The sequence below is a fragment of the Photorhabdus noenieputensis genome (genome assembly GCF_018448935.1).
GTDB classification, from domain to species: Bacteria; Pseudomonadota; Gammaproteobacteria; order Enterobacterales; family Enterobacteriaceae; genus Photorhabdus; species Photorhabdus noenieputensis.
The window spans coordinates 1-57,671 of the sequence record NZ_RCWC01000023.1 but is presented as its reverse complement, the minus strand read 5'-3'; the positions used below and the strand labels follow the sequence as shown (position 1 = coordinate 57,671).

Genomic DNA, 57,671 nt, shown 5'->3' with positions numbered 1-57,671 from the left:
AAATCTATTGGATTTCCAGAATAAGCTGGTACAGAAAAGCGACTCATTGACTCAATGGGATGTGAACAGCGATGCCATTTCGTTGCTTGATGTTGTCCGTAATGCTAAACCGACGGTATTGATTGGTGTTTCAGGCCAGTCAGGTTTGTTTACAGAAGAGATCATCCGTGAAATGCATCAACACTGTGAACGTCCAATCGTCATGCCGTTATCGAATCCAACTTCCCGCGTTGAAGCTCGCCCTGAAGATATCATCAACTGGACAGATGGCACCGCCTTGGTTGCGACAGGTAGCCCGTTTAATCCGGTAAAATATAAAGATCAGGAATATCCAATCGCTCAATGTAACAACGCCTATATCTTCCCCGGAATTGGTCTGGGTGTCATTGCATCAGGGGCTAAACTGGTTACTGACAGTATGCTGATGGCAGCAAGCCGAACACTGGCGGATTGTTCACCCTTAGCCCAACAAGGTCAAGGTCCGTTATTGCCACTTATTGATGATATTCAGGAAGTGTCACGTAAAATTGCTAAACAAGTCGCCAAAGAAGCACAAATACAGGGCGTTGCCACTGTTACCTCGGATGGCGCACTGGATGAAGCGATTGAACGCAACTTTTGGAAACCTGAATATCGCGTGTATAAACGTACTTCATTCTGATTCTTATCGCTAAAAATATGCAAAAAGCCTGTTAGTTTACTTTTACTATCAGGCTTTTTTCTTACCATCAGTCTAATACGGACTTGCCGTTTAACGGAGTCAAAGATACTCCTCAATCTGAAAAGCTAATATGCACAAAGCAACAATAAGCACCTCATCAGACCCACTACGGCTAAAAAAGGCCAAAGAGAAAACTTGCTTAGAAATTTCAGGTAAAGTAGCCTTTTACAAATTCAGTAACTAATGTGTACAAAAAGGCAAAAGCATGTGGAAGCGCCTGATAACTGGTCTGTTATTCATCACAGGGATGCTGATATTGACAGCTATTGCACTTGACCGCTGGATTAGCTGGAAAACAGCCCCCTATATCTTTGATGATCTTAAACGACTTCCTGAACGGGAAGTAGGTATAGTGCTTGGTACGTCTAAATATTACCTTTCTGGCGCACCAAATCAGTACTATATGTACCGTATTCAGGGAGCCGTTAACGCTTATAACAGCGACAAAATCAAATATTTATTACTTAGTGGTGACAACGCTCAGCAAAGTTATAACGAACCAGTCACCATGCGCAGAGATTTGGTAAAAGCGGGTATTCCCGCTGCAAATATCGTACTGGATTTTGCTGGTTTCAGAACGCTTGACTCAATAGTCAGAACTCGGAAGGTTTTTAACACCAACGACTTCACGATTATTACTCAACGATTTCATTGTGAACGAGCACTGTTTATCGCTATGCATATGGGAATTACCGCTCAATGTTATGCGGTTTCTACACCCAAAAATATGATTACTGTTCGATTACGTGAAATCATTGCCCGCCTTGGTGCCCTGACTGATCTTTATATTCTGAAACGCGAACCTCGTTTCTTAGGCCCGTTGATCCCTATTCCCGCTCCGCATAAGATACCAAAAGGTATGACTGATTACCCCGCCGTCACTCCGGAAGAATTACGGACAATGGATAAAACCCAACTTAATCCGACCGGGCCAACATCGCCGTCATCTCACGCCACCGCTGTTCTACCGGCCCTTGTGGGTAACGGCGTAACCACCAGCATGAAAACAGAATATTCACCGCCCAAATAGGAAGAATAAATGCAAGTAATTCCAAACGGCTAAATTGACCAAAAAACCCAAGATGATAAAACAACAGAGTACAAATTAGGGTTTGTAGCAAATAATTACTCATCGCCATTCGTCCAACCTGACTGAGCCAGTAATTAATTCGCCAGCATGAAATAACCGGCCAGAAACCATATATCAAAGCCATATAGCCCAGTGCCTGAAATGGCGTTACCAACTCAGCAAGGATATAACCGATAATACCTGACCAAAAGTAATCCCAATTATGGATATACTGGAGCGCGACAGAGAATATCTGAACAGCAACACTGAGAGGTATCAGCAATAGCGCCACATTTCGATAATGGCTCACTGAAAATTCGCCTTTTAGCCAACCATTACGCACTAATCCCGCACCACATAACATAATACCGATAAGCTGCCAGCCATACTGAACAAACAGCATGACCATCATCAACATAACCTGATTAAAACGCTCTTTTACTGCCAGCCACCCACCAGACGTTTTCCAATATGTTTCGTATAACACATGGAATTCCGTCGTCTGCCAAGAAACATCATTAGATTCGCCGCTGGAAAGAAAGCCAAGAATAAACAATAGCGCTAATCCGATCAGATAAAAAATAGCGCCTTTCATAAATAACTTGCTGCTGGCGCTATTTTGGCTAATCAATTGAAAGCTGAAAAAACCGGCCAAACTATAAGAGAGTAAAATATCGCCATCCCAAAATAGGATGCCATGCCCCACTCCAATTAGAGCAAGTATAGTTAATCGTGGGTAATTCCAGATTTTGCCCCTTGGTAATAGCAGTTCCAAGGTCGCACCAAATAAGAAAGCCAAAATACACAAGAACTTTCCCTGAACAAAAACGCTAAGTACAGACCAGACCAGCAAATCAGTTAAAGAAGCAGAACCATTATATGCCGGATTTAAATAAGCGGCGGATGGCAAAGCAAAACCGGAGATATTGAGCAGCAATATCCCCAGTATTGCCAGACCACGAATACTATCCAGTGAGTCAATTCTCTGGCAGGCCATTCTTATATCCCGATGTAAAAATTACACATGACGAGTCGTGCGTAAAAACTCTTGACGGGTATTTTGGCTAGATTTAAACAATCCACCCAGAGAAGTTGTTGTCGTGGTACTGGTTGCATCACGGATACCTCTCGCTTTCACACAGTAATGGACCGCATCAATCGATACAGCAACATTATTGGTGCCAAGCAGTGTCTGTAATGCAATCAGGATCTGTTGGGTCAGACGTTCCTGTACCTGTGGACGCTGCGAAAAAAATTGCACAATACGGTTAATCTTAGATAACCCAATGACTTTATCTTTTGGAATATAGGCAACCGTCGCCTTGCCATCAATGGTTACAAAATGGTGTTCGCAGGTGCTGGTTAGTGTGATATCACGCACCGTCACCATTTCATCCACTCTCATTTTATTTTCTATCAACGTGATTTTTGGGAAATTACTGTAGTCCAACCCGGAAAAAATCTCATCGACGTACATTTTTGCAATACGACTGGGGGTTTCTGCCAAACTGTCATCACGCAAATCGAGATTCAACAGTTTCATAATTTCCGTCATATGCTCCTCAATACGCGCTTTGCGCACTTCCGGCACCAACGCCTGACCACGCAAAGGCGTTTCAAGACCACGAGCTTCCAGCGCCGAATGCACAAGTTCAGCTTCTTTACTTAAGGATGACATTATTTTCTCCAAAGATATTACTTTTCATCATCTGGCGGGTAGTAAAATGGATGGATATTCGAGTCATGAAGACCATAACCGAAACAATTCACTACTAACAGGTAACTATTACCCACACTGTAAATGAGCACGTGGTGATTATCCAGTGATTGCTTTTCATAATTATATGAATTTTTTACCCATGCCCCTCACTGGTCGGTTTATTCCTGTTACAAACCAATAACCCGGCAATGACCAAGCTAATCAATGCGACATATAACGCAGGCTCCAATCTCCCGGTTATTGCGGTAGAAACTGCTGACAGCATCGGCCCAATAAGCTGTCCGACCGCATATCCGGTGGTTAATAACCCGGCCATATAACGACTATGTTCTGGTGCTAATTCACGCCCATACTGAAACGCCATTTGCACCACACACATAAAACCACCACCAACCAACAAAGAGCTTAGTGCCAGACCACCGATTCCCGGAATGATCTCAGCGATAAGAATGCCCACGGCCTGAATCCATAAAGTGATCGCAAGCCGGATTTGCGTTGTCAGCATATGACGGGCCAGAATAGCAAAACCGATGCCGATGACTGCGGCAGCACCAAATACTGGCCAGACAAACTGAGCAAACAAGCTGCCGGGGAAACGATCACTTGCCATTTGCGAAAGAAAAGTCGCAGGTAAAATATAACCAAACCCCGCTAAGCTGTAACTCCATACCAACCGCTTAATTGCAGGCGTCAAAGTCAGTTTCTTTACCTCGGCCTGTGAACTGTGTAGCTCACCACGACGGGGCAAATGCCGACTAATATAGATACTACAAATCAGTGCCAAAATGCCATATAACAGCCACGCTGCGGAGGCGCTCACTTGCCATGCTTGAATACCAATAGCAAGGATACCAGTAACGAATATCCCGACTCCCGGCCCCGCAAATATAGCGGCACTCAACGCAGGACGATTCAATCTAGCCAACTGTTCATTGGCCCATGATGCTACCAATACCAATGTCCAGCCACTTGCCCAACCAATAAAAAAACGGGCAATACTGTGCAATATCGCCCCATACAGTAGCGCAGAGAACAGCGTGATAATCACCGCTCCCCATAATCCGGCCCAAAGCCGATATTCAATCAAACGGCGCGACCGCATCGCATCATAGGAACCAGCCAGATATCCCAGATAGTTAAAAGCTGCAACGATACCTGCCCCAGTCAGACTAAACTGGTATTCTGCAATCATTAAAGGCACTTGAGGAGTGAAGGCAGTACGCCCAATTCCCATCGCGACGACCAGCGCCAAAAATCCACTCATTGCGATATGAAAAGCTAGGTAACGGTGACTTTGTTGAGGAGAAGTTGAATTGTTCATAGCCATAAAATATTATTTTTTTAATTTATTTCTCATAAGCCATAACAGAAATCAAATACAACATATACTTTTAATTAACAAATTCCCCAGAAAAACGTAAATTATTTCTGCCCATAATTAAAAAATCAGTAAGCAATTAATTACAGTATCTGGAATATCAACGTATACCCGTCATCTTTCAAGTTGCCTCTTTGTTGGCTGCACTGACTCACCCCATTCACATAGTTACCTATGTTACCTATGTTACCTATGCTCCCGGGGATTCGCTCCCTTGCCGTCGCGAAGCATCTTGAAATCTATAAGGTATATATGAATTTTCGTACTCTGCTCCACTTATTTACTTTACCTCTAATAAGTTACCTCATTAAGGTTAAATCGAGTTTTACAACACAACATGAGCTGAATTAGTCAGACTTCCACACAATATTGTCCACACAATAATGCCAAAATGGTACTAACAAACCTATCTATAAGAGATATGATTCATCATGTTATGTACAAATATTAATAAGGAGCATTTTTATGTATAAAGCATTTCAAGGTAAGACAGCCATTGTAACCGGTGGTGGAACCGGTATAGGACGGGCTATCAGTATTATGCTGGCAAAACAAGGTGCTGCTGTCGCAGTGATCTATTCACAAAGCGAACTTGAAGCGCGGGAAACAACAGAAACCATTATCAAGGATGGGGGGCAAGCTATCGCGATAAAAGCGGATGTTGCCGACGAATCGGCTGTGCAGGCAATGATAAACACCGTCGTGGAAACATTTAGCGGGATCGACTATCTGGTGAATAACGCGGCGACAACCAGACAACTTCAATTTGACGATCTTGATGCCATATCTAGCGATATTTGGGATACCATTATTGATGTTAATGTGAAAGGCACATTTTATTGTTGCCGGTATGCGGTGCCTTATCTTAAAGCAAGAACGGGGAGTGCTATCGTGAATGTCGGTAGTATCGCTGGCGAAACAGGTTTGGGTTCTTGTATCCCCTACGCCGCTTCAAAATCAGCGGTTCACGGACTGACAAAATCCTTAGCTCGAGCACTAGCTCCATCGGTCAGGGTTAACTGCGTAGCGCCAGGTGCCGTTGAAACAAGATGGTGGAAAGGGAGAGAAGAGAAAATGCATACACTTTGCACTTATTTGCCCTTAGAAAGAATTTCAACGCCAGAAGATGTTGCAGAAATAACCTTGATGCTGTTAAACGCAGAATCGATGACAGGACAAATTATAACAGTTGACAGTGGTCAAACCTTATAAGCGCTTACTCGCTTTCTAACCTGGCTATGACAACAGCAGATTTCCTAATGCCAGGTTAATCATCATGTTCTATACCCGTTATCTTTCAAGTCGCGGCGTTTTGGATAACCAACACCACGCCGCGTGTATGGGACATACGATCAAAGTCAAATATCACTCACACACATGATGATCTCTGCCATAATGCCACTAATGAAAAACCTTATCTGGGAGCATCATTATGGATCACTGTCATACCTCTGGATTGATCTCTTTGCAGCAGGCGTTGGAAAAACTTCTGACCCAAGTTACACCACTGACTGACACAGAAACTGTCAGCCTCCTGCAAACGTCAGGACGCATCACTGCAACAAATATTATTTCTCCTATCAATGTGCCCCCCTTTGCTAACTCAGCAATGGATGGTTATGCCGTACGCCATGCCGATTTAAATGGCAATAAACCACTGCCTCTGGCAGGAAAGGCGTTGGCAGGCGCACCTTTTCAAGGAGAATGGCCGATTGCAACTTGTATCCGTATTATGACTGGCGCACCGATTCCCTCGGGTGCTGATACGGTCATTATGCAGGAACACGCAGAAATTACTGATGACGGTATCGTTTTTACTCAACCAGCCAAACAAGGTCAGAATATCCGGCTGGCTGGCGAAGATATTACTAAAGGTGCGGTGGTACTACCGGCAGGCAGTAAATTATCCACCGCTCAGCTACCCTTGATTGCATCTTTAGGTATCACCGACGTTGAAGTGGCTCGCAAATTGAAAGTCGCCATTTTCTCGACGGGTGATGAGCTACAAGCTATCGGTCATCCACTTAAGGAAGGGCAAATTTATGATACCAACCGTCTTGCCGTTCGACTGATGCTAGAGAAGCTGGATTGCGACATTATTGATTTAGGCGTTATTGCAGACAATCCCCAGGTTTTACGCCATGTTTTCGCACAAGCAGATCAAAAAGCTGATGTAGTCATCGGCAGTGGTGGCGTTTCTGTAGGTGAAGCAGACTACACTAAGCAGATACTGGATGAATTAGGCGAAATCAGTTTCTGGAAACTGGCCATTAAACCGGGTAAACCTTTCGCTTTTGGCAAACTAAAAAACTCTTGGTTCTGTGGTCTGCCCGGTAATCCAGTTTCAGCCGTTCTCACTTTCTATCAATTAGTTCAACCTTTAATCGCGCGTCTATCTGGTTTTACGGCATGGCAACCCCCTATGCGTATGTGCGCCAAAGTCACTACGTCATTGAAAAAGACACCGGGAAGAATGGATTTTCAACGGGGCATTGTTTCGGTGAATGAACAAGGTGAACTAGAAGTTCGTACGACAGGACATCAAGGCTCTCATATATTTAGTTCATTCAGTCAGGGGAACTGCTTCATTGTTCTGGAGCGTGAACGCGGGCGGGTAGAAATTGGTGAAAATGTTGAAATCGAACTGTTTAATCACTTACTGAAAAATGAATAATGGCCATTGAACTAACAGACATAGAAACCCTACGCTATAACCGTCAGATTGTTCTACATGGGTTTGATTTTGACGGTCAGGAAAAATTAAAATCTTCAACAATCCTGATAGTCGGTGCGGGTGGTTTAGGTTGCGCAGCATCCCAATATTTGACCGCAGCAGGTGTGGGAACAATAACATTACTGGATTTTGATACCGTTTCTCTCTCGAACCTGCAACGGCAGATCCTACATCGAGATGAACGTATCGGCATGGCTAAGGTGCATTCAGCCCAGTTGACGCTCCGGGCAATAAACCCGCATGTCACGATTAAAACCGTTAATGGATTACTGGAAGATCAGGCGCTAGATGAACTTATCAGCCAGAATGATGCTGTCTTGGATTGTACTGATAATGTGGCAATCCGCGAACAACTGAACCGCTCGTGTCTGGCAAGGAAAACGCCTCTGATTTCAGGCTCAGCTATTCGCATGGAAGGACAACTCACTACATTTACTTATCAGCCAAACGACCCCTGCTACCGTTGCCTGAGCAGACTGTTTGGCGAAAACAATCTAACATGTGTAGAAACAGGAGTTATGGCACCATTGGTAGGTACCATCGGTACATTGCAAGCAATGGAAACCATCAAACTCCTTACTGGGTATGGCAAAGTCAGCAGCGGAAAGATTTTACTGTTTGATGCAATGACGATGCAATTTCGTGATATTAAATTACTCAAAGATCCTAATTGCGAAGTGTGCAGCAGTTAATCTATCCACCGATGGAAATAACAAGCAATAACACGCCCCGGTTATCTCAACCAGGGCGATTTATCTCATAAGATTATTACTCAGCAATTCCCTGGCTTCTCAAATACTCATCATAAGTACCTTTGAAATCAATGACCTTATCAGATTTAATTTCCATAACTCGGCTTGCCAATGAGCTAACAAATTCCCGATCATGAGAAACAAATATCAAAGTACCTTTATACAATTCAAGCGCAAGGTTCAGGGATTCAATGGATTCCATATCCAAGTGGTTTGTTGGTTCATCCATTATCAGAATATTTGGCTGTTGCATCATCAATTTACCAAATAGCATCCGCCCTTTTTCACCACCCGATAACACTTTGACTTTTTTCTTAATGTCATCCTGGCTGAACAACAAACGTCCTAATACGCTACGAACAGCTTGTTCATCATCCCCTTCTCGCTTCCATTGGCTCATCCAATCAAAAACCGTCAGATCGCAGTCAAAATCACTGGCATGATCCTGAGCATAGTAACCAATGCTACTATTTTCAGACCATTTAACTGTGCCACTATTTGGCTCTGTCTCACCAACCAATGTTTTCAGGAAGGTCGTTTTACCGATACCGTTAGCACCGATAACCGCTATTTTCTCGCCAACTTCCAGCAAAAGATTGAGATTTTTAAACAGAGGACCATTGTCATAACCTTTAGTCAAACCTTCCAATTCCAGAGCATTACGGAACAATTTCTTATCCTGCTCAAAACGGATATAGGGATTCTGACGGCTGGATGCTTTAACTTCTTCCAACTGGATTTTATCAATCTGACGAGCACGGGAAGTCGCCTGTTTTGATTTAGAAGCATTAGCGCTAAAACGGCTGACAAAAGACTGTAATTCCGCAATCTGCGCCTTCTTCTTCGCATTATCCGCTACCAGACGCTCACGGGCTTGAGTAGCGGCAACCATATATTCATCATAATTACCGGGGAACAGACGCAACTCGCCATAATCAAGATCGGCCATATGAGTACAAACTGTATTCAGGAAATGACGATCATGGGAAATAATGATCATGGTGCTATTTCGTTCATTCAGTATTTGCTCTAACCAACGAATCGTATCGATATCCAGGTTGTTCGTTGGTTCATCCAATAACAGAACATCAGGATTAGAAAACAGCGCTTGAGCCAGCAATACACGTAATTTCCAGCCTGGTGCCACTTCGCTCATCAAACCGTAATGCTGTTCTACTGGAATACCAACGCCTAGCAACAACTCTCCGGCACGCGCTTCGGCACTATAGCCATCCATCTCGCCATAAGCGACTTCCAGATCCGCAACGCGATAGCCATCCTCTTCGCTCATTTCTGCCATCGCATAGATGCGGTCACGCTCCTGCTTTACCTGCCACAGTTCCGTGTGCCCCATAATCACGGTATCCAACACCGTGTACTCTTCAAAAGCAAACTGATCCTGACGCAGTTTACCAATACGCTCATTGGGATCGGTGCTGACATTACCGCCAGTGGGTGCCAGATCACCCCCCAGAATTTTCATAAAAGTGGATTTACCAGAACCATTAGCGCCAATCAGACCATAACGGTTACCGTTGCCAAACTTGACAGAAATGTTTTCAAACAGGGGTTTACTGCCAAATTGCATGGTGATGTTGTTTGTACTTAACACTGCATTCGCTCTTACATTTAGAAACAAAAGGGAAATCGGAAAAATCAATAGCGGCGCATTATGCCACAACAAGGTTAAGAGATCGCGGGAAGTTTTGAGCGTTATTCGAGCTAATTAAAGATGCATACATGAGGCTACATTGTCATGTCAGAGACACATAATATATGTAGCACAATGTAATTCGCATCAGCATTCAGTTATAAGAGATGAATGATGATAGAAATAGTCCAAGTCCCATTTCACCAGCCAATTGATCCCTATTTGATTAACTTCCTGAAAAAAACTACCCGTTCTGTTTCTATAAATCCAAGAGACAAATGAAGAGCCAATGATTCTTCATTATTTATATCAGCATCTGATACCATTTCAGTGCATCCATGATCTTTAGCCCAATTTTTAATATGAGTGATAAGACGAGTCGCTAAACCCTTTCTTCTTAATTCCGGGGAAATATAGATCCCTTCAAGGTAAGCGACGGGTGAGGAATTGCATCCATTAACATATTCAAAACGCAGTGAAGCCTCTGCAAAACCGCAAAAATCACCTAAATCCGATTGGATCATAAAAGCAATCTGGTTATCAGAATTCAAAATCGAGTTCATTTCTTCGCGATGTCTTTCTTCTGATGCCGTGGGCCATAATGCACTCCGCAAATACAACCACTCATTAAAATTATGGCTGTTACTCACTACAATCTGATAGAGATTATTTTCCAATTGAATACATGATGATTGCTGATGTTTATTATCCATTTTTGACTCAGACATTTTTTCCTATTTAATTCATATCGTACTGCAAATTCATTCACTAAAACAGACTTAAAATTTTAGGAGCAGCCCCGGCATCCCAAGGCGCTCCTCCAACTCAAAGGCTTGCTTGCAAGATCTGGCGGCTAATATCTAACGTAATGTCTCTATTTTCACCCAATTGAGTCATACCGTGAACTTCCAATTGTCTCACCACCCGCTCAATGTCATCAATACCAAGGTTGTAATCCGACAAACGGGTCTGAATTCCTAAATCCTCGAAGAAACTGCGAGTATATGCAATAGCTTGATCAATCCGCTGTTCTTCCTCTCCACTGGTAATTCCCCAAACACGCTCACCATACTGCAACAGTTTGGCGCGTTTGCTTTCCCGGCAGATTTGCAAAGTAGCCGGCAGGATAATCGCCAACGTTCGTGCATGATCGATATCGTAAAGCGCAGTTAATTCATGGCCGATGAAATGTGTGGACCAATCCTGCGGCACACCCGCACCAATTAAGCCATTGAGAGCCAAAGTCGCGACCCACATCAAATTGGCACGAATCTCGTAATTATCCGGGGCGTTTATCACCTGAGGACCTATTTCAATCAATATCTGCAATAGCCCCTCAGCAAACCGATCCTGCACCATACCGTTGACCGGATAAGTCAAATACTGTTCCATAATGTGTGCGAAAGCATCAACCACCCCATTAGCTACCTGACGTAATGGAAGAGTATAGGTCTTCGTTGGGTCCATAATGGAGAATTGGGGAAAAACAAACGGACTCATAAAATCCCGCTTAGCTTGCTTCGCCTTATTGGTAATCACCGAACTATTGTTCATCTCTGAACCCGTCGCGGGTAGCGTCAAAACGGTGCCAAACGGCAGAGCACTCTGAACAAGAGATCCCCCCTCTTCCAAAATACGCCAAGGCTCTCCTTCAAAATTCACCGCTGCCGCCACAAATTTAGTGCCATCAATCACAGAACCACCACCGACAGCAAGCAAGAAATCCACTTCACTATTGCGTATCAATTCAACCGCTTTCATCAAAGTTTCGTAAGTCGGGTTAGCTTCAATACCACCAAACTCTTGGATAGTTCTATTAGCCAACGCACTCCTGACTTCATCCAACGTTCCGGTTTTTTCAGCACTGCTACCGCCATAGAGAATCAGTACCCGCGCATCCCGTGGCACCAAGTTATCAAGACGGCTAATAGTCTCTTTGCCAAAAACGATTTTAGTTGGGTTGTAATATTTAAAATTTCTCACAACTACCTCGCTGTATAGGTCGAATATGACCCTTTAATATGTCTAGTAGCATTTAATTATCAGGGCCGACACGGACGACTAACTTGCCAAAATTACGGCCTTGTAACAGGCCAATAAACGCCTCTGGAGCATTTTCCAAACCTGACACTACTTCTTCACGATATTTTATCTTGCCATCATCAAACCATGCGGACATATCACGTAAGAATTCATCAAAACGCCGAGTATAGTTATCAGTAACAATGAATCCTTCCATCCGAATTCGCTTCCGCAGTAGTTTATTCATCAACAAAAACAAGCGATCTGGCCCTTCTGGAAGGTTAGTGGAATTGTAGTAAGACACCATTCCACAAACCGGAACACGTGCAAAGTCATTCAGTAACGGCAAAACAGCGTCAAATACCTTGCCGCCCACATTTTCAAAATAAATATCAATCCCCTTCGAACAAACCTTACACAACTGTTCTGCAAAGTCTGGAGCATGGTGGTCAAGGCAAACATCGAATCCTAATACATCAACAGCATGGCGACACTTTTCTGCACTACCCGCTACGCCAACGACATAACAACCTTTAAGCTTGCCGATCTGACCAACCGTTGCACCAACCGGACCCGTTGCCGCAGCAACAACTAATGTTTCACCAGCCTTGGGTTGACCGATATCCAACAGCCCGGTATAAGCAGTAAGGCCAGGCATACCGAACAACCCTAATTGGTAGGATGGGTGAACAGGCGATTGGCCTAAGTTGAGAAGGCCGCTACCATCGGAAACGGCATAATCCTGCCAACCGCTATATGCCAGTACCCAATCACCCACCTGATATCTCCGATGATTTGAAGACACAACCCGACTCACTGTTGCACCAACCATAACGCTATCAAGCTCTACCGGTGGCACATAAGATGGTTCATCACTCATTCGCCCACGCATGTAAGGATCTAGCGAAAGAAAAACACTGCGTAACAGCAATTCTTTCTCCTTTATCTCAGGAATAGATTGCTGTTCCAGACGAAAATTGGTCAGTGTCGGGGAACCATGCGGACGTGAAGCCAAGACGATACGGCGATTTATTTGTTGTGTTTGAAACATTCATCTTCTCCTTCAACATTAAAAGTCAGTATCATTGGGATACCAAAAGTAGACCAGTCGTCTAATCATTAGGTATAAAAAAACACTGATGAATAGTGACTTCCAACAGTGTTTTTATTCGCTATGCATTCAATAATCGCTTCGTGGTAGCCATAGCACTTTGTAACGGTGCGCTACTCTGGGTGATCTTTGCCATCAGGCTAGCCCCTAACCAAGTCTGATATAACGCTTCAGCCAGCGGAAAAGCCTCCTCAACAGAACAGTCCAATCCCCCCTCATGGACAATGCTTTCCACGACAGAGGCAAGTCGCATAACAATACTCTTGGTCCCATTCTCCAACACCAAGCGCATCGCTATAGATAGATCACTCACCTCAGCACCGAGCTTAACTGCCAAACACTTTTGCCCACAAACAGTACCGTCTTCTAACGGCTCCAACCAACCTTGCCAGTACTGCATTAAATTCTCTTTCGCTGTCCATTCCTTACGCGCCATGACGTTATCCATCCTTTCGAGATGGTGCGTAAAGTAATCTTCAAGCATAGCGGCACCAAATGCATCTTTCGACGCGAAATAATGGTAAAACGAGCCTTTCGGCACTTCTGCCGCTTTTAAAATTTCATTAAGTCCGACGGCTGAAAAGCCTTTACATCCAATAATTTGCTGGGCAATGTCCAGGATGTGCTGACGGATATCTTGGGGATTTCTATTCATTTGCATAAACATAACTTATACTGAATTAGACCAGTCGTCTATAATTTAAAACGAAAATTTTCAGTCGGCAAAAAAATTAGGAAATTCCCTGCTAACACCACTTGCGACCCGTTTCTTACTGATTTAAGCGTCACTCTAAAGCGCATGTTACACCGGCAACTTATCAATAGAATAATACGTCATTAAAAATAAACTGCTTTGATTTTTTACTTTTAATAAAACTGCAACAAGCTTCCTGTTGGTACTCTGAATGACAAAACGATATCGTGATATGATTTAATTTGATTCAGAATGTGCTCTCAAATCAGACACGAAGAAGAAAACAAGAAAAATCAATAATGCCACACCGCAAATAAATATATTAATGACCAATGACATTACATTTATAACAATTTCATTTTTTTATAATATTTTCATCAAGGGTGTAATAGTCCCTATAGTTAATATAATATTACTCACTATCCAAATATCTGTTAATCAATAAATCAGCAAACTTATTAGCAATAAGAAAGACTTATAAAATTAGTGCGTTTATCGCTACTCAAAATAAATACAATCTGTTACTCATTTATACTCATTCAATATTACAATGCATTAACATTTCATCAATATAATGATGCATTAATGTTCAAAAAAACAATAAAATTATTATTAATTCATCATAGACTTAGCAACCTATTTTTATTTGCCATTATAGTTGTTTTATATATTAGTTATTAAAAACATAGACATATTTTATCATCTACATCTACGTTTTTAAGTACAAAAATATAATTAACCGGTTGTTATTTTATAATAAAATACAAAGAGTAAAAAAATTGACTTTTATCTGAGAGAAAAGGTATCTTAAAAAACATCGAGGCAAAATAAAGATTTTAATCTACACCATTTAATAAATAGTTTGTTTTTAATTTCGATCTTTTAAAAGGATAAAAATTATTAAGAACAATAATAAAATGGTGGTAGCAATAAGTAAAAAGACTGAGATATAAAAAGATTGAAATTCAGGAAATATAAAGAAATGGAATTCTAATAAGAAGTAAAAATAAGCTATCAAATATAGCTAAGAAGGTTGGTTCCATCCCAAGTTATTTTATATAACCATAACCGGTTGAATTAAAATCTTGGAATTTAATAATTATACTTTTAAAATCAATTACAAGAGGTAATATCATGTCAGAGATCGAAGCAATTTCCTTAAAAGCACCAATCAGCGTTATTGCAAAAGTAACTAACAAATCACCATATAAACTTAAACTTATTCAGGATTCTATCCGTTTGGATCAAGGTGAGTGGACCACTCTTCCTCCTCAAGTAATTAATAGAAGCCATGATAACACACCTGGAAAAGCGATTTGGAGAAGTGATTCAAACAGCCTGTTAGGTGGTGTTGCAGGACGTTGTACCTATGTATTTGTAGATAGCAAAGGCGAAATCTATAGTATCTATATTACATGGAACAATCCTTTGATTGGCAGCAGCAGCTACTCAATCTCAACCGATTATTTAGGTGATGATTTACACTTATCCTATACAGCGGATGGCGGTAACAATCCAATAGTAGAATATATGATTGTAAGCTAATATTTAACCATTAATATTAACAACCATTCCTGTGATAAAATATTTAAATAAATATTTATGCAACAGGAATGGTTTATTTATTTCTAGAAGCAATATCTGTATCTACCTTAATAAAAGGTGAATGCTGATTATTTCTCTCATTTCTATATCATCCTCTCTTTCATTAAAGTGGATCGTATCTCCATTTTGGCTAATATAATTAACTCAACCTGATTCAAATAGTGATTTCTAGCCACTATATTTAATTCTCTTATCAGCTCAAGTTTTATTTTTTGGTTCCTTATTTACACATTACAATGATATTGCTTTTTCACTATGAAATTGATGTTAATATGTTTTTACAGATGGTGCTCGATAAGCATCAAAACGATCGAGTAAGATGGCAGGATCTTGCTCAATTATTGCCATATGACGATACTTTTCATGCAAGAATTGTTCATCAGCCATTTTATTAATCATAGCAATGAGTGGATCATAAAAGTTATTAATATTAAGAATACCGCAAGGTTTCGTATGTAACCCAATCTGACTCCAGGTAAATACCTCGCTAAACTCTTCTAACGTACCAAAACCACCAGGTAAAGCAACAAAACCATCAGCCAACTCAATCATTTTGTTTTTACGCTGATGCATAGTTTCGACAACGTATAATTCAGTCAGATTTTTATGTGATATTTCCCGGGCTTCCAATAATGTTGGAATAACACCAATTACTTTCCCGCCTTCTGATAAAACCGTATTAGCAACAGTTCCCATAATACCTACACTGGCACCACCATAAATGAGCGTAAGATTACGTTTAACCAATTCCTTTGCGAAGATAATGACATTTTCCTTATAGATTTCAGATATACCCAAACTTGAACCACAATAAACAGCAATACTTTTCATTATCTCAGCTCCTGTCACTTTATCTTCACATGAAAATCAAGATTATACGTTAATATCACCATCATACAACTCACTTATAAAACTGATACCAAGCAAAGTAAGAATGGTTTTTTCATATTCAATATATTAGCATTAATCATAACTTATACTTAATTATTATGATATGAAATTAAATATCAATCAGATTGCAATAAATACCTTTGTTACTTGTGATCCCTAAATTACCAACATATTAAAATACAATGAAGATTTATATCAGAATTATATTTCAACAATAAAATTTAATTTCACTATAACCATATAATATAATCTAATAAATTAAAAATATTTCGCTAAAATTATATTCTCTAAACCTATTGAGTTATCTACGTTTCACTGCGAAGATTATCGGTCAGATCACTTGATTTTAATTGAGGTTTTGCCCGGATGTCTTCTTCCAAGCTCCAAAAGAGTGCCTTTCCATTAATACCTGTAATACTGTTATTGCTTGCCATGACATCAATTCAGAGCGGTGCTTCTCTTGCCAAGACACTATTTCCGGTCATCGGTGCACCGGGTGTTACCGCACTGCGCCTAGGTCTTGGTACTATCATTCTGTTTATTATTTTTAAACCCTGGCGTCTGCGTTTTAGCCGAAAATCAATCATGCCACTGCTTACATATGGTATTGCTCTTGGCGCAATGAATTACACATTCTATATGGCACTGGCAACTATTCCTTTAGGCATTGCCGTGGCTCTTGAATTTACCGGCCCATTGGCTGTAGCAATGTTCTCATCACGCCGACCAATAGATTTTCTTTGGGTGGCATTGGTTATCGCTGGCTTAGCTTTCCTGCTGCCCATTGGCAGTAATAATATTGATAGTTTAGATCCCATAGGGATTATTTACGCACTCAGCGCGGGTGTTTGCTGGGCACTGTATATTATTTTCGGCCAACGCGCTGGTGCAGGTCATGGTGCAGCAACTGTATCTATTGGTTCATTTATCGCTGCTATGATATTTTTCCCTGTCGGTTTGATACAAACAGGGCCAGAACTATTATTTGATATGTCCATTCTCCCTCTGGCACTGGCAATTGCGATTCTGTCTACTGCATTCCCGTATACACTGGAAATGATTGCTCTGACTCGTTTACCTGCACAGACATTTGGTACTCTGATGAGCCTTGAACCTGCGCTAGGTGCGTTATCTGGTATTGTGTTTCTGAATGAACATTTGACTATAACTCAATGGCTGGCACTGCTCTGCATTATTTTTGCCTCCATTGGTTCTACGTCAACGATAAAAGGAAAACCCAAAATCACCGAAGTCGATTAATCATTTTATTTAATCAAGATAAAATGGAAACCGGAGTAATAGCGTTATTCTCCGGTTTTTTATAAATAAAAAAACTCATTCATGATTAAATCACCTATACAAATTCACCTAATAAATTATTATATTTTTCAATATTACTCTAAGAATTTCATCGTAAATATTTTCCTATAAAAATTAACTATTGATTTAATAGGAATAAACTATATGATTTAAGACTAATATCGAGTTACATTCATCTCTTCAATGATAAACTCATTATTAACACCAAGGGAAAATTATTATGGAGACTGCCAAATTAATCAAAACAGAGGCATCCACACTACTTTATACTCGTAATGATGTCGATGACGACATTAAGCAGGAAACAATTGAAATTCTGAACCACATGGTGATCCAATTTATTGATCTTTCTCTGCTTACCAAACAAGCACATTGGAACATGCGCGGCAGAAATTTCATTTCCATCCATGAAATGCTGGATACCTTTCGTGCCACGATTACTGAACATACAGATACTTTTGCCGAAAGAGTCGTACAACTTGGTGGAATAGCTTTCGGTACTGTACAAGAAGTTAATAGACACACAGTACTGAAAAGCTACCCAACAAATATCCATGACGTGCAGGATCATCTAAAAGCATTGGCCGACCGTTATGCTGTTGTCGCTAATGATATTCGTAAAGCGATGGATGAAGTTGAGGATGAAAACACCGCAGATATGTTAACCGCCGCCTCCCGTGATCTCGACAAATTCTTATGGTTTATTGAAGCAAGCGTTGAGCAGTAAAATATAAAGAGCCGCCAATTAAGAGCTCTGAAACTTACAGGCCCCTGCTAGCAATAGGGGCTTGTTTACATCTCTCACCCCCCAAGACTCCGACATGGCAAAACATCACAAGATGCCCTCGACACGGACAAATTTCACCATATCCTTTAAAAATCAGCACAAATTGTCTATAATCCACACTTATTTTCAGAAATAACTTGAGGAAATAATAAAATGGATACCGAAGTAAAAGACAGCAATGGCACCCTACTTAATGATGGCGATTCTGTACAGGTCATCAAAGATTTAAAAGTAAAAGGCACATCAGCAACGTTAAAACGCGGTACTTTGATTAAAAATATCCGTCTTACCCATCGTGAAGATGAAATCGAATGTAACGCAGATAAAATCAGAGGGTTGGTATTGAAAACCTGTTTTCTGAAAAAAGTAGGATAAATCGCCTTTTCTATCGATTTTATTTACTGAATTTGCCGATAAAAAAGGGGGGATAGGGCTGCTCAGGGGCAACCTTGTTAAGCAGTAAGCGAAGCGAACTAACAGATACGCCCCCCTTTCTTTATACCTATATACCTATGCTTATAACTATCGTTAAGGCAATCTAATATCTTTTAATTTTTCTCATATAAAAAATTAACATTCACAAATAAAACAGGGACAATTAAAATCATCCCCAAACAAATAAATATTTTTTATAAAATCATTCAATCTCAATATAGCGCACTCTTCTTACAGCGTCTTAGCTCACACCGTAGGCATGCTACTGTTTTCTAATAAATACTAAAAAGTTGACTTTTTATATGCCGTACTGTATAAAAAAACAGTAATATTAATGCAAGGAAATCTGATATGGAACCAATAATCATCATCCCCGGTCATTTATGCACATCTGAGTTATTTACCTACCAAATCCCTAATCTTTGGAAGCATGGTTCTGTCACAATACCATCAATACTGGAAGGCAGTAGTCTTACAGAAATAGCGAAAGATATCATCCAGAAGGCACCTCCCTATTTTTCTCTTGCTGGCATGTCTATGGGAGGTTTCATTTGTCTGGAAATAATGAAGTTAGCTCCGGAACGCGTAAGCCGATTAGCTTTACTGAATAGCTCTGCACGTCCAGAGACAGAAGAACAAAAAGAGATGAGAGAGAATTTACTAAATAAAACCACACTGGAAAATTTCGAAGAAATCTTGAAAGATATGGCCACCGCAGGAGTGCACAAATCTCGTCAGCACGATAAAAATCTTATAAATACTATTATTCGTATGGGGAAAGAAACTGGCTTTGACGCTTATGTTCGTCAATCCAAAGCCTTGGGTAATCGTACAGATAATCGAAATATTTTAACCCATATCAGTGTACCTACATTGGTTCTTGTCGGTGATAGTGACACTATAACTCCACCTGAACATTCAGAAGAAATGGCTGAAAAGATACCAAACGCAAAATTAATTAAATTATATTCGTGTGGACATGCCACAACACTTGAGCAGCCAGAAGAAGTGAACAAAGCGCTCATCGAGTGGTTAAATATGAATTAACCTATCTATGCGCGATGATATTATTTCAACATATCAAACAGTTAAGTTAAACGGAAGTCAGAATATGTTAACATACAATAAAGCGCTAGAGTTCTTTGGTCGGGATTTCAATTTTCCCCACACAATCAAAGGACTTCCAGAGAAATTATCCGATTTGAGAGATCTTGAAATTGGTTTTTTTAAAACAAGTGATGGGGTATCTCTTTCTTTTTGGAAGGCCGGTAAAGGAGAAACGTTAATATTCATCCCCGGTTGGTCCTCACATGGTGCAGAATATATAAATATAATATATCTTCTCAGCAAGAAATATGAAGTTTATGTATTGGATCAGCGTAATCATGGTTTATCTCAAAAAGTAAATTATGGAAATAGAATTTCTCGTTTTTCTGCCGATCTTCATGAGTTTATTGTTGCTGTCAATATAAAGAAAGCATATTTCTGTGGGTGGTCTATGGGATGTTCGGTACTATGGAGCTACATTGATCTTTTCGGACTAGAAGTAATAAAAAAAATAGCATTGATTGATGAACCTCCTTCTATTTATTGCCACACGGATTGGTCAGAGGAAGAAAGAATTAAAGCAGGAGCTTTTACAAGTTCGCCAGAAGCTTTGATAGACGTCTACAGTGGAAAAACTCCCGGGAATAAAATGTTCTTTAATTCTGATATACTTAAATATTATACAACAGAAGGAGCACCCGCATTTTTCAATTCACAAGCCTTTGCCAATGAATTTGTTCCACAAAGTATAGATGATTTGAAATCAGTACTATTTGAACATATTTTAAATGATTGGCGAGATGTTATTTCCCATAAAATAACCGTTCCTACTTTAATTTTTTCAGGTGAAAACAGCGATTGGATAGAAAGCCAGCAATGGATTTCGTCTACTGTACCAAAAGGGGAAATTATAATCTATGGTCGGGAAGAACATGGAGATCACTTCTTAGCGTTTAAAGATCCATTAAGATTTTCAAAGGATCTTTCTGCTTTCTTTTATTGAAAAACAGGAGAAAAGAATGTTTACCGGACTGAGTGCTTTTCCTTTAACACCGGTGTATGACAACAAGGTGGATGAGAAGACATTTATCTCGCTTATTGAAAATCTTGTTGAAGCTGGAGTGGATTCTATCGGCGCACTGGGATCGACGGGTAGCTACGCCTATCTTACATTGTCGGAGCGCGCGCGTGTCGCCCGACTGGCTGTTGAACATGCGAACAGTATACCGGTGATGGTCAGCATTGGAGCGCTGCGTGTAACGGATATACTCAGCCTTGCTGAAAATGCCCAACACGCGGGTGTTAGCGCAGTAATGCTGGCTCCCGTTTCTTACCAGCGTCCCACACCGGATGAAGTGTATTCGCTCTATGAAGAAGTCAGCCGTCATCTATCCGTACCGCTTTGCGTCTATGATAATCCTGCAACGACAGGTTTTGAATTTAGCGATGAGCTACTGATTAACATTGCCAGTTTACCGTCTGTCAGCTCGCTCAAACTTGCTCGCTTGCCGCAGGAACTGTCTCTGGCTACACAACAGGTGAATGCGCTTCGTTCCCGCCTTCCCGACCACGTTTCGCTCGGAATCAGCGGGGACTGGCAAGCAGCGACGGGCCTCTGTGCTGGATGTGATGTCTGGTTCTCCGTCATAGGTGGACTTTTTCCGCGAACTGCACTAGCTATCACTCGCGCAGCAAAGAATAATGATACAAAAACGGTACAGATGTTGTCGGCCGCCCTTGAACCTGTCTGGAGGCTCTTCAAAACCTATGGTAGCCTCAGGGTCACCGCAGCAGCCGCTGAGTTACTGGGCAAAGTAACCGCCCCTTGTCTTCCCTTTCCACTCAAGTCATTATCAGGTCAGCCCCGTGATCAATTAGGTGCCATACTCGAAGATTTAAAAAACCTTATTTAAACCAAATGATGAAAAATATACTCGCCGGAGATTTTCTTTTCCGGCGAAGAGGCGTCTTTCTTTACACGATCGTGTTTGTAGATGATGCTACTACCTTACCTACGTTATTTAGCTCAATCTATATCACTTATAGGAGATATAGTATTCAAAAATGCGGGTAAAGACGAATAATAAAACCTAAGCTAGTTTGAGAAAAAAATAAGAAACTAACTATGTCGTTAAATGAGCACATAAATATCTACAAATTTATATAATTTTAGATAAGTTATTTAAATTAATTCAGATTATATCTTTGTTATATCAGCAAAAGACTTCTGCATTTATTGCTATTTTTTATTGCAATTTATCTCATGATAATAAAACCTTTCTTAATTAAATATTATACCCTATGGATTTCAAGATGCATCGCGACGGCAAGGGAACGAATCCCCTAGAGCATAGATAACTATGTGACCGGGGTGAGTGAGTGCAGACAACAAAGAGGCAACTTGAAAGATAACGGGTATACATGAGGTTTATTATGTCTGTTCCTGAGTTTGGATTAGGTACTTTTCGTCTGAAAGATGATGTTGTGATTACATCAGTAAAAAATGCTGTTGAATTGGGATATCGTGCGATTGATACAGCACAGATTTATGAGAATGAAGCCGCGGTAGGACAAGCCATAGAAGAAAGCGGTGTAGCCCGTGAAGATATCTATATCACGACAAAAATCTGGACAGAAAATTTAAGCAAAGAAAAACTGATGCCAAGTCTTAAACAGAGTATAGCCAAGCTGCGCACTGATTATGTTGATTTGACGCTAATCCATTGGCCATCCCCAAATAACGTTGTCAGTGTTGATGAAACAATGAATGCGTTATTGGCCGCTAAAAATATGGGATTAACACGTGAAATCGGCGTTTCAAACTTTACGATTGATCTCATGCAACAGGCTATTAATGCAGTAGGTGTTGAACACATCGCCACGAACCAGATTGAACTTTCTCCCTATCTACAAAACCGCCATGTGACAGATTGGGCAAAAAATCACGGAATTCATATCACTTCCTATATGACCCTCGCTTATGGTAAAGCTCTTCAAGATGAGGTTATCGGACGTATAGCCACAAAACATCAGGCCACGCCTGCGCAGGTGATTTTGTCTTGGGCGATGGCATTAGGTTATAGCGTGATCCCTTCTTCAACTAAACGCGAAAATTTACAGAGTAATCTGAGAGCCTCCGAGCTTAAACTTGATGCAGACGATATGACGGCTATCGCGACACTTGACCGTAACGAACGCCTTGTCAGTCCGGAAGGGCTTGCTCCGCAATGGGATAATTAATTACTCCTGCTTCTTAATAAACTCGATAATCTCTTAGCGTTGCAGGAGAATATTTGTTTATTTCAGCTCCTTCGGGAGCTGTTTACATATTTACTTAGATATAAAAACTCGAACATTTTTACATTTATAGCAAAAGTCTTTTGTACTAATAAGCCTTTTTAGAAGGAATTCGCGAAGCATAATATCTCCATATACACAAATTAAAATCAATGATTAATGAAGAGTGAGAAATATTATGCTGTTTGAACGCTATTCTCTAAATGGTCTGTCGTTATCTAATCGTATTGTTATGCCGCCGATGACACGTTCGCGGGCGGGAACAAACGGTATAGCGACTGATTTGATGGCTGAATATTATGCACAACGTGCCAGTGCAGGACTAATTATCAGCGAAGGTACACAAATAAGCCAACAGGGACAAGGATATGCATGGACGCCAGGTATTTATAAGTCTGAGCAGATGATAGGATGGAAAAAAGTAACAGATGCAGTACATATGGCAGGAGGCAAAATTTTTGCTCAATTATGGCATGTAGGACGTGTTTCACACACTATTCTACAACCTAATAATTCTGCGCCGGTTTCTCCCTCTGCCCTTCAAGCAAAAGGGGTAAAAGTTTTTCTGGATATGGCAGGGCGTGGACCTGAACATGGTATCGGTGAAATGGTACAACACTCGCAGCCACGAGCACTGACACTTGATGAAATTCCAGATATCGTAAATGATTATGTTCAAGCGGCAAATAATGCTATTGCAGCCGGTTTTGATGGCGTAGAGCTTCATGCAGCGAATGGTTATCTTATTAATCAGTTTATTGATTCTCAAACTAATCTACGAGATGACGAATATGGTGGAACTTTACAAAATCGTTTACGTTTCTTGAGAGAAGTCGCTACATCAGTGGCTACCGCAATAGGGAAAGATAAGCTAGGTGTTCGCCTAGCTCCACTCACAACTCTGATGGGTTCAAAAGATGACACGCCCGAAGCAACTTATCTGACTGCCGCGAGTGTGCTGAATAATATCGGGGTAGCTTATATTCATATTGCCGAAGCTGACTGGGAAGACGCTCCCGTCATGCCAGTAGCTTTCAAAGAAGCTTTTCGCATCCTTTATCACGGCACGCTGATATATTCGGGAAAATACACTTTGGAACGCGCGGAAGAAGCGCTAACTAAAGGCTGGGCGGATTTGATCGGATTTGGTCGTCCCTTTATTGCTAACCCAGATTTGCCCTATCGTCTTGCTAATAAGCTAGAGCTAAACCCGCCGATAAAAGAAAAATTTTTCGGTGGCAATGCGGAAGGTTATACCGATTATTTGGCTATAAACTAGTAGAAATAGATAGATACCTTCCACACGCTTTGAAGTGGGAAGGTTGTAATCAGGTAAATATACCCTATGGATTTCAAGTTGCATCGCGACGGCAAGGGAACGAATCCCCGGGAGCATAGATAACTATGTGACCGGGGTGAGTGAGTGCAGCCAACAAAGAAGCAGCTTGAAAGATGACGGGTATATATCACTACGAGTTCAGGCACAGATATTGCCACAAGTTTAATCTCTACAAAGATTGATTTTTACTGCAATGACAAAAGTATTTACGGGAATCATTTACATATTCACTCAGAAAATCGATAAATGCTCTGATTCGGGGGCTTACAGCCTGATCACTGTAATATACAGCATTAAAAGGCATCCCGACGGGTAAACGTTTTTCAACCAGTAGTTCAACAAGTTCACCACTGGCAATCTCCTTATCAATCATATAATCAGACAGACACGCGATACCATTACCCGTTACACATAGTTGTTTAAGGGTTTCACCACTGTTGGAAGAAAGTCCCACCGTTATTTCATATAGTTGTCCGTCCTGAAAAGCTATCGGCCAGCTATTAAGTGATACCGGCTCGGTAAAACCAAGGCAAATATGGTTTTTCAGCTCCTCAATGCATTGCGGTATGCCATATTTTTTCAGATATTCAGGAGAAGCGACGATTTTTCGGTAGCTGGAAAAAAGTGGCTTGGCTCGTAGACTGGAATCGGTTAAGTTGCCTGCACGAATGGCAATATCCACTTTGCGTTCAATCAGATTGATATAAGTTTCCGAAGAAATCAGTGATAACGTTATTTCTGGGTAGCGCTCACGAAAAGGTTTAATTATTGGTATCAGTAAATGCAATACGACTGGTGTTGCAGCATCAATACGCAATAAACCACTTGGCGTATGTTTAGATTCCATAAGTTCAGTTTCAGCGGCGGCCATTTCTTGTAGAACATGCTGAACTCGGCGGAAATAACGCTTACCTTCTTCGGTTAAGCTAAGCTGACGTGTTGTGCGATTGAGCAGACTCACGCCTAGTTTCTTTTCAAGTTTTTTTATAGAACGGCTCACTGCGGAATTTGCTAATTGCAGATGTTCCGCCGCACGACTGAAACTCCCGCTTTCCACGACTGACACGAAAATTGTTAACTCTTCTGAATTTGCTTTCATCGTTGCTTTTTTTTGGAATAGAGAATTGATATTTTAAACATTTTTGTTATTAAAACACTTTTTCATATTAAATTCCATCAGTGGACATTTGCTATGAAGATAATCTATTCCGCCGGTATTACTTGCACTGATTATCAGTACATTTGCAATAGGTACAACAGGGTTTGTTATTGTAGGTCTGGGACCAACAATTACGGAACAACTTGGGATTTCACTACCATTAGAATGGGATTCGTTTTGAAGATGGTATCAAGGTCATTCGCACGAAAAACAACGCGGAATAAGAGGAAACGTTATGAGTATAGTTAAATACAAACGAAATGAATTGCCACCTTTGACTGAAACACGGAAATCTGAACTTAATGTGCTGTCTGACAAGCCTGATAATGACATTGATTACAATGATATCGCACCACTGGACAACACTGTCTGGAAAAAAGCTGTACGGGGGCGATTCTATTACCCGATAAAAACATAAACTTCGGTCATATTAAGACTAAAGCAATCTCATATTGCTATATTACTGCCAATAACAACAAGAATCGGCCTTGCCTTCACCAGGCGTGAGTTTCAATTTTACACAGCCCTTCATTGATACGCTGACAATGTGTTTCCACTAACCGGCAACCTTGCAATAGTCGATCACTCTCATAACCATTTTTGTACTACCACTCCAGAAGGAAATCCCTTGACACTCACGCTAAATAATACATTTTTTTTACCACACCAAAAGGCTTACACAATCTGAAAACCACACGCAAAGACATTACGTGATTGTATGAGAACTACCGACTGATTTTATACAGACACCTTATCGGGAAATGCTTTATACAATGAATTTCAAGGTAAAAACACGAGATTATCAACAGCAATTGATATTTTAGATGAGCTGAATCGCGATGGCACGTTAAGTTTAAAAATACATGATATGACAAATTATTACCCTGATAGCAATATTTGTTTGATTATCTAATAGCGTATATTTCAAGATGCACATGTCATTATTTTTATCATCTTGTTGATGTTTTTCACTTCTTCTCTACTCTTTTTTATAGGTATAAAAATTCCTAATTCTCATCAAGAATGCAACGATATCTATTGTCAATTTATTCTCTACCAATATGAGGTTCTAATTATGTCTAACGATAAAACAGGAAAACCACTAAAGCAGGGAAACAGCGAAAGAGATCTTGAGATACGTGACCAAAACTATTTTCGAAAACTGGCCCTATTCGATGATACTGTTATAGCCGGTGCTGAAATGATCGGCACTGGTTATGATGTTTTTGGTAAGTATTGCAACGTAGGAAGTTGTATTAATTCGCTTTTTGATGAACAAAAAGTCAACGCAAGTGAAGATAACTTCAAGAAGATCACCATCCTCGGAAAGACTCTAAAAGTCCCCCGTTATGTCGATTGTTATAGTGCCGGAGATTTGAAATATACCAATGCATCAGGAGAATCAATTGAGTCATATCAAAGCAGTATTTCCAGTAAAAGCCGCATTAAAGGTAACTACATATTCTTTAGCGCATCATTGGGTGTCGATTTCGCCACAGACAGCCTGACAGCTTCTGAAAATGCATTTTCCCGCATTCAATATACTTATGGCCTCTATGTACTCAAAGGTTCAGCGGAAGCGTTAAAAGAGTTTCTTAAAGAAAGTGTTAAAACGGCCCTTGATAAGGCAGATACCGAGGAGGATATGGATGACCTCTTTAATACCTGGGGCTCTCACTTTCTTAGCGGCGTGGTTATGGGTGGCTGCGCACAATATTCATCATCTACGGACAAATATACTTCGAATCTAACAAACACTCTTGACGTGGTTGCAGCAGCCTCATTCGCGGGATTTGTCGGTCTCTCTGTTAGTACAGAGAATTCACTTAAGGAAGACATAAAGAAATTTCGTTCAGCATCCAGCACGAAAACCCACTCCATTGGCGGTAATCTGTCTCAATTTGATCCTTTCGGTGGCGCGACAAACGCAGAGCAACCTTCATCAGAAGCAATAGCAGCAGCAAAAAAAGCATTTGATGATTGGAAATTCAGTGTTCCTAGTGCCCCTGAATTAGTTAACTTTACAGACTCCAAACCACTGACGGGGATTTGGGAACTATGTACAACATCAGTACAAAAGAAGAAACTTAAAACATATTTCGAAACTGTTTGGGGGCCAAGAGAGTCCGCTAAGCGGCAACTGCATGCAGATTATATTGATGAAATCATTATTTCAAAAGCACCTATCCCTGAAAATTATATATTAGCAGGAGGGTGTGCTTATCCTGGCTGGCTGGGAGGAACGAATAGTCTAAGCACTCCCTATATTTATCTGTGTTACCACAGGGTGTCATTCAACTCGATTATCGACAATGAACAACGTCATAAATGTGTTAGCGATATGAAGGTAATAGCAGAGGAAGGTATTCACTCAGAAAGCGAAGAAAGCGAAGAAGGCTGGATTAAAATTCCACAGGATATAAACTGGGGAATGGGTACAAAAAAAATCTATCTATGTTATCGACAAGAAGAATACAACCATGAGAAAGCAATAACAGACATTATTACTATTTATGATTCTTATCCTCCAGTTACTCTTCCACCTTACGGATATCAGGTGGTTCGCGGCGAACAGAATTCAAACGGTAATGTTAATGAGGGATGGACCACTGCATGGAGTGTTTATATAGCCACTACTCGTGGTGTAGATAAGTGATTGAATCTTCATGTTAATATATAGGTTGTCTAAATATAGTCCTGTTGCAATCAGCAATACAAGTTAAACTTTCCCTGGTACACCAGAGCTAAACACGAGGATAATGCCGTGACCAAATGATTTTTTAACAATCTTAAAAGGAACGAGTTAGAGAACGTATCTGCCTGCAAGACTTGCAACTTTATCAGTGCTAATATTTTCAATTGCATTGAAATATTTTACAACCGAGCCTGGAGGCCTTGGAATGGGCCTCTCGTTACGTGGGCAGTTCAGCAAGTAAGTTTACGGTTGCGGGATTGGACATGATCGTGATTTAAACGCCGTAACCAATATTCACCTTGAGGGGTTGCGAATACTCTCAGTCGAATAATATGTTTATGGTGATAGGGAATACCAACACGTTAAACGTTACTGCCAATAACCACAAGAATCGCCTTGCTTTCGCTAGATGTGAGTTTCAATTATCCTTTTTCATGTCCCCAATTTCCGCCTCTGAAAGAACTTCCGGCTGCTCAATGGGGAAAACGGGCAGCGCTTGCAATAATCTTGGGCCATACCTTTTGCTCAGTAAGCGCCTGTCATAAATCACCACATCACCATAGCATTCATGGCTACGGATAAGTCTTCCTACTTGCTGAATCAAGCTAAAAGATGCACTTGGTAAACTCTGCACTTCAAAAGGATAACGTTTAAGTGATTTCAACCACTCGCTTTCAGTAATAATGACCGGATTATTCACCGGCGGAAATGAGATTTTTTGAATGTGAACTTGGGACAGATAATCGCCCTTTAAATCCAATCCTTCCGCAAAAGATTGCAATCCAATCAGTACACTACACTGCCCTTCATTGATACGCTGGCAATGTGTTTCCACTAACCGATAACGTGGCTGATCCCCTTGCACAAGCAACATCAGGCGTAAATCCGTTACATAAGAAAGAAAGATATCCATCGCTCTCTGACTGCTGAACAAAATCAACATGCCTTTATGTTGCTGCCTCAGCAATTGCCCCCTGAAATAACACGCCATCTCTTGCAAATGCGCGGTTTCATTATGAAGTGTCGGTTCCAATGACATTTTGGGAATAACCAGTTTGCCCTGCCGTACATGGTCAAAAGGTGATGATAATGTGACAAAACGGTCGCCTGCGTTTTCAGTTAACCCGGTCAACTCCTGAATACGAGAAAAACTATTCAGAGAACGAAGCGTTGCCGATGTCACAACCACATGAGGAATGCTACGCCAAAGCAGTTGATTAAGCTGTTCGCTGACTCTGATACCGGCACAATGAAAATAGAGGTGCGATTGATTTTTCTCATCACGGCGTCTAAGCCATTTTGATATCGGTGCACTGGATGACTCTTCCAACGCTGCCAAACGCCACAGCTTAGCCATATTTTCAAAATATCCAAGCGTACGACTGGTATGTAAAATAGACCGATGTAATCCGACAATATCCTGTTTAGCCGTCCGCTCAGTCAAATCATTCAGTATCGCTTCCGCCAGCCCCCGTAAGCCGTCGGTCAGCTTAAATAGCTGCTGGCAGCAAAGTAACAAGTTATCTGGTAACTTACCCATCTCGAACAGATACTCATCGACTTCATTCTCTTCCGGCAAAAGCGCCTGCGTGATAATAGCGAGTTCTCTAAAGCATTCCCGTAATTTTTCACTGTGTTCATTCAGGCGACTGGCATTAGCTAAGCGTGGTGGCTTTGCCGGATGGAATTGCACCAGATATTGCTCAACATGACGAACAAAAGTATCCAATTGACCATTAAGTTGAAACAGGGTGATTTCCCCCTCAACTTCCAGAGAATCCCTGGCAACATCCGGTATATGGTGTCCTTCATCGAGTACCAATAGCAAATTTTTAGCATCAGGCAGTACCGATTCACTCTCCAATGCCGCCACCACTAACGCATGGTTAGCTACCACCACATCTACATTTTCGATCTCACGGCGAGCAATAAAAAATGGACAACGATGATAATACTGACAATTACGTCCCAGACAATTCGCTTTATCCGTACTCACTTTCCTCCACAAAGCATCGGACAAAGCCAGTTTATGATGATCACGCAATCCATCCCAAGCAAAGGTTGTATAATCACTACGCAACCGGCGACACAATTCCCGCTCTTCACTATTAGCAAGTTCTGTTTTGTCCTCAACCAAAAACATAAGATCAATCTGCTCACTATCGGTTGCACAGATAGCTTCAAGATTGCGAGGGCAAACATAACGACCACGACCAAAAGCGCCGGTAAATTTCAGATCAGGAATAATTTTGCGCAACAGTGGCAAGTCTTTACTGTAAATCTGATCTTGTAAAGCGACATTCGCCGTACTTACAACTAATGGCTTACCTTCTGCTCTGCTGATAGCAATGCCAGGTAGCAGGTAAGAAAGGGTTTTACCGATACCGGTTGGTGCCTCAATAACTAAATGACGACCTTCCTGATCCGCAAGCGTTTTTGCAACTTCGGCAATCATCTGTCGCTGCGGGGTACGAGAAATAAAACCATTAATATGTTGAGGTAATGCTTTATACCACTGACTTATCTGATTTTTTATTGAATTGGAAAGTGCCATTGAATTCTCTGCCATACAACCGGGACGCTATTGTCCCACAGAGCAGAAATGAAATCAGCTTCATGTCGAGGCAACAATCGATCTACTCGTTCATTAAATTGATGTGTACCTTGCCAGCTATTCAGAACGCTATATACTTCCTATTTTCTACAACACCTGAGAACAATAAATGAAAAAACTCCTTATCATTTTCATCGCTATCTTTGCATTTGGTTCAATTGGTGGCGTATTCTTAGCGGGCCTTAATATGTATACCCGCTCAACCACACCAATAGAATCACCAACCAATCAACAGCAAGAGACCACCACAGCGCCGACACAATAACAATAACGGGCTGTGACACTTATTTTATCCATTTATCTTCGTGTCAAGTGAGGGACCCCATGAATAACGCATATTTTGTCACTCCACAATGGTTAAAAGATCACCTTGATGATGAGAATATCGTCATCCTTGATGCAACCGCCCCACCGCCACCTCAACAAATTGATTGCCATAAACTTTGGCTGGATACCCATATTCCCAGCGCCCAATTTTTTGATTTAGACAAAATTGCCGATCATCAAAGTGGATTGCCTCATATGCTGCCCAATCCGCAAACTTTTAGTCAGGCTGTTGGCGCAATGGGCATTAGTGAAAATCATTTAGTCGTGATTTATGACCAAGGTAATATGTTCTCTGCTCCTCGCGCATGGTGGACATTTAAGATATTCGGCAGCCACAACGTCCGTATTCTTGATGGCGGTTTACAAGGCTGGCAACAGGCAGGATTTTCAACAGAATCAGGTGAAGTGAAACGCAATCCGCAAATCTTTAGTGCCGATTTCGATGCCGACAAAGTGAAATCGCTGGAACAAATTCTGGATTCGCTCAATGATCAACAAACCCAAATTGTCGATGCCAGAGCAACGGACCGTTTTCAAGCCAAAGCACCAGAACCGCGTCCCGGCTTAAAAATGGGCCATATTCCCGGTAGTAAAAACGTTCCGTGGACCATGTTAGTAGAAAATGGTCATTTTAAATCAGCAAGTGAAATTACCGATATTTTCCATAAACAAGATGTCGATTTAAGCAAACCCGTTATTGCCAGTTGTGGATCAGGTATGACTGCGGCCGTTTTGGTTCTGGGCTTGGATATCATCGGTAAGAAAGATGTTTATTTATATGACGGCTCATGGGCTGAATGGGGAGCAAACAATAACACCCTGCCACTTGAAAAATAATTAAATACCATAGGGCATATCCATTCTATGCCCTTTAATTATTTAGCATAAACAAATAGATATATTACTCAGTAGTCAAATACCCCCCCAATCAAATAATTTTCGTATCGTTATATTTCAAAACCCCATTTATTAACTTCATTCCTCACCCTTAGTTAATATTATTTTTTATCAATCAGATTTACATAAAATAATGAAATAAATATATTTGTAAATTTAAATATTATTATTATTAACTTAAAATTCGACTCTGTTTTTTATTTAAAAATAAGATTAAGCTACTTTCCAATAGGAACTAATATTGCAAGCCATTCTTGTCAATCAATCGTGGACCTGAGCAACATATGAGGAGATCAACACCAAGATATATTGAAACTCTTTACGGCAAAGCAAGAAAAATAAAACATCCTAATGCACTAAGTACTGAAAGAGTTGAATATTAATGTTTTTACCAAAACACAATATCAACATTTATATCATAAAAATGGAGAGTAAAAATGACTATTTCTCTTAAAGATCAAAGAATAAATCTCGCGCTCAGCTTTATCAGTGGTGCAGGAAGTATAATAACCGAAAAACCCGAACCGGCTATAGTTGCGGAAAATATTCAATCATCATTGGAAAAAAGCAAAGTCACTGCCAATAGATTCTCTATTATTTGGGGGCCTGCTGTTTTTCGTGTTGATAATGGAAAAAATAATAAAGATAGTAAGGACGACCACGTTTTATTCATTGTAAAAAATCGCAAAATTCCCCATGATTATCGCATCGTTATTCGTGGATCATGGTCTGATGTTAACTGGCAGGTTGAAAACTTTGCTGTACACGAAACCGTAAATTGGTCACTTTGGGATCAAAATATTCCGGAAGAGTTTAAAGACGCTAAAATCTCTTATGGAACCCACATAGCATTAGACTATATTGTTAATCAAGTGAAAAGTAACAATATTCCTGGTCATGGAGAATCACTCATTGAAGCAATTAATAAAATCGCTTCGGAAAAAGGCATACATAATATTACCATCACCGGGCACAGTTTAGGTGCTATTCTCGCTTCTACCCTTGGATTATATTTAAAACGCTTATACCTTAATAAAGGGAATAACAATATTCGTATTCATGTTTGCTCTTTTGCCAGCCCAAACACCGGTAATGATATTTTTGCATCTTACATTAAATTTGTTTTTAACCACACGTCAGCAACTAGCTATAAGAGCCATTTCTTAAGGGTTCATAATCAAAAAGATGTCATTTCCCTCATCTGGAATCTGGACGGATTAGAAAAGATTCCAACTATCTATGAACCATTAATTAAATTAGATGAAAAATTAATTGACAGATTTAAAAAGATTGTTCTGCTTGTGAAAGATAAGGGTTACACCAAACTCACTCCAGATTTATCTTTTACAGCACCTATTTTAAAATTAGATCTCAATAAGCAAGTTATTTTTCAACATATTAAAGCCTATGCCAACCAATATGGCATGAATTTAGTGGAAGTTAATGACGGTACTCAACCACCTATTGATGATCTTGTGGTTATTAATAGTAATCTATCTCAAGATATCGTCGCTTATTTCTTACTTATACCTCTGCCTGAATAATAATATTAATATCGTATGAATTGATTATACTTTATCTAGATTTAATGGAGCCTTATTACAAAGACTCCATTAAACTAAAATCATTTAAATATAATAAAATCACTTATCACTAGAATATCAATTATTTATAATCACTCCCAATTAAATTATTCACAAAGATAATATCAACACTATTTACACATTAGCTTTATTGAGCAAAAACATAATCAAAAAAATATAGCAATAATATTCACATGTAATTATTTAACATATAATTTCGATCGTTTACTTTTAATTTAAAAATAAATAATTTATATTTTCATCAAATGAAACAATATCAAAAAACCCATGTAATTATTTGACAGATTTGAAAGTTATTATTAACTTTAAGTTAAATTCTTTTTTTGTCTAAATGGAAGAGCAACAGAATTAAATATTGATATTTAAACCGACACCTCGTATTAACACTTATTACATGAAAAAATAGGGAGTAAAAATGACTATTTCTCGTGAAGATCAAAAAATAAATCTCGCGCTTAGCTTCGTTATTAACTCTGGAGGTATAAAAACTAGCAAACCAGAACCGGGCATTGTTTCGGAAAATATCCACAGATCATTGGAAAGCAGTAAAGCAACAGCAAATAAATTCACTATCATCTGGGGTCCCGCAGTGTTTCGCGTTGATGATGTTAATGTGAAAAAAAGCGTTATAGATAAAAAGGACGATCATGTTCTATTCATTGCGCAAAATCGCCATGACCCAAATGACTACCGCGTGGTTATTCGGGGATCATGGTCCGATATTAACTGGCTCAATGAAGATATTATTGTCTGTGAAACTAAAGATTGGGCACGATGGGATTCAAGATCACCTGAAAATGCCAAGATAGCCTATGGAACTGACATGGCATTAGGCTATATTCTTAATCAATTGAAAAGCAATAATCCTCCGGGTTACGGAGAATCGCTCACTGATGCCATTGATAAAATTGCCCTGAAAGAAGGAACACAAACCATTACTGTTACAGGACACAGTTTGGGAGGCGTACTATCTTCCACCATTGGTTTATATCTAAAGAGACGGTATCTTGATAAAGGAAACAACAATATTCGGATTAATGTTTGTGCTTTTGCAGGCCCAACTGCTGGTAACGATACTTTCGCATCCTATTCTGAATCTATTTTCAATGACATATCAGTAACCGGTTATAAAAGTCATTTTCTGAGAATTCATAATAGTATAGATGTCGTTCCCCTAGCCTGGCATATAAAAGATTTGGAGGAAGTTAAAGCTATCTATCCGGTGTTAACTGTCACAATTAATGCTCTTATTCTTTCCGTCCTTGATAAGAATTACACCCAAATTTTCCCAGATTTCCCTATTCATTCACAGATTCCAATATCACCAATAGCGTCATTTGACGATTTACTGGTTAATATTGGCAATCAACATATTCGTGCCTATGCTAAAGAGTATGATATGAGTTTCATCACTATTGATGATAATTCAAATATACCGATTGATTACGATATTGTTGTAGTTAATGATAGCCTATCCGAAAGCATCATTGATCTCTTCAAATTTCTAACCAAGGATAAAATCAATATTACATAACTTTATCTCATTATATATAATATAAGTGGAGCCTTTATTAAAGGTTCCATTCATTGTAATAAACCGCTTTCCATAAGAAGTATTATATACAAAATCACTTCATATAACCTTTCAAAGATGTAATGATATTTTCATGGAATTATTTAGCACATCATTTTCATCATCTATTTTTAATTTCGTAATGAATAATTTACATACTTCCAAATAAAATAACATTAAAAAATCCTTTGCATACATTTGACAGATTCAAAATTCATTATTAAATTTAAACTTAACTATATTTTTTATTTAAACATAATATTAAAAAAGTTAAACATTGATATTTTAGCCAAAATATCAGATCAACATTTACCAGATGAAAAATGGAGAGTAAAAATGGTTATATCTTGTGAAGATCAAAAATTAAATCTCGCATTAAGCCTTATTATTAATTCTGGAGAAATTAACGGCGAACCAGACGAAATAGAAACCATTAAATCTGATATTAATAAATCACTTAAATGCAGTAAGGCAACGGCAGGTAAATTCTCTATCATTTGGGGACCTAAGGCGTTCAATATTAAGGAAAAACACCATGATAAAAAATATGATCACGTTGTAATGATTGTGAGAAATAATGATAATCACTGGGATTATCGTCTTGTTATTCGAGGAACCTGGTCTAAGATTAATGAGATTAACGAAGATCTCTGTGTATTTAAAACTGTAGACTGGTCAAATTGGGACACAGATATCCCTCAAGAATTTAAAGGCGCTAAGATATCCTACGGAACAGACTTAGCATTAAACACGCTTATTAATGGTAAACCTATTGATAAGGACAAACCTAATAATAAGGATACCGACTCACTATCGCTAATCGATGCTCTTCAACAAATTATCACAGAAGCAGGGAAAGATAAGATACTGAATATTACTGTCACGGGGCATAGTTTAGGCGGTTTACTCGCTTCTACCATCGGTTTATATCTTAAAAGGCGCTACATCAACAACAACAATATACGTATTCACGCTTGCTCCTTCGCAGGCCCAACTGCCGGCAATGATATTTTCGCCTCCTATTCTGACGCTGTTTTTAAAGGAACATTAAGCCCCAACACTTATGAAAGTAATTTTCTAAGAATTCATAATAACAATGATATCGTTCCCTTAGCATGGGCTATCAAAGACTTGAATAAAATTAAGGATATCTATCCACATATAGAAATAAAATTACTTGTTGATGCTGTTATTCTTTTTGTCCTCGATAAAAATTATACCCAGCTCTTTCCAGATTGCTCTTTTACTATTACAAAGACTCTAGGCACCATTGACAGCTTATCTAATATGATAGGTTATCAACATATCGATGCATATCCCGAAGGTTATGGCATGAGTTTCACTCGAACTAATAATGCTCCAGTGACACCGACTGATCACGATATCGTTGTGGTTAATGATAGCCTATCCGAAAAGATTATTGATCTCTTCAAGTCTCTAACCAAAGATAAAATCGATATTACATAACTTTATCTTATTATCTCTATACTTTATTTAAATGGAGCCTTTATTAAAGGCTCTATTAATTGCAATAAATTATTTTTCCCTACCTATCACTAATTATAGTAATTCACTATCACACCCTTTTGTAAATACCAATATAAATTATTTTACATAGATAATATATAGCTACATCCTTCACGTTATTATTCCCAATAGTTAATATAATCTTACAAAATCATAGCATAATTTTTATCGGTTTATTTTAAAGTTCATAATAGATAATTTATTTTGTTAAATAAAATAACTTTAAAAAATTATATACTCTCATTTAACAGATTTAAAGATTATTATTAACTTTTACTCTGTTATTTAGATAAAAACCCAAAGTATTGATCATTGATGTTTAAGCTAACACATCAGATCAGCATTCATTATATTAAAATTTGGAAACAAAAATGACAATTTCTCTTGAAGATCAAAAAATAAATCTCGCGTTAGGCTTTATTATTAACTCGGGGAGTATAATATCATATCAACCAGAACCGGCTATCGTTTCAGAAAATATTCAAAAATCATTAGCAAGTAGTAAAGCGACAGCAAATAGATTCGCTATCACTTGGGGACCTGCTGTCTTTCGTGTCGGTAGTGTTGATGTTAATAAGAAAAATAGTGTTACAGATAAAAAAGATGATCACGTTTTATTCGTTGTGAAAAATCTCAACAATCCAAGCGATTATCGCATTGTTATTCGCGGGTCATGGTCTATTTTTAACTGGTTTGATGAGAATTTCAATGTAGGCACAACTGAAAATTGGTCAATTTGGGATTCAAAAGCCCCCAAAGATGCTAAGATTTCAAAAGGAACCCATATAACTTTAGACTATGTTATCAACCAAATAAAGAGCAATAACCCACCTGGTTATGGAGAATCATTGATTGAAGCAATTGATAAAATTGCTCTGGAAGAAGGCGTACATAATATTACTCTTACAGGGCACAGTTTAGGCGGTGTAATAGCCTCTACGCTTGGTCTGTATTTAAAGAGACGTTATATTGATAAAGGAAATAATAATATTCGTATTCATGTTTCCTCCTTTGCTGCCCCAACTGCCGGTAACGATGTTTTTGCATCTTATAGTGAATCTATTTTTAATGGAACATTACTATCTAGCTATGAAAGTCATTTTCTCCGGGTCCACAATCGTAAAGATATCGTTACCCTCGCCTGGAGTGTAAAAGGATTAGAAGAAATTAAGGTTCTCTATCCAATATCAACTTTAATCGTTAACGGTTTTATCTCAGTCGTGAAGGATAAGAATTACACTCAACTTACGCCAGATTTACCTTTTACTTCACCTGATTTAAAACCTTCTCAAGGTTTAATTGAAAAAATAGTATCTCGACACCTTGATGCTTATGCCAATGAATATGGCATGAGTTTTACTGTAGTTAATGATCGTTCTAATCCACCGACTGATTACGACATTGTTGTGATTAACGATGGTCAATCTCGCAATATTAGAAGCCTCCTCTCATCTATCATTCAAGATGAAGATAATACCTGTTAATTTCATCGTATTGAGCCATTTTATAACTTGACCAAAATGGAACCTTGATTAAAGGTTCCATTCTTTTCCCAACGTGCCCAGATCATTCATCGTAACCATTATCATATCAATTAAAATTCATTTGACAAAAACATCACATAATGGTAGTTAATTTCATTATCATCTGACTTCTTATAAAAAATTATAAAAGGAAACCAAAATGGAACCCAAAAAGCTAGAAACCAGAAGATTAATATTACATCCTTTAGAAAGTCAGGATCATATACAAATTCAAAACATCTTTCCTCAGTGGGAAATTGTTCGCTATCTTACAGCAAACACCCCGTGGCCCTACCCAAATGATGGTGCCCTAGAATATATAAATAAGATTGCACTACCATCAATGGCAGAAGGAAATGCATGGTATTGGACTATAAGAAAGAAGGATGATCCAGCAATAATAATAGGAATGATATCGCTATATGAGCAAGAAAATAATAATAGAGGTTTCTGGCTAGATCCACAATGGCATGGAAATGGATTTATGACCGAAGCAGTCCAAGTAGTCACTGATTTTTGGTTTAATACCCTAAATCTCAACGTACTCAGAGCACCTAAATCCAGCGACAATATTGCCTCAAAGAAAATATCAATCAAAAGTGGTATGCGGTTAATAAGACTAGAAAATAGAGACTTTGTTAGCGGGAGAATGCCCTCGGAGACATGGGAAATAACTCGTGATGAGTGGAATAAAAATAATCCTCAAAAAGAGTAACAGTCTTACATATTCATGGGCATGCTTTGGTCTGAACGCTGCCCAAATTCACTTTTCAAAGAGGCAGCTTGAAAGATAACGGGTATATCACACCAAAGAGATCACATGCGCTATATCAGCAGATGTTTTTAACTTTCTTATCTCTTCAAACAGCGTTGTTGCCTGTTCATATTCTTTGCGCAAATAACCAAGCCACTGTTTAATCCGAGCAACATGATATTTCCCGGTATCACCCTGCTTTTCCAACCGGATATATTTTTGCAATAGCTGAACAACGTCCTGCCAGCACATTTTTGGCTCGTTATATTTCACCACTCGACTCAAATTAGGAACGTGAAGCGCACCCCGCCCAATCATGACCGCATCACAACCTGTCACACTCAGACAATCCCGTGCACTTTGCCAATCCCAAATCTCACCATTGGCGATAACCGGAATGGCAAGACGTTGACGAATTTCACCAATCGCTTGCCAATTAATACGCTCCGCTTGGTAACCATCCTCTTTAGTTCGCCCATGAACGGTAATTTCCGTCGCTCCGGCCTGTTGTACCGCATCAGCAATTTCGAATTGCCGATCACCGCTATCCCAACCCAAGCGAACCTTAACCGTCACAGGCAAATGAGCAGGTACTGCTTCACGTATTGCCCCCTGATAAATCAGTTCAGGATCTTTTAGCAACGTGGCCCCACCACCGCTACCATTGACCGTTTTTGACGGGCAACCGCAATTTAAATCAACCCCATAGGACCCTAATTCAATCGCTCGTGCCGCATTTTCCGCCAGCCACTGTGGATATTGCCCCAAAAGCTGAATCCGTACCAATGTGCCGGATGGTGTCCGGCTTTGGTTACGTAATTCAGGACAAAGCCGATAAAAAGATTTTACCGGCAATAGGCTATCGACAACCCGTAAAAATTCCGTAATGCATAGATCATACTCATTAATCTCACTCAGAAGGTCCCTGACCAAAGAGTCCAGCACACCTTCCATCGGAGCCAGTAAAACCCGCATTAATTAACCTCTAGCGTTAGGCGATTTATGAGATCCATCATGATTGCGGCTACGCTGACGCGAAGGTGCCCCAGAACGGCGATGGCTATTTTTCTGCCGATTATCGCCACGTGCCTGACGGCCATTCTGAATAGGTTCGGCCTTAATAGTCGGATCTGGCTCATAGCCAGGAATTGCCATACGCGGAATCTCCCGTTTTAGTAAACGTTCAATATCCTTCAACAACTTGTGCTCATCAACACAGACCAAAGAAAGTGCCTGCCCGGTTGCATCTGCCCGCCCGGTACGACCAATACGGTGGACATAATCTTCGGCGACATTAGGCAATTCAAAATTCACCACATAAGGCAGTTGATCAATATCCAGACCGCGGGCAGCAATATCTGTTGCAACTAATACCCGAATGAGACCCGTTTTAAAATCAGCCAACGCACGGGTTCTCGCTCCCTGACTTTTGTTGCCATGAATAGCAGCAGCCGTTACACCATCTTTATTTAACTGTTCCGCCAAACGGTTTGCGCCATGCTTAGTTCGGGTAAACACCAGAACTTGCTGCCAGTTACGGCTCCCGATCAAGAAAGAAAGCAACTCACCTTTACGTTTTTTATCGACCAAGTGAACAAACTGCTCAATCTGTTCAGAAGCAGAGTTACGACGCGCAACCTCAACACTAACAGGATCGCGCAATAATTTATTGGCTAAGTTTTTAATATCGTTAGAGAAAGTCGCAGAAAACAGCAAGTTTTGCCGTTTTGGTGGTAATTTATTCAGCACCCGGCGGATATCATGAATAAACCCCATATCCAGCATACGGTCAGCTTCATCTAACACCAGAATTTCCACCCGCGATAAATCAACTGCATTCTGATGCTCAAGATCCAGTAAACGCCCCGGTGTTGCAACCAAAATATCCACACCACCGCGCAATTTCATCATCTGAGGGTTAATGCTAACCCCTCCAAAAACAACCAGAGAGCGCAATCTGAGGTATTTACTGTAATCACGTACATTTTCTCCCACTTGAGCAGCCAATTCGCGGGTTGGTGTCAAGATTAATGCTCTGACCGGCCGACGCCCTTTTGCCTGAACAGGGGAATCATTTAACCGTTGCAGCATGGGTAAGGTAAAACCTGCGGTTTTACCGGTGCCTGTTTGAGCACTCGCTAATAAATCTTTACCTGCTAATACGACAGGGATTGCCTGCTGTTGGATTGGCGTTGGCACTGAATAACCTTGTTCTTCAACGGCACGCAAAATATCAGCACTTAAGCCAAGTGATTCAAAACTCATAAATAAGAAATGCTCCAGACTTCACCATTCCTGAACGCTATTCAGGGGCAGTTTTATGGGAAGAAAATCAGACGTGGTAAATACCACAAAGGAAAAAACACAAACTGCAATGCTCCATATCTCAATTATTATATCAGATATACTTTCTGAGGGTGCAACTAAAACTACAGCTATTTACCCGGTAATTTTCATGATCCATGACATTTTTATGCAATTTACATTGATTTACTATAAGTATAGAGTTAGCCAATGATTGATATTTTGTTTAAGTCTTTTGATTATTTGCAACAGGATTCATGTCCATGTCAGTCAACAACACCCAAACCGCCAGAGGCGAACAAGCTAGACAACAGTTACTCCAAGCAGCCCTTGAAATTTTCGGTAAATCAGGACTGACCGGTGCAACAACCAGGGAAATCGCATTGCGTGCTCAACAGAACATTGCAGCCATAGCCTACTATTTTGGCTCTAAAGAGGGGCTTTATCAGGCAGTCGCCCAGTATATTACTGATACAATCAAGAAGGAGTTCACTCATCTTTTTAAAGAGATTGATGATTTTTTCTCATCACCAACGACAGGCTCACCGGAAAATATATTGAGATTAATTCACGAAGGATTTCTTGGCGTTAATCGTCTGATGATTGAAAAAGAGAGTATCAATATCAGCCGGATAATGGCCAGAGAGCAACTCGCACCAACGGATGCCTATACTCTAATCCATGAGCAAGCACTAGCTCCCCTCCATAATAGATTAAATAAACTGATCGCCAGCTATATCGGTGCCGATGAACATCAGCTCTCTACCATGCTGCATGCCCACGCACTCATGGGAGAAATTCTCACTTTCAGAATGGCAAGGGAAACCTTATTACGCCAAACAGGTTGGAATAATATTGGGCCCGAAGAATATAAATTGATTGATCAGATCCTTATCCAGCATATTGATTTATTACTGAATGGACTGAAAAAACATAATTCGAATAAATAAAATAACAGGGAATATCATGTACAACAAAAAACTCACACTGGCAATATTAGTGGTCGTCGTTGTTCTTGGTGCTATTTTAGGAAGTTACTATTATCAAGGTAAAAATGATAAAGCTCTGACTCTCTATGGCAACGTAGATATACGTACTGTTAATCTTAGTTTCCGAGTCGGTGGTAAACTCGCCAACCTGCAAGTTGATGAAGGCGATACCATTACGGCTAATCAAGTGATCGGCCAACTGGACAATGGGCCATTTATTAACGCTCTCAATAAAGCGAAAGCCACTCGTGATAGCACTAAAGCACGTCTGGCTATGATGGAAGAGGGTTATCGCACCGAAGAAATCGCCCAAGTACGTTCGGAGGTTGCACAACGTGAGGCGGCCTGGCATTTCGCTGATAGTTTCTTAAAACGTCAACAAGGTTTGTGGCAAAGCAAAGTTATTTCAGCCAACGAATTAGATGATGCTAAAACGAACCGTAACCAAGCGCTAGCCGCTTTACAAGCGGCAAAAGATAAATTGAATCAGTTCGAAACCGGTTATCGTAAAGAAGAAATTGCAGAAGCCAAAGGTCAGCTCGCTCAAGCCGAAGCAGCGGTTGCTCAGGCTGAATTGGACTTACAAGATACTCAACTGACTTCTCCCTCACCGGGTACTATCCTAACCCGCGCCATTGAACCCGGCACGATGCTGGCAGCAGGCAATACGGTGTTTACACTTTCTCTGACTGACCCGGTTTGGGTTCGAGCCTATATCAGTGAAAGCTATCTTGGGCAAGCAACGCCCGGACGTAACATTTTACTCTATACTGACAGCCGCAAGGATAAGCCTTATCACGGCAAAATTGGCTTTGTTTCACCCACCGCCGAATTTACGCCAAAAAATGTAGAGACTCCCGATCTACGTACCGATCTAGTCTATCGATTGCGCATTATTGTCACCGATCCAGATGAGGCCCTGCGTCAAGGTATGCCGGTTACCCTGCATTTTTCTGATTCAGACAAATAAGGGGCTGTCATGAGCAACGCGGCACATACGATAAAGTTGGAAAAAGTCGAGAAAACTTTTCCTAACTTGAGTCAACCCGCGGTATCCAGCTTAACTGCTGAGATCTACGGCGGCTCTGTTACCGGCCTCGTAGGGCCGGATGGAGCGGGAAAAACTACGCTGATACGCATGTTAGCGGGTTTACTGAAACCAGATAGTGGCTCTATTGAAATAATGGGGCTTGATCCGATAAAAAATGGCGTACAAGTGCGTTTTGAACTGGGCTATATGCCGCAAAAATTTGGCCTGTATGAAGATCTTACCGTATTAGAAAACCTGAATCTGTATGCGGATCTGCGGGGAGTACTAGGTGATGAACGTAAAAAAACCTATGAGCAATTACTCACGTTTACCGATCTAACCCGTTTTACCGGACGACTGGCGGGTAAACTTTCAGGCGGTATGAAGCAAAAACTGGGGCTGGCCTGTACTCTGCTTGGTAAACCCAAAGTTCTGCTGCTGGATGAACCCGGCGTTGGGGTTGACCCAATCGCCCGTCGCGAACTCTGGAGAATGGTTCACGAACTGGCAGACGATGGCATGCTAATTCTCTGGAGCACCTCTTATCTGGATGAAGCTGAACAGTGTCGTGATGTCCTATTACTTAATCAAGGAAAGTTGCTCTACAACGGACAACCACAAAAATTAACCCAAAAGATGTACGGACGCTCTTTTCTACTTGATACCAAACAGAATTCCCGTAGAAAAACACTGCAACACGCCCTTACCTTGCCACAAGTAACAGATGGCGTGATTCAAGGGAAATATGTTCGTCTTATTCTCAAACCTGATGTCTCCCCGCAAGAATTGCTTAACCGGCTTGAACTACCAGATGCTGAAATCATTAAAGCAGCCCCCCGCTTTGAAGATGCTTTTATCGATTTACTCGGTGGTGGCTCGACCCGTCGTTCGGAATTGGCAGAGATCATGCCACGGATTGCAGCTAACCCAACAGAAACAGTGATTGAAGCACAGGATTTAACCAAGAAATTTGGCGATTTTGCTGCCACTGACCATGTTGATTTTCAGGTGAAACGTGGAGAAATCTTTGGTCTGCTTGGCCCGAACGGTGCCGGTAAATCCACCACATTCAAAATGATGTGCGGGCTTATGGTACCGACTAGCGGTAAGGCACTGGTATTGGGAATGGATCTTAAAACCAGCTCAGGGAAAGCTCGCCAACATTTGGGTTATATGGCGCAAAAATTTTCTCTGTACGGCAACCTGACGGTTGAACAGAACTTGAAATTCTTTTCCGGCATTTACGGCCTGCAAGGACGTAAACAAACAGAGAAAATTGACGGCATGATTGAAGCTTTCAATCTCAAACCTGTTTTACATCAAACCACCGACGAATTGCCTCTGGGGTACAAACAGCGCCTTGCCCTCTCCTGCTCACTAATGCATGAACCCGATATTCTGTTTCTGGACGAACCAACTTCTGGCGTTGATCCACAGATACGACGCGAATTTTGGTTACATATCAATGGCATGGTCGATAAAGGCGTTACCGTTATGGTGACCACCCACTTTATGGATGAAGCAGAATATTGTGACCGAATAGGGTTGGTATTCCGCGGTAAATTGATTGCCGCCGGAACACCAGATGATTTGAAACAATTGGTTGCTACCGATGAAAATCCTGACCCATCAATGGAACAGGCATTTATTGATCTGGTCATTAATTATGATGAGGAGCCACAATGAATAGCCCAAAGCAACATGCTCCACAGCAAGCTGTCCGCTTCTCCTGGTGGCGACTGAAAGCTCTTTGTGTAAAAGAGACAAAACAGATCTTACGTGATCCCACCAGCGGATTAATTTCCATTGTCATTCCATTGATTCTGCTGTTTATCTTTGGCTATGGTATTAATCTCGATTCCAGTACCGTCCGTCTTGGTATTCTGGTAGAACAACAAAGTAAAGATGCTCGTGAGTTGATACAAGCTTTTGCCGGTTCGCCCTATATTGAACCCAAAATCAGTGATAATCGTCAGCAATTAATTAATATGATGCAATCAGGAGAAATACGTGGGCTGGTTGTCATTCCTGTTAATTTCGATACGCAACTTGCCCGCTCTGATGGTAAAGCACAAATTCAGGTCATTACTGACGGCAGTGAACCCAATACTGCAAGCTTTGTACAAAATTATGCCAAAGGAGTATGGCAGATCTGGCTACAACAAAGAGGGCAAGATCAAGGAAATGCGGCTAATCCATTGATTGATATGCAGGTCCGCTATTGGTTCAATCCGGCAACAATTAGCCAGCATTTCATTATTCCCGGCGCAATCACCATTATCATCACCGTGGTTGGTGCCATCCTGACATCATTGGTAGTTGCTCGTGAATGGGAACGCGGTACGATGGAAGCCCTGCTTTCTACTCAAATTACCCGCACCGAATTACTGCTCTCTAAACTCTTGCCTTATCAATTGCTTGGATCATTCTCCATGCTGCTCTGTATGTTGGTGGCAGTATTCGTGCTAGATGTACCCTACCGAGGCTCGCTGTGGATATTGTCTGCGATCACTAGCCTCTACCTGGCTACTGCCCTTGGGATTGGGCTTTTAATCTCTACGGTGACTCGCAACCAATTTAATGCAGCAATGATAGCGTTAAATGTCGCCTTTCTGCCTGCAATTATGCTTTCCGGCTTCATCTTTGAAATAAACAGCATGCCCGCCTTTATTCAGGTGGTGACCTATTTCATCCCGGCTCGTTATTTTGTCAGTAGTTTACATACGCTCTTTCTGGCGGGAAATATCAGCACGGTATTGATGATAAATCTATTATTGCTGATCGCCTCCGCTATTGTGTTTATTGGCCTGACTGCATGGAAAACCCAGCGGCGTCTGGATTAAGAAGGAGTTAGCATGTTTTATCGTCTTTACACCCTGATTATTAAAGAATTGCAGTCTCTACTGAGAGATCCGCAAACACGAGCTATCTTGGTTATGCCGGTTATCTTCCAGATGATCTTATTTCCTCTATCAGCAACCCTTGATGTCACTAACGCGACTATTGCTATTTTTGATGAAGACAAAGGCAAAGCTTCTATTGAGCTCACCCAACGGCTGGCAAAATCAAAAGCATTTCCTGACGTGATATTGCTAAACCATTCACAAGAAATAGAGTCGATAATCGATCACCAAAAAGCCTTATTATTGGTACGCTTCCCGCAAGATTTCAGTGCTAAGATTGCCAGCCATGACCCGGTTTCCCTCCAGGTATTGCTGGACGGACGCAATTCTAACAGCGCTCAAATTGCAGCGGGCTATATCCAAGAAATTGTCCTTAACTATCAACAGGAGCTGATGGGTAACCTGCCGAAAGCCACTAATAGCGAGTTGGTAATCCGCAATTGGTATAACCCTAACTTGGATTATAAATGGTTTGTCGTGCCCTCTTTAGTGGCACTGATCACCACGGTTGGGATATTAACTGTCACCGCGCTGTCAATTGCGAGAGAAAGGGAACAGGGAACGCTAGACCAGTTACTGGTTTCACCTATGACAACCTGGCAGATTTTCATTGGCAAAGCGGTTCCTGCGGTGATTGTCGCTACCTTTCAGGCCACTTTGGTGTTAGCTATTGGTATCTTCTGCTACCAAATTCCTTTTTCTGGTTCACTCGCGCTGTTTTACTGCGCTATGCTGATATACAGTTTATCGCTGGTGGGATTTGGCCTGCTAATCTCTTCTCTTTGCTACACTCAGCAACAGGCGTTTATTGGCGTATTTGTCTTTATCATGCCCGCCATCTTAATTTCCGGTTATATTTCTCCGGTTGAAAACATGCCCGGATGGTTACAAGAGATCACTTGGATCAATCCTATCTGGCACTTTAACGACATTACCAAGCAAATTTATCTCAAAGATGCCGATTTCACGGTTATCTGGCGGAGTCTGTGGCCTCTTTTGGCCATTACTGCCACAACCGGTAATCTTGCTTATTGGTTATTCAGACGGAAGATTGCTTAACAAGAATGACCCTGCATTTTAGCTATACCTAACGATGCAGGGCTTTTATCAAAAGCGGCGATTAACGGCGATCGCCAAAAATACGCAATAACATCAAGAACATGTTGATGAAGTCTAGATACAGCGTCAGTGCACCAACAATCGAGAATTTACGCAAATTCTCTTTATCATTCACATCCAGATCTTCACCCATCTCTTTCAGTTTCTGAGTGTCATAAGCGGTTAAGCCCGCAAAGATAACGACACCAATGTAGGTTACCGCCCACGTCAACGCTGCACTCTTTAACCATAAGTTAATCAGAGAAGCCAAAATGATGCCGATCAGCCCCATAAACAAGAAACTACCAAGGCCACTCAGGCTACGTTTGGTGGTATAGCCGTAAAAACTCAGCGCACCAAACATCCCCGCCGTCACGACAAAAGTGCTCGCAATGGAGCCAAGAGTATAGATAACGAAAATACTGGAAAGCGTCAGGCCAGTCAGCGCCGAATAGAGCATAAACAACCCTGTGGCTAACGAAGCTCTCATGCGGTTAATCATGCCTGAGAGGACGAAAACCAACCCAAACTGAGCAATAATCAATCCATAGAATAGTATTGAGTTTGAGAAAATATATGAAACAACATTCTGGTTTTGTGACACATACCAAGCCACAAATGCAGTTAACAACAGACCACAAGTCATCCAACCATAAACCTGGGCCATATAAGTTTGTAGGCCGGTTCCAGCTTGCTGGATTATCGAACCATTAGAGCGTGGATATCGATCCATGAAGCTTACCTTTATATAACGATATTAAAAACCTAGGTTGTTCAGTATCAACAACCCACTCAAGTTTTATACATTATCATAGAAAATAAACAAAACAATTAACTATTCAATAATTACTCATATAGCAATCTTTTTATTCAATCCTTTTTCGAAGCGCTTCGCAGAATTTAGCTAACACTTTCATGACCAACGTTTCACGGCTTCCTGATCACTTTCACGGGATTCAACCCAACGTTCACCGTCAGGCAAAAACTCTTTTTTCCAGAAAGGTGCCTGCGTTTTCAAATAATCCATAATAAATTCAGCCGCTTCAAAAGCCATATGACGATGAGTACCGGTCACACCCACAAACACAATCTGATCACCCGGAGAAAGCGTACCAACCCGATGGATAACACTGATTCGCTGCAACGGCCAGCGATTGCGTGCTTCGGTAACAATATTCCGTAACGTTTTTTCCGTCATTCCCGGATAATGTTCCAATCTCAACGCCCCGACATTATCGCCCAAATTATGATTGCGGACTTTGCCGGTGAACGTGACGATAGCACCATCTTCATCACATTGAGCAAGCCATTGATATTCATCCCCTACATTGAAATTTTCCGGCCCAACGAAAATGCGGATGTTTTCCATTTATCATCCCCCAGTCACTGGCGGGAAAAAGGCCACTTCATCACCATCCTGTAATGAGTGCCCGCCATGAACGAGAGATTGGTTTACCGCTGACAACAATTTTCCATCTTCCAACGCCAAGGCCCAACGTTCTCCCTTTGCTATTAACGCCTTTCTCAAACCATCAACAGTTGTGTAACGATTATCGAGATCCAGTGAATCAGTACCTACCAGCTCACGTACCTGAGCAAAAAACAGTACTTTAATCATTATTCCGCCTTAAAATAGCCTAATTTTCCACCTATTTTTTCCAGCAAACGAACTGGCCCAATGACCATATCTTTCTGTACTGCTTTACACATATCGTAAATTGTTAAAGCCGCGACTGACGCCGCCGTCAGTGCCTCCATTTCAACACCGGTTCTCCCGGTTAGACGACAACAAGATTCAATTCTGACCCGGTTATATTCCGTTTGTGCCTCCAACTGGATTTCTACTTTAGTTAGCTGTAATGGATGACACAACGGAATTAATTCCCATGTGCGCTTTGCTGCCTGGATACCCGCAATTCTCGCGGTTGCAAATACATCACCTTTGTGATGGCTACCTGCAATAATCATTGCCAGTGTTTCCGGCTTCATTTCAACAAAAGCTTCTGCCCGTGCCTCGCGTGATGTTTCAGCTTTAGCCGAAACATCAACCATATGCGCTTCACCGGTAGAATTGATGTGGGTTAATTGAGACATTCTCAGCTCCTGAAAAAACAACAATATCCAGACGGTAAATTAACCGCCAATAACAGAAAGATTTGGGGTGATACCACTGTCACCTTGATGCAGAAAATGGGTTTCCCGTTTATGCCGCAGCCCACCCTGAATGCGCAATTTCAGATCATCAAGTTGTTCTTCACTCGCCAACAAATCACGCAGCGGTATACCCTGTTCACCAAACAGGCATAAATGAAGATTACCTATTGAAGAAACACGTAACCGATTACAACTTCGACAAAAATCTTTCTCATAAGGCATAATCAGACCAATTTCTCCTTGATAATCAGGATGGTTAAAAACCTGTGCCGGTCCATCACTGCGTGAACGTTGAAGCAAATGCCAGCCATCAAGTAATAGACGCTCCCGGATAGTTTCCCCCGAAATGTGGTATTGACGAAACATTTCACTACCATCACCGGTTTCCATCAACTCGATAAATCTCAATTGAATCGGGCGATCTTTTATCCAGTTCAAGAAAGCGGGCAGGCGGATATCATTAACATTTTTCATCAACACCACGTTGACTTTCACTTTATTAAAACCCGCCGCAAATGCTGCATCAATACCGCCCATCACCTGAAAAAATTTGTCTTGTCCGGTAATTGCATGAAACTGGCGGGGATCAAGCGTATCCATACTGACATTCACTGCGGTTAAACCCGCCTCTTTCCACTGAGCAACATCCCGTTCCATTCGATAACCGTTGGTGGTTACCGCTAGGGTTTTAATCAACTTATTCTCACGGATAGCGGAAATAATATCGGTGAAATCACGGCGCATGGTCGGTTCGCCACCCGTTAAACGGATTTTCTCGGTACCCAGATCAGCAAACGCTCGGCCAACAAGACGGATTTCGGATAATGTCAAAAAGGAGTGATGTCCGCGGGGTTTATAACCATCCGGCAGGCAATAAGTACACCGAAAATTACATACATCGGTAATAGATAGCCGCAAATAGTAAAATTTACGGGCAAAAGCGTCTACGAGTTGTTCCACAATAACACCTTTCCAAACACGGGAGACGCGGGCATTTCTGCCTCACATCTTGGTGACTCAGTGGTCACGGCCAAAACATCATATCACTGCGTAAAAAGTGACTTAGATGCAGAAGCTAGGAGTTAATTTCAATATCTGTGAAAAACGACATTCCCAATACAAATTCTAGCGCGTAACGAAGGAAAATGCGAATACCTACTTTCGTTATATAATTGAATATACAATGATTTAACCAGCACCAAAACAAATTGCAGACAATTTCTATTGATGATTGATCAAAACATTGCGCTCAATCATAACGCTAGTTGGTTAATCGTGTTTTATAATAAATTACGCTAAAATTATTCGGTAAATATATGTTCAGTTAGCAACAGGAATTCTATGCGAAACCGCACATTAGCCGATTTAGATCGGGTAGTTGCCTTAGGCGGAGGTCATGGCCTTGGGCGCGTTATGTCTTCTCTTTCATCACTAGGCTCTCGCCTAACAGGCATTGTCACCACGACAGATAATGGCGGCTCTACCGGCAGAATCCGGCGTTCAGAAGGCGGTATTGCCTGGGGTGATACCCGCAATTGTTTAAATCAGCTTATTACCGAACCCAGTGTCGCGTCGGCAATGTTCGAATACCGTTTCTGTGGCAATGGCGAATTGGCAGGACATAACCTGGGTAATCTAATGCTTAAAGCGTTGGATCATCTGAGTGTTAGACCCCTTGAGGCAATTAATTTAATCCGCAGTTTGTTGAAAGTTAATGCTCATCTTATTCCAATGTCTGAGCAACCCGTTGACCTGATGGCGATAGATGATCAAGGCAATACCATTTATGGCGAAGTTAATGTTGATCAGTTGCACTGTATTCCTCAGGAGTTGATGCTTTATCCTCCCGCGACGGCAACAAAAGAGGCATTGGATGCTATTACTCAGGCAGATCTTATTATCATCGGCCCAGGCAGCTTCTTTACCAGTCTGATGCCATTGCTTTTGCTTGAAGATCTCACCCAAGCACTGCGCCGTAGCTGTGCCAATATGATTTATATCGGTAATCTCGGCAAAGAATTAAGTGCCGCCGCTGAACTGACACTGAAAGATAAGCTGGAAATAATGGAAAACAAAATTGGCAGCCGGATAATTGATGCGGTCATTGTTGGCCCGTGCACCGATATCAGCGAGCTTAATGACCGGATTATTACTCAACAAATACTCGAAGCACAGGATGTTCCCTACCGCCATGACCGTGAATTACTGCATCAAGCGTTAGAGAATACCCTGCAAAACCTTGGGTGACGTTCCCTCCGTAAAGAAGGTACCGCAAAAGCTCTCCTTTATCAGCTAAGATTGAGGTTCCCATTCCAAACGCGGTTCCTTCATGACGACATTTCTACAACAACTGATGCTTTCCATTCACACCGGGAGTCAGAAAAATCTACCCAAAATTGCGGTTTATTTATCATGCGGAGAAAGAGCGGTATTTTCTGCCTTACGTAGCATCCAGAGACTGGAGTTCCAATAACAGGCAATAAATCTCTGCGGGTTTATTTTCAATGCTGGCCTTTTGCGACACCCTCGCATTAGGCCAGGATTTACGAGGCAATTGTTAAAAAAAGCCTTTTTTATCTATCAATGTGGTTTTAAAAGCGGGTAAAAAGTCCGATGTCATGCTGACATTGGAAGAGAAAACACAACTTGAAAGATGACGGGTATATCGGTAAATCAGTAATACTGCCCTCTACTTATTTTACATTTACCTAACCAGTCATGACTATTTAAAAAGACAAACAGGGAGATTAATCACTTTATTAAACAGACTGATTTAACCAAGGAAATTAAAGTTTTTAGTAGCGTGATTAATGACATTTAGTCGAAATTCACTAACCATTAACCGAAGGTTGAAAAGTAATAATCACGTAAAATAACATCAATAGAATAAACTGACATTCAAGTATTTTCTCACTATCATTTTACGAAGCTATCAATAAAAATGCGATTAAAGAAGAGATAAAACGATTAAACAAGGTACCCCTCCAGCGCGACAGGTATTCCTTGTATATTGAACAAGTTAGAACCTTCCGCAACAGCGCCGGTTTGTTTACAGGCGGGACAAAACACCGGGTCACCTTTACAAGCAACCGATAGTTGTTGATTTACCAAATCGGAACCCTTTAAAACCTCGCCTCCGGTTGTTGTGGTATCGCCTTTAAGGATAATTTTTTTCCCTTCCACTACACTACGCATTATTTACTCCGTTGTATTTTCCGTTTCTCGTATTAGATGCCAGAGAGTTGTGCCCGGTTCTGCACCTTCAACATCAAAAGCCATCGTACCCTGAGCAAAGAAGTACTGTTTGTCAGGCAGGCTGTCGGTTCGCCAGATCCCGCTGACCAGTGCTGGATGGTCACCTTTCAAAGGGGTCACTTGCAGCGGTCCCCGGTCATAACGGGCATACCAGGCCAGTGTGGAAGTTGAATTAAAATGACCTTCACCATAGAAGTGCAATGAATGGCCTTCACGAGGTATCACCCGTATCGGACGTATCAGTTGGTTAATAGCAAAATAACTCTCCGGGACACTGCCCGGTAGTGGCGTTAAGTCAGGGTATTGACCGGCCCGGATAATCAGGCCATTGGAATAAGAACTAATCACCACATCCCGGTAGGGGCGCAGCACCTGACGTATCCAATATTCCCCACCCAGTCGGTTTACAAATCGTTTGGACAGCAGGGTGAGACAATTAATGCCACGGATGGAATGTCCATACTGTAATTTGGCTGTATGAACAGCAGAATTAACCTGCAATGAAGGGTAACGTTGCGCTAGCTGGTACTCTAAGGGAAAGTAGTCATAGAAGTCATTGGGTAAGACCAGACAGTAGCCACAGTCACCACTGTCCGGTTCGAGTTGTTCACACAGAAACTCCAGCCAGGCCATAAAACGAGCCATGCCCTCTTGTTCTTTCAGATAATTCCAAGGAAGTGTCAGGCTTAGGTAAGAACTGCCGTTATCACCGCTTATTTCCCGGGAATCCAGATAACGCATCAGATAACGAGGTGCCTCATCTTCATTTTTGGCATCACTGACCACCCAACCAGAAAACTGGTTTTTTTTCTGATTAAGAATGCTTTCTTCCACTTTGGCAACATTTTCCGGTGAATATTTTCTTAACCCTTTAAATTCATGACGGTGAAAACGCAGGTGAGTGCCGAACTCCTCCCGAAAGCGCCGGTAACAGGCCAGAATGCGCTGTTTTTTCTCCTGGGTGTAACCTTGTTTAAAAAACAGGGTAATCGAGAGACCCAGACGAGAAACGGTCAGCCCATCGCCATTGAGGAAGGTAAACGCGGTCAGTTGTGATTTCAACTGGGCAAAGTAATCTACAGTTTCCATCATTTTCTCCGTGAGTTATGAGTCGGTGGATAACCTGCTATTCCCACATATTTGCTGCTTCCCGTACCAGATGCCAGATAGTTGTACCCGTCTCTGCACCTTCAACATCAAAAGCCATCGCACCCTGAGCAAAGAAGTACTGCCTGCCAGGCAGGCTGTCGGTTTGCCAGATCCCGCTGACCAGTGCCGGATGGTCACCTCTCAAAGGGGTCACTTGTAGCGGTCCCCGGTCATAACGGGCATACCAGGCCAGGGTGGAAGTTGAATTAAAATGCCCTTCACCATAGAAGTGCAATGAATGGCCTTCACGAGGTATCACCCGTATCGGACGTATCAGTTGGTTAATGGCAAAATAACTCTCTGGGACACTGCCCGGTAATGGCGTTAAATCCGGGTATTGACCGGCCCGGATAATCAGGCCATTGGAATAAGAACTAATCACCACATCCCGGTAGGGACGCAGCACCTGACGTATCCAATATTCCCCACCCAGTCGGTTTACAAAGCGTTTGGACAGCAGGGTGATCCAGTTAATGCCACGGATGGAATGTCCATACTGTAATTTGGCTGTATGAACCGCAGAATTAACCTGCAATGCGGGGTAACGCTGCGCTAGCTGGTACTCTAAGGGAAAGTAATCATAATAATCTTTGGGCAGGACCAGACAGTAGCCACAGTCTCCACTGTCCGGTTCGAGTTGTTCACACAGAAAGTCCAGCCAGGCCATAAACCGGGTCATGCCCTCTTGTTCTTTCAGATAACCCCAGGGCAGCATCAGACTCAGGTAGGAGCTACCATCATCACCATCAATTTCTCGGGAATCTAGGTAACGCATCAGATACTTAGGTGCCTCATCTTCATTTTTAGCATCACTAACGACCCAACCACAGAGCTGGTTTTTTTTCCTGGCGAGAATACCTTCCTCCATCTTAATAATATTTTCCGGTGAATATTTGCTTAATCCCTTTAATGAATGACTGTGAAAACGCAGATGAGTGCCGAACTCCTCCCTAAAGCGCCGGTAGCAGGCCAGAATGCGTTGCTTTTTCTCCTGGGTGTAGCCCTGTTTAAAAAACAGGGTTATCGAGAGACCCAGGCGGGAAACGGTAAGTCCATCGCCATTGAGAAAAAGAAAAGAGGTCAGTTGTGATCTCAGTTGGGCAAAGTAATCTGAAGTTTCCATATTTTCTCTCCGTTAATTATGAAGCGGTGGCGAATGTCACACTCGCCAATATTGCCAGGACGGCGGCTAACGCGGCGGCGCTAACTGCGGCAGCGGCAGCTAAAATTTCCACCAGTGCAATCAATGCAGCAGCGACGGCAAGGGTGACCAGGATAACAACGGCAACACCGGCAATAATCACCACCATTTCCAGCATGCTTTCCCCCACCTCTTTTAATATCTGCATCCAGCTAATGTTTTTTAGCTCTTCCAGGGTGATGTCTGAACCCTGTTGCACCGTCTGCCACCGGGCTTTTATCTCACTCTCCGTCCAGGTCACGATTTTTCCCGTTTGTTCATTAGCCCAGGAAAAAGCGTAGCTGACCTGATGGCTTATCGGGTCAATAATCTCTTCACACACCCACTTGCCGGTTTGATTGAACCATGAACCAAACTGGGCAAGAAGCTCCCGGGTACTGTCGCGGACATAATTCAACCCATTTTCAGCCAGACCCGCCACCTCCTGCCCGAGGACAACCCAGTCTTCATAGCTGGGTAAAAACGACCAACGGGAAGTGCTGAGAAGCGGTGGATTTTTTGTCAGCGGCTGCGGAATAGTCCCCGGCACACCCTCTGCGGGAGGAGCGGGTAAAGCTTCATCATCAGGAGGTGAACTGGGTGGCAGCGGGGCTAACGGTATGGGATTTTTATAGTGTTGGGAACCGGGCTGATAAAGTTTTCGCCACGCTTCATCATACTGTTTTTGCTCTTCTGTGCGATTATCGCTGATACGCATTACACCAAAGCGATCTTCGGTCGCAATCTGTATGTAATCTATTTCTTGATCTTCAGCAAGTTTATCGCCCGGAAATTTCACCTCAATCAACATCTTCAAATTATCAGGGTGCACAGAACCATCGAAGTAGGTGGCATTTCTGCCCGGCCAGCGGAGAGCTTCATCTTTAACCAAAATAATATCGGGCCGGCGGATACTAACAACACCAAATTTCTCCGCGTCGTCGGCAGAAGGCCGGGCAAACGGATTACTGGATTGCGGTAAATTATCACCATAACGTTGCTTAGAGTCTTGACTGGTTGCCAGCATGGGTAAGGGGACATCCTGCTCTCCTCGGATAGCAAACACTACTTCTGCTTTATAGGGCCATAAAAAGTCATGTTTAAGTTCCTCAACCTTAATCAACCCACTCATAATGACTTGATTAAGAAAGCGAATAGCCCCCAGTTTGGTCATAATCATTGCCGGCAGGCGCAGGGCATATTCAGCTTTTTCCGCCAGATAGCAAGGGTCTTCATCGGCGGGAAAGACGCCGATTTCCATCGTACAGTTAATTGAGGTCACGGCCGGACACATTTTACCGCTGTTAGATATTGCCATACTTATTTCTCCGTAAATTCCATCACATACTCTATCTGCGTGTTACCGCTGACTCGGTATAAGGTTTGCTTCGGTTTCGGTGAGGCTTCCGGTGAACTCAGTTGCAGATTTTCTTCCGCCTCACTCTGTACAGTCACCGTTCTGCCCAGCGCATCGGTTTTACCGGAAAGGGTCTGACCGCCAGCGGTGGTAATGGTATAGCGGGTATGGGCCAGTGGTTTACCGCTCTGTTCACTCAGCAGGGTATAGCGGGCGGAGTAGTCAAACAGCGCACCGGCGGATTTCTTGCCGGTGATATGGTCAGTCATAGTGATGCTGATCCCTTCGATGCGGATATTGCCCATCGGGTCAATAACTATCTGTCCGCCTGCATTCCCAATGATGATTTGCCCGCTTTCAGAGTGCACCGTGATATGTTTACCCACGGTAATTTGCTGGTTATCGGCGACGTTTAATTGATGGCTTTTACCAATGGAAATAGCTTGCTGACCTTTAATGGTCACCGTTTGATTCTGACCGACTTCAAGCGTCTGGCCGCCTTGCACGGCTTCATCATCATCGTTTTTAATTATCGCCGTGCGGTTATGCGCCACTTCTGTTTGCTGGTCATGGCCTATCTGCGTGGTTTTGTCCCGGAGAATCTGGCTATTCATATCCCGCTGAGCATGAATAAACACTTCCTCTCTTCCTTTATTATCCTCAAAGCGCAGTTCGTTAAATCCCTGCCCTCCGAGAGTCCGGGTTTTAAAGGTGGTACGGGTTTTCTCCAGCGGTAAATTAAGAGGCGGGCGGTTGAGGCCGTTATAGGTACACCCCGTCACAATCGGACGGTCGATATCGCCGTTGAGATAGCTGACAATCACCTCCTGCCCGACGCGCGGTATCGCCATAAAACCGAAACCGTTGCCGTTCCAGCCTTGTGCCACCCGTACCCAACAAGACGCGTTGTCGTCCGCTTTATCGTAGCGGTTCCAGTGGAAATGAATCCGTATCGCGCCGTGTTCGTTCACATAAATCTCTTCGCTTCCCACCCCGACCACCGTGG

General features: G+C 41.4%; 52 protein-coding genes and 1 riboswitch (1 of these 53 running past the window's edge). Of the genes, 29 read left to right on the top strand and 23 right to left on the bottom strand.

Annotation, left to right across the window (positions count from 1 at the left end):
* Together EAE91_RS15140 and sanA are read left to right on the top strand one after the other, a co-directional pair.
* Positions 1-661: the final stretch of an NAD-dependent malic enzyme gene (locus EAE91_RS15140; protein WP_214089223.1), read on the top strand. The gene continues 1,037 nt to the left of window position 1, outside the view; only the last 661 of its 1,698 coding nucleotides appear in the window; its start codon lies beyond the left edge, outside the window; it ends in the stop codon at positions 659-661.
* A 265-nt stretch (positions 662-926) separates the two neighbouring features.
* Complete coding sequence (sanA, locus tag EAE91_RS15135) at positions 927-1,751, top strand: outer membrane permeability protein SanA (protein ID WP_244868867.1); 825 nt, start codon at positions 927-929, stop codon at positions 1,749-1,751.
* Here sanA and yeiB read toward each other — a convergent pair.
* The 3 genes from yeiB to EAE91_RS15120 all read right to left on the bottom strand — a co-directional run bounded on the left by yeiB (position 1,639) and on the right by EAE91_RS15120 (position 4,831).
* Positions 1,639-2,787: a DUF418 domain-containing protein YeiB gene (gene yeiB, locus EAE91_RS15130; protein WP_214089222.1), complete on the bottom strand. Its 1,149-nt coding sequence runs from the start codon at positions 2,785-2,787 to the stop codon at positions 1,639-1,641. The two genes, sanA and yeiB, sit on opposite strands and share 113 nt — an antisense overlap.
* A 21-nt stretch (positions 2,788-2,808) precedes the next feature.
* Positions 2,809-3,468, bottom strand: coding sequence for a GTP cyclohydrolase I FolE (gene folE, locus EAE91_RS15125; protein ID WP_049583451.1), 660 nt, complete (start codon positions 3,466-3,468; stop codon positions 2,809-2,811).
* Positions 3,469-3,643: 175 nt separating this feature from the next.
* Complete coding sequence (locus EAE91_RS15120; protein ID WP_214089244.1) at positions 3,644-4,831, bottom strand: YbfB/YjiJ family MFS transporter; 1,188 nt, start codon at positions 4,829-4,831, stop codon at positions 3,644-3,646.
* Positions 4,832-5,353: 522 nt separating this feature from the next.
* On the opposite strand from EAE91_RS15120, the gene EAE91_RS15115 reads away from it, so the two are divergent.
* The 3 genes from EAE91_RS15115 (at position 5,354) to moeB (ending at position 8,314) form a co-directional block, all read left to right on the top strand.
* Positions 5,354-6,100, top strand: coding sequence for an SDR family NAD(P)-dependent oxidoreductase (locus EAE91_RS15115; protein ID WP_214089221.1), 747 nt, complete (start codon positions 5,354-5,356; stop codon positions 6,098-6,100).
* A 220-nt stretch (positions 6,101-6,320) separates the two neighbouring features.
* Entirely contained in the window at positions 6,321-7,562 is a 1,242-nt protein-coding gene (moeA, locus tag EAE91_RS15110) for a molybdopterin molybdotransferase MoeA (protein WP_214089220.1), read from the top strand.
* The gene (gene moeB / locus EAE91_RS15105; protein ID WP_214089219.1) at positions 7,562-8,314 is read left to right on the top strand and encodes a molybdopterin-synthase adenylyltransferase MoeB; all 753 of its coding nucleotides are present in this window, start codon (positions 7,562-7,564) and stop codon (positions 8,312-8,314) included. The genes moeA and moeB overlap by 1 nt, the downstream gene beginning before the upstream one ends.
* A 76-nt stretch (positions 8,315-8,390) precedes the next feature.
* Here the strand turns inward: moeB and EAE91_RS15100 are convergent, their stop codons facing one another.
* The 5 genes from EAE91_RS15100 to EAE91_RS15080 all read right to left on the bottom strand — a co-directional run bounded on the left by EAE91_RS15100 (position 8,391) and on the right by EAE91_RS15080 (position 13,819).
* Complete coding sequence (locus tag EAE91_RS15100) at positions 8,391-9,986, bottom strand: ABC-F family ATPase (RefSeq protein WP_214089218.1); 1,596 nt, start codon at positions 9,984-9,986, stop codon at positions 8,391-8,393.
* Positions 9,987-10,243: 257 nt separating this feature from the next.
* Complete coding sequence (aac(6'), locus tag EAE91_RS15095) at positions 10,244-10,738, bottom strand: aminoglycoside 6'-N-acetyltransferase (protein ID WP_214089217.1); 495 nt, start codon at positions 10,736-10,738, stop codon at positions 10,244-10,246.
* A gap of 112 nt (positions 10,739-10,850) precedes the next feature.
* The gene (locus EAE91_RS15090) at positions 10,851-12,008 is read right to left on the bottom strand and encodes an iron-containing alcohol dehydrogenase (RefSeq protein WP_214089216.1); all 1,158 of its coding nucleotides are present in this window, start codon (positions 12,006-12,008) and stop codon (positions 10,851-10,853) included.
* Between the two features lie 52 nt (positions 12,009-12,060).
* The gene (locus EAE91_RS15085; RefSeq protein WP_214089215.1) at positions 12,061-13,098 is read right to left on the bottom strand and encodes an NADP-dependent oxidoreductase; all 1,038 of its coding nucleotides are present in this window, start codon (positions 13,096-13,098) and stop codon (positions 12,061-12,063) included.
* A gap of 121 nt (positions 13,099-13,219) precedes the next feature.
* Positions 13,220-13,819, bottom strand: a complete 600-nt coding sequence (locus tag EAE91_RS15080) for a TetR/AcrR family transcriptional regulator (protein WP_244868866.1) — start codon at positions 13,817-13,819, stop codon at positions 13,220-13,222.
* Positions 13,820-14,986: 1,167 nt separating this feature from the next.
* Between EAE91_RS15080 and EAE91_RS15075 the strand changes: the two genes are divergently transcribed.
* Positions 14,987-15,397, top strand: a complete 411-nt coding sequence (locus tag EAE91_RS15075) for a toxin (protein ID WP_214089214.1) — start codon at positions 14,987-14,989, stop codon at positions 15,395-15,397.
* A 327-nt stretch (positions 15,398-15,724) separates the two neighbouring features.
* On the opposite strand, the gene EAE91_RS15070 is transcribed toward EAE91_RS15075, so the two are convergent.
* Positions 15,725-16,288, bottom strand: coding sequence for an LOG family protein (locus EAE91_RS15070; RefSeq protein ID WP_214089213.1), 564 nt, complete (start codon positions 16,286-16,288; stop codon positions 15,725-15,727).
* A gap of 426 nt (positions 16,289-16,714) precedes the next feature.
* Here EAE91_RS15070 and rhtA point away from each other — a divergent pair, with 426 nt between their 5' ends.
* From rhtA to EAE91_RS15030, 8 genes are all read left to right on the top strand, one after another.
* The gene (gene rhtA, locus EAE91_RS15065; RefSeq protein ID WP_214089212.1) at positions 16,715-17,608 is read left to right on the top strand and encodes a threonine/homoserine exporter RhtA; all 894 of its coding nucleotides are present in this window, start codon (positions 16,715-16,717) and stop codon (positions 17,606-17,608) included.
* A 280-nt stretch (positions 17,609-17,888) separates the two neighbouring features.
* Positions 17,889-18,395: a DNA starvation/stationary phase protection protein Dps gene (gene dps, locus EAE91_RS15060; protein ID WP_214089211.1), complete on the top strand. Its 507-nt coding sequence runs from the start codon at positions 17,889-17,891 to the stop codon at positions 18,393-18,395.
* A gap of 213 nt (positions 18,396-18,608) precedes the next feature.
* Positions 18,609-18,830 (top strand): alkylphosphonate utilization protein, encoded by a 222-nt coding sequence (locus EAE91_RS15055; protein ID WP_214089210.1) that lies wholly within the window; start codon positions 18,609-18,611, stop codon positions 18,828-18,830.
* A gap of 411 nt (positions 18,831-19,241) precedes the next feature.
* Positions 19,242-19,937 (top strand): alpha/beta fold hydrolase, encoded by a 696-nt coding sequence (locus EAE91_RS15050; RefSeq protein WP_214089209.1) that lies wholly within the window; start codon positions 19,242-19,244, stop codon positions 19,935-19,937.
* Positions 19,938-19,944: 7 nt separating this feature from the next.
* Complete coding sequence (locus tag EAE91_RS15045; protein ID WP_244868865.1) at positions 19,945-20,940, top strand: alpha/beta fold hydrolase; 996 nt, start codon at positions 19,945-19,947, stop codon at positions 20,938-20,940.
* A gap of 16 nt (positions 20,941-20,956) precedes the next feature.
* Positions 20,957-21,850: a dihydrodipicolinate synthase family protein gene (locus tag EAE91_RS15040; protein ID WP_214089208.1), complete on the top strand. Its 894-nt coding sequence runs from the start codon at positions 20,957-20,959 to the stop codon at positions 21,848-21,850.
* Between the two features lie 520 nt (positions 21,851-22,370).
* Positions 22,371-23,177, top strand: coding sequence for a 2,5-didehydrogluconate reductase DkgB (dkgB, locus tag EAE91_RS15035; protein ID WP_214089207.1), 807 nt, complete (start codon positions 22,371-22,373; stop codon positions 23,175-23,177).
* Positions 23,178-23,412: 235 nt separating this feature from the next.
* Positions 23,413-24,513 (top strand): alkene reductase, encoded by a 1,101-nt coding sequence (locus tag EAE91_RS15030; RefSeq protein ID WP_214089206.1) that lies wholly within the window; start codon positions 23,413-23,415, stop codon positions 24,511-24,513.
* Positions 24,514-24,742: 229 nt separating this feature from the next.
* On the opposite strand, the gene yafC is transcribed toward EAE91_RS15030, so the two are convergent.
* Positions 24,743-25,672: a DNA-binding transcriptional regulator YafC gene (yafC, locus tag EAE91_RS15025; protein WP_214089205.1), complete on the bottom strand. Its 930-nt coding sequence runs from the start codon at positions 25,670-25,672 to the stop codon at positions 24,743-24,745.
* A gap of 295 nt (positions 25,673-25,967) precedes the next feature.
* Here yafC and EAE91_RS15020 point away from each other — a divergent pair, with 295 nt between their 5' ends.
* Together EAE91_RS15020 and EAE91_RS15015 are read left to right on the top strand one after the other, a co-directional pair.
* The gene (locus EAE91_RS15020; protein ID WP_214089204.1) at positions 25,968-26,150 is read left to right on the top strand and encodes a hypothetical protein; all 183 of its coding nucleotides are present in this window, start codon (positions 25,968-25,970) and stop codon (positions 26,148-26,150) included.
* A 657-nt stretch (positions 26,151-26,807) separates the two neighbouring features.
* A complete protein-coding gene (locus EAE91_RS15015) occupies positions 26,808-28,388 on the top strand; it encodes an MAC/perforin domain-containing protein (RefSeq protein ID WP_214089203.1) in 1,581 nt (526 codons plus the stop codon).
* A 457-nt stretch (positions 28,389-28,845) separates the two neighbouring features.
* On the opposite strand, the gene dinG is transcribed toward EAE91_RS15015, so the two are convergent.
* Complete coding sequence (gene dinG / locus EAE91_RS15010; protein WP_214089202.1) at positions 28,846-30,981, bottom strand: ATP-dependent DNA helicase DinG; 2,136 nt, start codon at positions 30,979-30,981, stop codon at positions 28,846-28,848.
* Positions 30,982-31,150: 169 nt separating this feature from the next.
* Between dinG and EAE91_RS15005 the strand changes: the two genes are divergently transcribed.
* From EAE91_RS15005 to EAE91_RS14975, 7 genes are all read left to right on the top strand, one after another.
* On the top strand, positions 31,151-31,306 hold the full coding sequence (locus tag EAE91_RS15005) for a hypothetical protein (protein ID WP_214089201.1): 156 nt from the start codon (positions 31,151-31,153) through the stop codon (positions 31,304-31,306).
* Between the two features lie 59 nt (positions 31,307-31,365).
* Positions 31,366-32,205: a 3-mercaptopyruvate sulfurtransferase gene (gene sseA, locus EAE91_RS15000; RefSeq protein ID WP_214089200.1), complete on the top strand. Its 840-nt coding sequence runs from the start codon at positions 31,366-31,368 to the stop codon at positions 32,203-32,205.
* A gap of 497 nt (positions 32,206-32,702) precedes the next feature.
* On the top strand, positions 32,703-33,809 hold the full coding sequence (locus EAE91_RS14995; RefSeq protein ID WP_214089199.1) for a lipase family protein: 1,107 nt from the start codon (positions 32,703-32,705) through the stop codon (positions 33,807-33,809).
* A 475-nt stretch (positions 33,810-34,284) separates the two neighbouring features.
* The gene (locus EAE91_RS14990; protein WP_214089198.1) at positions 34,285-35,403 is read left to right on the top strand and encodes a lipase family protein; all 1,119 of its coding nucleotides are present in this window, start codon (positions 34,285-34,287) and stop codon (positions 35,401-35,403) included.
* Positions 35,404-35,640: 237 nt separating this feature from the next.
* On the top strand, positions 35,641-36,909 hold the full coding sequence (locus EAE91_RS14985; protein WP_312150601.1) for a lipase family protein: 1,269 nt from the start codon (positions 35,641-35,643) through the stop codon (positions 36,907-36,909).
* A 431-nt stretch (positions 36,910-37,340) separates the two neighbouring features.
* Positions 37,341-38,453: a lipase family protein gene (locus tag EAE91_RS14980; protein WP_214089197.1), complete on the top strand. Its 1,113-nt coding sequence runs from the start codon at positions 37,341-37,343 to the stop codon at positions 38,451-38,453.
* A 199-nt stretch (positions 38,454-38,652) separates the two neighbouring features.
* The gene (locus EAE91_RS14975) at positions 38,653-39,207 is read left to right on the top strand and encodes a GNAT family N-acetyltransferase (protein ID WP_214089196.1); all 555 of its coding nucleotides are present in this window, start codon (positions 38,653-38,655) and stop codon (positions 39,205-39,207) included.
* 87 nt (positions 39,208-39,294) lie between these two features.
* Here EAE91_RS14975 and dusC read toward each other — a convergent pair whose 3' ends face one another.
* On the bottom strand, positions 39,295-40,221 hold the full coding sequence (gene dusC, locus EAE91_RS14970) for a tRNA dihydrouridine(16) synthase DusC (protein WP_214089195.1): 927 nt from the start codon (positions 40,219-40,221) through the stop codon (positions 39,295-39,297).
* Between the two features lie 3 nt (positions 40,222-40,224).
* Positions 40,225-41,511, bottom strand: coding sequence for an ATP-dependent RNA helicase RhlE (gene rhlE / locus EAE91_RS14965; protein WP_214089194.1), 1,287 nt, complete (start codon positions 41,509-41,511; stop codon positions 40,225-40,227).
* A gap of 302 nt (positions 41,512-41,813) precedes the next feature.
* Here rhlE and EAE91_RS14960 point away from each other — a divergent pair, with 302 nt between their 5' ends.
* The 5 genes from EAE91_RS14960 to EAE91_RS14940 are packed head-to-tail and all read left to right on the top strand — an operon-like array spanning position 41,814 to position 47,531.
* Positions 41,814-42,500, top strand: coding sequence for a transcriptional regulator (locus tag EAE91_RS14960; protein WP_214089193.1), 687 nt, complete (start codon positions 41,814-41,816; stop codon positions 42,498-42,500).
* Between the two features lie 16 nt (positions 42,501-42,516).
* A complete protein-coding gene (gene hlyD / locus EAE91_RS14955; protein WP_214089192.1) occupies positions 42,517-43,509 on the top strand; it encodes a secretion protein HlyD in 993 nt (330 codons plus the stop codon).
* A gap of 9 nt (positions 43,510-43,518) precedes the next feature.
* Positions 43,519-45,255, top strand: a complete 1,737-nt coding sequence (locus tag EAE91_RS14950) for an ATP-binding cassette domain-containing protein (protein WP_214089191.1) — start codon at positions 43,519-43,521, stop codon at positions 45,253-45,255.
* The gene (locus tag EAE91_RS14945; RefSeq protein ID WP_214089190.1) at positions 45,252-46,412 is read left to right on the top strand and encodes an ABC transporter permease; all 1,161 of its coding nucleotides are present in this window, start codon (positions 45,252-45,254) and stop codon (positions 46,410-46,412) included. Before EAE91_RS14950 ends, EAE91_RS14945 begins: the two co-directional genes overlap by 4 nt.
* Positions 46,413-46,424: 12 nt before the next feature.
* Positions 46,425-47,531: an ABC transporter permease gene (locus EAE91_RS14940; protein ID WP_214089189.1), complete on the top strand. Its 1,107-nt coding sequence runs from the start codon at positions 46,425-46,427 to the stop codon at positions 47,529-47,531.
* A gap of 61 nt (positions 47,532-47,592) precedes the next feature.
* On the opposite strand, the gene EAE91_RS14935 is transcribed toward EAE91_RS14940, so the two are convergent.
* From EAE91_RS14935 to moaA, 5 genes are all read right to left on the bottom strand, one after another.
* Positions 47,593-48,303, bottom strand: a complete 711-nt coding sequence (locus EAE91_RS14935; protein WP_214089188.1) for a Bax inhibitor-1/YccA family protein — start codon at positions 48,301-48,303, stop codon at positions 47,593-47,595.
* A gap of 180 nt (positions 48,304-48,483) precedes the next feature.
* Entirely contained in the window at positions 48,484-48,939 is a 456-nt protein-coding gene (gene moaE, locus EAE91_RS14930) for a molybdopterin synthase catalytic subunit MoaE (RefSeq protein ID WP_214089187.1), read from the bottom strand.
* A gap of 3 nt (positions 48,940-48,942) precedes the next feature.
* A complete protein-coding gene (gene moaD / locus EAE91_RS14925; RefSeq protein WP_214089186.1) occupies positions 48,943-49,188 on the bottom strand; it encodes a molybdopterin synthase sulfur carrier subunit in 246 nt (81 codons plus the stop codon).
* On the bottom strand, positions 49,188-49,664 hold the full coding sequence (gene moaC / locus EAE91_RS14920; RefSeq protein WP_214067882.1) for a cyclic pyranopterin monophosphate synthase MoaC: 477 nt from the start codon (positions 49,662-49,664) through the stop codon (positions 49,188-49,190). Before moaC ends, moaD begins: the two co-directional genes overlap by 1 nt.
* Positions 49,665-49,703: 39 nt before the next feature.
* Complete coding sequence (moaA, locus tag EAE91_RS14915; protein WP_214089240.1) at positions 49,704-50,687, bottom strand: GTP 3',8-cyclase MoaA; 984 nt, start codon at positions 50,685-50,687, stop codon at positions 49,704-49,706.
* Positions 50,674-50,818, bottom strand: a riboswitch (molybdenum cofactor riboswitch). (Overlaps the previous gene by 14 nt.)
* Positions 50,819-51,065: 247 nt before the next feature.
* Between moaA and yvcK the strand changes: the two genes are divergently transcribed.
* Positions 51,066-51,971 carry a uridine diphosphate-N-acetylglucosamine-binding protein YvcK gene (gene yvcK, locus EAE91_RS14910; protein ID WP_214089185.1) on the top strand — a complete coding sequence of 302 codons (906 nt, stop codon included), beginning with the start codon at positions 51,066-51,068 and terminating at the stop codon, positions 51,969-51,971.
* Positions 51,972-52,691: 720 nt separating this feature from the next.
* On the opposite strand, the gene EAE91_RS14905 is transcribed toward yvcK, so the two are convergent.
* The 5 genes from EAE91_RS14905 to EAE91_RS14885 form a co-directional block, all read right to left on the bottom strand.
* Positions 52,692-52,919 (bottom strand): PAAR domain-containing protein, encoded by a 228-nt coding sequence (locus tag EAE91_RS14905; protein ID WP_214089184.1) that lies wholly within the window; start codon positions 52,917-52,919, stop codon positions 52,692-52,694.
* A gap of 3 nt (positions 52,920-52,922) precedes the next feature.
* On the bottom strand, positions 52,923-54,068 hold the full coding sequence (locus tag EAE91_RS14900) for a DUF3396 domain-containing protein (protein ID WP_214089183.1): 1,146 nt from the start codon (positions 54,066-54,068) through the stop codon (positions 52,923-52,925).
* A 37-nt stretch (positions 54,069-54,105) separates the two neighbouring features.
* Positions 54,106-55,251: a DUF3396 domain-containing protein gene (locus EAE91_RS14895; RefSeq protein ID WP_214089182.1), complete on the bottom strand. Its 1,146-nt coding sequence runs from the start codon at positions 55,249-55,251 to the stop codon at positions 54,106-54,108.
* 16 nt (positions 55,252-55,267) lie between these two features.
* The gene (locus tag EAE91_RS14890) at positions 55,268-56,626 is read right to left on the bottom strand and encodes a VRR-NUC domain-containing protein (protein ID WP_214089181.1); all 1,359 of its coding nucleotides are present in this window, start codon (positions 56,624-56,626) and stop codon (positions 55,268-55,270) included.
* 2 nt (positions 56,627-56,628) lie between these two features.
* Positions 56,629-57,671: type VI secretion system Vgr family protein (locus EAE91_RS14885; RefSeq protein WP_214089180.1), on the bottom strand; the 1,043-nt coding region annotated here is incomplete at its 5' end.

Bases quoted from the DNA above. Each gene is read 5' to 3' on its own strand.
- EAE91_RS14895 (WP_214089182.1), bottom strand. From the start codon at position 55,251: ATGGAAACTTCAGATTACTTTGCCCAACTGAGATCACAACTGACCTCT.
- dusC (WP_214089195.1), bottom strand. From the start codon at position 40,221: ATGCGGGTTTTACTGGCTCCGATGGAAGGTGTGCTGGACTCTTTGGTC.
- EAE91_RS15015 (WP_214089203.1), top strand. From the start codon at position 26,808: ATGTCTAACGATAAAACAGGAAAACCACTAAAGCAGGGAAACAGCGAA.
- EAE91_RS15050 (WP_214089209.1), top strand. From the start codon at position 19,242: ATGGAACCAATAATCATCATCCCCGGTCATTTATGCACATCTGAGTTA.
- sanA (WP_244868867.1), top strand. From the start codon at position 927: ATGTGGAAGCGCCTGATAACTGGTCTGTTATTCATCACAGGGATGCTG.
- EAE91_RS14900 (WP_214089183.1), bottom strand. From the start codon at position 54,068: ATGGAAACTGTAGATTACTTTGCCCAGTTGAAATCACAACTGACCGCG.
- EAE91_RS15085 (WP_214089215.1), bottom strand. From the start codon at position 13,098: ATGTTTCAAACACAACAAATAAATCGCCGTATCGTCTTGGCTTCACGT.
- EAE91_RS14905 (WP_214089184.1), bottom strand. From the start codon at position 52,919: ATGCGTAGTGTAGTGGAAGGGAAAAAAATTATCCTTAAAGGCGATACC.
- dkgB (WP_214089207.1), top strand. From the start codon at position 22,371: ATGTCTGTTCCTGAGTTTGGATTAGGTACTTTTCGTCTGAAAGATGAT.
- EAE91_RS14980 (WP_214089197.1), top strand. From the start codon at position 37,341: ATGACAATTTCTCTTGAAGATCAAAAAATAAATCTCGCGTTAGGCTTT.
- EAE91_RS15120 (WP_214089244.1), bottom strand. From the start codon at position 4,831: ATGAACAATTCAACTTCTCCTCAACAAAGTCACCGTTACCTAGCTTTT.
- EAE91_RS15115 (WP_214089221.1), top strand. From the start codon at position 5,354: ATGTATAAAGCATTTCAAGGTAAGACAGCCATTGTAACCGGTGGTGGA.
- EAE91_RS14950 (WP_214089191.1), top strand. From the start codon at position 43,519: ATGAGCAACGCGGCACATACGATAAAGTTGGAAAAAGTCGAGAAAACT.
- EAE91_RS14890 (WP_214089181.1), bottom strand. From the start codon at position 56,626: ATGGCAATATCTAACAGCGGTAAAATGTGTCCGGCCGTGACCTCAATT.
- moaD (WP_214089186.1), bottom strand. From the start codon at position 49,188: ATGATTAAAGTACTGTTTTTTGCTCAGGTACGTGAGCTGGTAGGTACT.
- EAE91_RS14990 (WP_214089198.1), top strand. From the start codon at position 34,285: ATGACTATTTCTCGTGAAGATCAAAAAATAAATCTCGCGCTTAGCTTC.
- moeB (WP_214089219.1), top strand. From the start codon at position 7,562: ATGGCCATTGAACTAACAGACATAGAAACCCTACGCTATAACCGTCAG.
- sseA (WP_214089200.1), top strand. From the start codon at position 31,366: ATGAATAACGCATATTTTGTCACTCCACAATGGTTAAAAGATCACCTT.
- EAE91_RS15030 (WP_214089206.1), top strand. From the start codon at position 23,413: ATGCTGTTTGAACGCTATTCTCTAAATGGTCTGTCGTTATCTAATCGT.
- EAE91_RS15040 (WP_214089208.1), top strand. From the start codon at position 20,957: ATGTTTACCGGACTGAGTGCTTTTCCTTTAACACCGGTGTATGACAAC.
- folE (WP_049583451.1), bottom strand. From the start codon at position 3,468: ATGTCATCCTTAAGTAAAGAAGCTGAACTTGTGCATTCGGCGCTGGAA.
- EAE91_RS15055 (WP_214089210.1), top strand. From the start codon at position 18,609: ATGGATACCGAAGTAAAAGACAGCAATGGCACCCTACTTAATGATGGC.
- EAE91_RS15005 (WP_214089201.1), top strand. From the start codon at position 31,151: ATGAAAAAACTCCTTATCATTTTCATCGCTATCTTTGCATTTGGTTCA.
- EAE91_RS14940 (WP_214089189.1), top strand. From the start codon at position 46,425: ATGTTTTATCGTCTTTACACCCTGATTATTAAAGAATTGCAGTCTCTA.
- EAE91_RS15075 (WP_214089214.1), top strand. From the start codon at position 14,987: ATGTCAGAGATCGAAGCAATTTCCTTAAAAGCACCAATCAGCGTTATT.
- moaE (WP_214089187.1), bottom strand. From the start codon at position 48,939: ATGGAAAACATCCGCATTTTCGTTGGGCCGGAAAATTTCAATGTAGGG.
- dinG (WP_214089202.1), bottom strand. From the start codon at position 30,981: ATGGCACTTTCCAATTCAATAAAAAATCAGATAAGTCAGTGGTATAAA.
- yeiB (WP_214089222.1), bottom strand. From the start codon at position 2,787: ATGGCCTGCCAGAGAATTGACTCACTGGATAGTATTCGTGGTCTGGCA.
- EAE91_RS14935 (WP_214089188.1), bottom strand. From the start codon at position 48,303: ATGGATCGATATCCACGCTCTAATGGTTCGATAATCCAGCAAGCTGGA.
- EAE91_RS14995 (WP_214089199.1), top strand. From the start codon at position 32,703: ATGACTATTTCTCTTAAAGATCAAAGAATAAATCTCGCGCTCAGCTTT.
- rhtA (WP_214089212.1), top strand. From the start codon at position 16,715: ATGTCTTCTTCCAAGCTCCAAAAGAGTGCCTTTCCATTAATACCTGTA.
- EAE91_RS14975 (WP_214089196.1), top strand. From the start codon at position 38,653: ATGGAACCCAAAAAGCTAGAAACCAGAAGATTAATATTACATCCTTTA.
- EAE91_RS15020 (WP_214089204.1), top strand. From the start codon at position 25,968: ATGAGTATAGTTAAATACAAACGAAATGAATTGCCACCTTTGACTGAA.
- moaC (WP_214067882.1), bottom strand. From the start codon at position 49,664: ATGTCTCAATTAACCCACATCAATTCTACCGGTGAAGCGCATATGGTT.
- dps (WP_214089211.1), top strand. From the start codon at position 17,889: ATGGAGACTGCCAAATTAATCAAAACAGAGGCATCCACACTACTTTAT.
- yafC (WP_214089205.1), bottom strand. From the start codon at position 25,672: ATGAAAGCAAATTCAGAAGAGTTAACAATTTTCGTGTCAGTCGTGGAA.
- moeA (WP_214089220.1), top strand. From the start codon at position 6,321: ATGGATCACTGTCATACCTCTGGATTGATCTCTTTGCAGCAGGCGTTG.
- yvcK (WP_214089185.1), top strand. From the start codon at position 51,066: ATGCGAAACCGCACATTAGCCGATTTAGATCGGGTAGTTGCCTTAGGC.
- EAE91_RS14945 (WP_214089190.1), top strand. From the start codon at position 45,252: ATGAATAGCCCAAAGCAACATGCTCCACAGCAAGCTGTCCGCTTCTCC.
- EAE91_RS15045 (WP_244868865.1), top strand. From the start codon at position 19,945: ATGCGCGATGATATTATTTCAACATATCAAACAGTTAAGTTAAACGGA.
- EAE91_RS15070 (WP_214089213.1), bottom strand. From the start codon at position 16,288: ATGAAAAGTATTGCTGTTTATTGTGGTTCAAGTTTGGGTATATCTGAA.
- EAE91_RS14960 (WP_214089193.1), top strand. From the start codon at position 41,814: ATGTCAGTCAACAACACCCAAACCGCCAGAGGCGAACAAGCTAGACAA.
- rhlE (WP_214089194.1), bottom strand. From the start codon at position 41,511: ATGAGTTTTGAATCACTTGGCTTAAGTGCTGATATTTTGCGTGCCGTT.
- hlyD (WP_214089192.1), top strand. From the start codon at position 42,517: ATGTACAACAAAAAACTCACACTGGCAATATTAGTGGTCGTCGTTGTT.
- EAE91_RS15080 (WP_244868866.1), bottom strand. From the start codon at position 13,819: ATGCAAATGAATAGAAATCCCCAAGATATCCGTCAGCACATCCTGGAC.